Raw genomic sequence first — 56,286 nt, 5'->3', positions numbered from 1 at the left:
TCCAGCCACCAAAGCCGTGCCAGGCCATCGGCACCGGAATCGGCACGTTGATGCCGACCATGCCCACTTCGATGCGCCGGGCGAATTCGCGGGCGATGTTGCCGTCGCGGGTAAAGCAGCTGACGCCATTGCCGAACTCGTGGTCGTTGACCAGCTTGATTGCCTCGGCAAAATCATTCACGCGCACGCACGCCAGCACCGGGCCGAAGATCTCTTCGCGGTAAATGCTCATGTCTTTTGTCACGTGGTCGAACAGGGTCGCGCCGAGCCAGAAGCCGTTTTCCAAGCCGGCCTCGGTTGGCACGTAATCACGCCCGTCGAGCAGCAGTTTTGCGCCGGCTTGCACGCCTTGCTCGATGTAGCCACTGATGCGTTCCAGCGCAGCACGCGACACGATCGGGCCCATTTCAGCCTTCAAATCGCGGCCGTCGGTGATACGCAGTTGCTTGGCGCGCTCGGTCAAGGACGCGATGACTTTGTCACCCACATCGCCGACCAACACGGCAACGGAGATCGCCATGCAGCGCTCGCCGGCACTGCCGTAGGCGGCGCCCATCAGCGCATCCACGGTTTTTTCGATGTCCGCATCGGGCATCACTACCATGTGGTTTTTCGCGCCGCCCAGGCCTTGTACGCGCTTGCCGTTGCGGGCGCCGGTTTCGTAGATGTATTGGGCGATCGGCGTGGAGCCGACGAAGCTCATGGCCTTGACGTCCGGGTGTTCGAGCAGGGCATCTACCGATTCCTTGTCGCCCTGCACCACGTTGAAAACGCCTTTGGGCAGGCCGGCTTCACGCAGCAACTCGGCCATGAACAGCGAGGCGCTCGGGTCGGTCGGGCTGGGCTTGAGGATGAAGGTGTTGCCCGCCGCGATGGCGATCGGGTACATCCACATCGGCACCATCACCGGGAAGTTGAACGGCGTGACGCCCGCCACCACACCCAAGGGCTGGCGCATCGTCCAGTTGTCCATGCCACGGGAAACCTGGTCGGAATGCTCGCCCTTGAGCAGGTTGGGAATGCCGCAGGCAAATTCCAGAATATCGATGCCACGGTCGACTTCGCCCTGGGCATCGGTGAAGACTTTACCGTGCTCGGCGACGATGATGCGCGCCAGGTCGTCCTTGCGTTCACGCAGCAGGTGCAGGTACTCGAATAACACACGAGCGCGGCGGATCGGCGGTGTGTCGGCCCAACCGGCGAACGCGGCCTGGGCAGCGGCGACGGCTTCACCGACGGTCTGGCGGCTGGCCAGGGCGACCCGACCGGTGATTTCGCCGGTGGCTGGGTTGTAGACGTCTTGATAGCGATCATCGCGGCTCACGCGTTGGTCGTTGATGTAGTGCTCGATCGTGCTGGTCATGGCAGGTGATCCCTGGGTGGGTAGCGTTGAGGCACACGATAGGCTTTCAGTTTGTTCCAAACCAGAGCAGAATCCTGAACTTATTGTCCTTGTGAGCGAACAATAGCATCATGGAAAAATCCGAGATCGAAGGGCTGTGGACCCATATTCACTGGTTGTCGGTGCTGGAAGAGCAAGGCACCTATACCGCCGCCGCAGCGCGCATGGGGGTGAGCAAGTCGGCGGTCAGCCAGCGCATCTCGGACCTGGAAAAGGCCACCGGCACCCGGCTGGTCACCCGCACCACGCGCAGTGTGCGGCTCACCGATGCGGGGCTGTCGTTGACCCGCGAAGTGCGCAGTGCTTACGAGCACATCGCCCGCAGCTTTTCGTCGGTGCGCGACTCGGCCGGGGAGATTCGCGGGCTGGTGCGCCTCACCGCGCCGGTGGCATTTGCACGGCAGCAATTGGTGCCGCATCTGTCGGAGTTTTTACAGCTATACCCGCAAGTGCGCATACAGCTGGACGTGTCGGATGCCCTGAGCTCACTGGCAGCCGAAGGTTACGACCTGGCGGTGCGCCATGGCTTCCAGGTGCCGGAGACCCATGTGGCGTGGAAGTTGTGCGACACCGGCTCGGTGCTGGTCGCCACCCAGGACTACCTGCAACGCCACGGCGAACCCCGCGAGCCTGCCGACCTCAGTGCCCACAACTGCCTCTACTACCCACGCGGCGCCGACCAGCCGGCCTGGACATTCGAGCGCGGCGGCAAAAAAGTCGAACGCACCACCGTGCCCATCGCCGGCAGCTTTTCCACCAACAACAGCGAAGCCCTGCGCGACTCGGCGCTCAACCACCTGGGCATCGCCCTGCTCCCGGATTTCAGCGCCCAGGCGGCGCTGGCCAGCGGCAAGTTGGTACAAGTGCTCAAGGGCTGGACACTCAAGGGCGCATTTGCCGATGAGATCTACTTGATCCGCCCGTATTCACCCCATGTGCCGAAGTCGGTGAGTGCGTTGGTGGGGTATCTGAAGGAGAAACTGTCGGGTGGGTTTCGGTTTGTGGGATGAGCGAGGTTGCGCGAATAAATCAGCGCCATTAAGCGTGGCGCTTATAGCCAACGGGTATTGATAACTGTCATTTATACCAGGCGTATTGTTTTTGCCTCGCACTTACTATTTGAAGCGCATACCTAACCCGGTTCAATACCTTGGAGGCGCCATGAGCAACCCAGATTTCGACTCAGCAGTGAAAGGGGTCAAACAATTATCAACACGACCAACCCCTGATGAAGTTAACGAACTTTATGGCTTATTCATGCAATCCACAGTGGGCGACATTAACTCTGCAAAGCCTGGCTTACTTGAAATTCAAGCAACAGCTAAATGGGATGCCTGGAACAAGCTGAAAGGTACGTCACCAATTGAGGCCCAAAAAAGATATATCGAATTAGTGGATAGACTGATCCAACTCTACGGGATCCAATAAGGGCCGGCCACCATGCTCAATCGAGTGACTGAAACCCGCCAAGGCAATGGCTTAAACGCGGTAAAAAAATGTGGGAGCGGGCTTGCTCGCGAATGCGGTGGGTCAGCCACACATGGGCTGACTGACACTACGCTTTCGCGAGCAAGCCCGCTCCCACATTGGATCTGTGGCGCTGTTCCGTGTGGCTGATCAGTCAGTGGCCTTTCGACATGGTTTGTAAAGGGCCAGCAAGGCGTGTCCCTTTTAATTGCAGGACGTTTCCTAGACAATCCCTGCCGCCTTGTGCCTGCTGGAATCGATGGCTAGTCTGCGATCCGTCACTGCTCATCAGTGATCGGGTTTAGCAGCCTGACTTCAATAGGTATACGGTTCACCGCTGCGTTTATGGTGGCTGTGCGTGGGGCATCTTCGGGTGCGCTGGTTTTCCTATTGACCGGTCTGCTAACCCGCGTACAGCTACCACCCTCGTTTAGCAGCGCGGGTGATAGCTCTCTGGTTCAATAGGAGTTACACCATGAAAAAAGTCGTCCCCGACCCACCCCGCAATTGCGCCAAAGACCGCGCCGCCTTCAACCGCGCCCTCGATCATTACTTGCCCACCCCCGGCGTTCACAGCGTGATCGAAGACCTGAGCTTTGAAGACGCCTTGCTCTACACCGCCAGCCTGCTCGACAGCGCTTCGGCCACCACACTCAATTGCAGTGAAATGCTCGCCAGCCCCGAACGGGCGAAGATTCTGGCGGTGTGGCATTTGCTCGAGCTGGCCCGCACCACGGTGGATCGCTCTATCGAGTGCCTGAAACCTGCCAAGGCAATGGCTTAAACGCGGTAAAAAATGTGGGAGCTGGCTTGTCGGGTCGCCGCATCGCTGCGATGGCGGTGTATCAGCCAGAAAATCAGGTGCAGATATACCGCTATCGCAGGCAAGCCAGCTCCCACATTGGATCTGTGGCGCTGTTCCGTGTGGCTGATCAGTCAGTGGCCTTTCGACATGGTTTGTAAAGGGCCAGCAAGGCGCGTCGCTTTTAATTGCAGGACGTTTCCTAGACAACCCCTGCCGCCTTGTGCCTGCTGGAATCGATGGCTAGTCTGCGATCCGTCACTGCTCATCAGTGATCGGGTTTAGTCGCCCGGTTTCAGAACAGGCGCATCGTCCTCCGAAGTTTATGGTGGCTGTGCGCAGGGCGCCTTCGGGCGCGCCGGGTTCCTGTTCTGACCGGTCGACTAACCTGCGTACAGCCGCCCCCCCCGGCGTTCACAGCGTGATCGAAGACCTGAGTTTTGAAGACGCCTTGCTCTACACCGCCAGCCTGTTCGACAGCGCTTCGGCCACCACGCTCAACTGCAGTGAAATGCTCGCCAGCCCCGAACGGGCGAAGATTCTGGCGGTGTGGCATTTGCTCGAGCTGGCCCGCACCACGGTGGATCGCGCTATCGAGTGCCTGAAACCCGCAAAAGCAATGGCTTAAACACGGTCAAAAATGTGGGAGCGGGCTTGCTCGCGAATGCGGTGGGTCAGCCACACATGGGCTGACTGACACTGCGCTTTCGCGAGCAAGCCCGCTCCCACAATGGACCTGCTGAGTATTTGAGGTCATTGGATGCACATCGCATTAAACGGAATAGTTCTCGACAACTACGCGCACATAAACTTGTTATAGCCAGCCGCAATAATTCACCAAACAAAACTCACATTTTTGAAATCAACTTGTTACTTGCAACAGTCATCACCAACAGCTTCTTGACGCCGCCATAAAAGCCATACAACTAATTGTAAATATTGAATAATCACCGCTACACCTCCTCCTCTAAAACACCCTTTTCAAACTCCCGCCCGCACAAACTTGCAAAACAACCACAACCGGCTACGTTCATGAATACCGTGAAAGCCATCAGCCATTACGCACAAAACCTGCCCGCCAGGTGAGGGGTTTTATTGCTCTAAAAACAGCGCAAGCACAGACACGGAATTTAAGTCTCAACACTCAAAAGGGATGCTTTGATGAAGCGCAGCCGGTGGTATCGTGCGTTCACGAAAAAGGGCCCAGCCGAACATTTTTGGCTGTCATTGGTGTGCTTTTCTGTGCTGGTGATTGCCAGCTTTCTGTTGTTTGAACAACAGATCCAAGACTTCCTGATTCACCTCAACCTGTACCAACCGTCCACGCCTGCCCAGGTGTTCTACCTGGCCCTGCTGCTGATCGCCCTGCTTGCGCTGGACGTGGTGCTGCCGGTGCCGTCGAGCATGGTGGCGTTGCTGGCGGTGGCCATGCTCGGCAGTGTCGGCGGTTATCTGGTGATCTTTATCGGGCTGTGCCTGGGGGCAGGCCTGGGGTATGCGCTGGGCGCTGGCTACTTTCGGCTGCTGTCGGGGCGCCTTGGCTTGCATCAGCGCTCGCCCGGGCAGCTGGCGTACCGTTTGGGCACGCTGTCGTTGATTTGCCTGCGCGGCGTGCCGGTGCTGGCGGAAACCTCGGTGGTGGCCGCCGGGATGCAGCGCTACCCACTGCGCGCCTTTTTGTTGATCACCACGCTGGCCAATGCCGGCCTGGCGCTGGCCTACACGGCCATCGGCACCTTCCTGATCGAGCAGAATTCATTACTGGTCACGGTGCTGGCCAGCATGGTGCTGCCGCTGGCGTTTGTGGCGATTTACAGTCTGCTCAAACGTAAGCCCAGTGGGGATCAGCCCCTGCGTGGGCGGTTCACGGTTGCTTATGACTACCCGGTGATCTTCACCGACCATCTGTTCGCCCCGCTCAACCCATGCTTGCACCAGCAACTCACTGCAGCGCACAGCGGCCCGGTGACAGTGATGGTGTTCGCCGACGAGCAACTGCTGCACAGCGCCCCTGAGTTGCGCGACCACATCGACGCCTACTTCGCAGCCCATGCCGATCTGCAGTTGCTCGCCGCGCCCATCGCCGTGCCCGCGGGTGAACTGAGCAAAACCTCAGAGGTGTTGCAGCAGCTCTACAGCGACATGCTGCAACACCGTCTGGACCGGCATTGCTACGTGTTGGCCCTGGGCGGCGGCGCGGTGCTGGATGCGGTGGGTTACGCCTGCGCGACCTTCCATCGGGGCATCCGACTGATCCGTATTCCCAGCACGGTGCTGGCCCAGAACGATGCCGGTATCGGCGTCAAAAACGGCATCAATGCCTTCGGCCAGAAGAACCTGCTCGGCGCGTTCTACCCCGCCACCGCCGTGATCAACGACTTCCAGCTGCTCACCAGCCTCACCCGCCGCGACCAGATCGCCGGGCTGGCCGAAGCGGTGAAAGTGGCGCTGATCAAGGACGCCGCGTTCTTCGAGTGGATGGAAGCCAACGCCAGCGCCCTCGCCCACTTCGACCACGCGGCCAGCCGCTATGCAATTCGCCGTTGCGCCGAGCTGCACCTGGGGCATATCACCGGCGCCGGTGACCCGTTCGAACGCGGCAACGGCCGCCCGCTGGATTACGGGCACTGGGCTGCGCACAAACTGGAAAACCTCAGCCACCACCGGCTGCGCCATGGCGAAGCAGTAGCCGTGGGCATGGCGCTGGATGGGCTTTACGCAAACGCACTGGGCCTGTTGAGCGATACCGAAACTGAGCGGGTGATGAGCCTGCTGCACACGTTGGGCTTCAACCTGTGCCCGCCGGAATTGAGTGTGACCGATGCCCAAGGCCGCTCGCCGCTGTTGCTCGGCCTGGAGGAATTTCGCCAGCACTTGGGCGGGCAACTGTCGATCCCCATGCTCACCGGCATCGGCCAATCGGTGGACCTGCATGCAATCGACAGCGCAAAAATGCACGCGGCGCTGCAACGGCTGGCGGCCCACAGCCACCCGGCACTGCCTGCCCACCGAAGGCTACGCGCGATGAGCCCGATGAAAACCTGGATGACCCTCGGCCGCGTGTCCAACCTGCCCACGGTGTGGACCAACACCCTGGCCGCCGCCCTGCTCGCCAGCAGCGCCGGGGCCCTGGCGCCGCCGTCGTCGCTGGTGTGGGGGCTGCTGCTGGTGACCTTATCGCTGCTGTACCTGGCCGGGATGTTCTTGAATGACCTGCTCGATGCCGACTGGGACGCGCAACACCACAACCCGCGCCCCATTACCCTGGGGCTTGCCAGCCGCCAGCAAGTCGGCGTAGCCACAGCCTTGCTGCTGGTGCTCGCGGCAGCGGCGGTGCTGGGCCTGAGCCGCCTGATCGACACGCCGCATTGGCTGCTCGGCGGCGTGGTGCTACTGGTGGGCTGCATCTTCGGCTACAACCTGCTGCATAAAAAATATGCGCACAGCGTGTGGCTGATGGGCGCCTGCCGCTCGGCGCTGTACCTCACCGCCGCTGCCAGCCTGGCGGTGCCGCCGGAGCCGATCTGGCTGTGCGCGATTCTGCTTGGCGTGTACATCAGCGGCCTGACCTACCTGGCCCGCCAGGAGCACCGCAACCAACTGATCAGCCGCCTGCCACTGCTGTTGATGCTCAGCCCGCTGACCCTGGCGTTCTACTCCAGCAACCTGTGGTTCTGGCCGGTATTGCTGCTGTGGCTGGGCTGGTTGGGCTGGCATTACTGGAAACACCTGGCCCACCCGCAACAGCGCCAGGTGCGCGCGTTTATCGGCGCAGGTTTGGCCGCGCTGCCGTTGTTCGATGCGCTGGTGCTGGCGGTGGCCAACCAGCCGTTGGGCAGCCTGGTGTGTGTGCTGGTGTTTTTCCTGCTTCCCCACTTTCAGCGCTGGATCAAGCCGACATGAACATGCGCCCGGATTATCTCGCCGACCTTCGCTTGAGCCTCACTCAACAGCTGGATGCCACGCAACTGCATTGGTGGTTGCAGGCACATGCACAGCTTGAAGCGCAACCGACCCCCTCCACGGCGGCGCTGTTGAGCGGGCAGTGCAAACGCCAGTTGCCTGCCGCTGTTGTCGCGCCAGCCCGGGCACTGGTGGTGGCCAAGGCGCTGGAGCACACGTCGGCAGACGCTCACCTGGCGCTGCTGCGCCAACTGTTCCTGTGGGGCGATGACCAGGAAAAAATCGCCCTGCTCAGCGCCCTCGACTGGCTCGACCGCGACGGGCAGTGCCTGGAACTGGCATTGCAGGCCGGGCGCACCAGCAACCCGCAGGTGTTTGCCGCGCTCGCCCTCGACACCGCCTACCCGTCACGTCATTACCCGGAACGCGCCTTTCACCAGTTGGTGCTCAAGGCGCTCGGCATGGGCCTCGACATCGGGCGCCTGGTGAACCTGGCGCAACACCACAGCGTGACCCTCAACCAGCTCGCCCTCGACCTGCTCGACGAACAGCTCGCCGCCTCGCGCACCGTATCCGCAGGCTTGCCCAAAGCCATCGCCTTTGACCTGCTCAGCCCGGCGCAATTACAGCGCCTGCGCGGCCTGAACCTGCCGCCCGAATGGCACGCCCACCTGAAATGATGCACATCGCCTTCCCTTGACGAGGATTCACCATGCTCAAGTACTTCGATCCGCATATCCATATGGTCAGCCGCACCACCGACGACTACCAGAACATGGCCGCCGCCGGCATCACCGGGGTGATCGAGCCGGCGTTCTGGCAGGGCCAGGCGCGCACCAGCCTGGGCAGTTTCGTCGACTATTTCGACACACTGCTGGGTTGGGAACGCTTTCGCGCGAGCATGTTCGGTATCCACCACTTCTGCACCATCGGCCTGAACCCCAAGGAGGCCAATGACCTGTCGATTGCCAATGAAGTGCTGGAGATTCTGCCGCGTTACCTGGTCAAGGACGGCGTGGTGGCGGTGGGTGAAATCGGCTACGACGACATCACCCCCGAAGAGGACCGCTTCCTCGCCGCGCAACTGGAACTGGCCAAGCAATTCAACCTGCCGGTGCTGGTGCACACGCCGCATCGCGACAAGATCGGCGGCACCAAACGCACCCTTGCCGTGATCCGCGAAGTGGGGATTGCCGAACACCTGGTGATCATCGACCACCTCAACGAGCTGACCTTGCCGCTGGTGCTCGACAGCGACTGCTGGCGCGGCCATTCGATCTACCCCAACACCAAGATGTCGGAGCAGCGCATGGTCGCGTTGCTGCAGGAATACGGCACCGAAAAAATGGTGGTCAACAGCGCGGCGGACTGGGGCATCAGCGACCCGCTCAAGGTGCCCAAGACCGGCCAGGCGATGCTCGCGGCCGGGTTCAGTGAAGCCCAGGTGGAACAGGTGCTGTTCCATAACCCGGTGGACTTTTTTGCCCAGAGCGGCCAGCTCGACAAGGCACTGGTGAGCACGCCGTTGCCCATCGACCAGCGCAAGCAATGGCAGGAAAACTCGGCCCTGCGTGGCCAGGACCCGGTGGTCAAATGAGCGCCGCCAACGGCTGGACGGCCAGCCAGATCGGCTATTGCAGCAATGTGCACCCGGCCCGCGACCTGGCCGCGCTGCGCGCCTCCATCACCGAGCATTTTCAGGGTGTGCGCACCTTGCGCGGGCTGGAGCAACAAGACAGTGGCCTGTGGATCTGCGCCCAGGCGGCGGCGCAATTACAGCACGCCTCGGCGCGCACGCAGTTTGTGCAGTTGCTTAAGGAGAGCGGCGTGCGCCTGACCTCACTGAACGGGTTTCCCTATGGCGACTTCCACAAAGGCGAGGTGAAAGCCGAGGTGTATTTGCCCAGCTGGGCCGACCCGCAGCGGCTGGCTTACAGCCTGGACCTGGCGCACATCCTTGCCCACGCCCTGCCCGACGATTGCCGCCAAGGGGTGATTTCCACGGTGCCGCTGGGCTATGCCGCGACCTGGAGCAACGCGCAGCAACTGCGCGCCGATGAACACCTCAGCCAACTCACGGAGGCACTGGCCGCGCTGCACCGCAAAACCGGCAAGAACATTATGTTTTGCCTGGAGATGGAGCCCGACTGTGTGCTGGAAAACACCGAGCAGACCCTCGCCTTCTTCCAGCGCCGGCAGGTCATGGACCCGAACCATGCCTACCTGGCATTGTGTTTTGATGTGTGCCACCAAGCGGTGATGTACGAGGATTGTTATCAATCCCTGGACCGGCTGCGTGCGGCCGGCGTGCCGGTGGGCAAGATCCAGCTGTCCAACGCGATGATCTGCCACTTGCCGCCTGACGATGCCACCCGGCGCGAAGCCGTGCTCGACACCCTCGCAAGCTTTGCCGAAGCCACCTACCTGCACCAGGTCAAGGCACTCGATGCACAGGGCGGCCGTGTGGCCTGGCCCGACCTGCCTGCGGCCCTGCAGGCGTGCGCCGGGTTCAACGAGCTGCGCATTCACTTCCATATCCCGCTGTTCAGCGAACACCTGTTGTTGCCCGAACTGCGCGGCAGCCAGGTGGCCCTGGCCCAGACCTTCGACTACCTGGCCGCCCACCCCGAGTTCCGCCCGGTGCTGGAGGTGGAAACCTACAGCTGGGGCGTGCTGCCCGCGCAACTGCGGCCCACCACGCAACAGGCGCAGCTTGAAGGTATCGCCGCCGAGCTGCGTTGGGTCGAGGGCCAATTGCGCCAGCGCAACCTGCTGCAAACCCTGATGCAGGAGGCGTATGCCGATGCGCTCTGAGCAACCGCTGCTGCTGATCAATGTGGTTGGGCTGACGCCGTCGCTGCTGGGTGAGGCGACGCCGCAGATCAACGCGCTGCTCAAGACCGCCCAGATGGCCAGCCTGCAACCGGTGTTTCCTGCCGTGACGTCCACGGTGCAAGCCTCGATCCTCACCGGCGCGCCGCCGTCGCAGCATGGGATTGTCGGCAATGGCTGGTACTTTCGCGACCAGGCCGAAGTGCGTTTCTGGCTGCAACCCAATGCGCTGATCCAGGGCGAAAAGGTCTGGCACACCCTCAAGCGTGAAATGCCGGGCTTTCGCTGCAGCCAGCTGTTCTGGTGGTACAACATGTACGCCGACGTGGACGCCTCCATCACACCGCGCCCGCATTACCCGGCCGACGGGCGCAAACAGTTCGGCCTGTATTCGTCGCCGCCCGGTTTGCATGAGCAGATCGAGGCGCAGATTGGCGAGTTCCCCTTCCACGGTTTTTGGGGGCCGGCGGCGGGCATCGCGTCGAGCCGCTGGATTGTCGAGTGCGCCATGGCCGAGTTCCAGATCAGCCGGCCGCACCTGCAATTGGTCTACCTGCCGCACCTTGATTACAGCTTGCAGCGCGTGGGGCCTGAGCACCCGTCGATTGCGGATGAAGTGCGCGCCATCGACCACGAAGTCGGGCGTTTGCTGGCCTTCGCCGAGGCCCAGGGCGCGGCGGTGATGCTGCTGTCTGAGTACGGCATCGAAGCCGTCGCGCAGTCGGTGTCGATCAACCGCGTGCTGCGCGCCGAAGGCCTGTTGCAGGTGCGCCAATCCTTGAGCTGGGAATTGCTCGACCCCGGCGCCAGCGCGGCGTTTGCGGTGGCGGACCATCAGGTCGCGCATGTCTACGTAAAGCACGCGCAAGACATCCCGCGGGTTAAAGCCTTGTTGCAGCACCAGCCCGGCATCGAGCAGGTGCTGGACAAGGCCGAACAACGCGTTTGGCAGCTCGACCACCCACGCAGCGGCGAGCTGGTGGCCGTGGCCGCTGCCGGGTTCTGGTTCGATTACTACTACTGGCTGGAAGAACGCAAAGCGCCGGACTTTGCGCGCACCGTGGACATTCACCGCAAGCCCGGCTACGACCCGGTCGAGCTGTTTATCGACCCGGCCATTGCCTTGCCCAAGCTCAAAGTGGCGCGCCGCCTGCTGCAAAAAAAGCTCGGTTTTCGCTACTACATGGACCTGATCCCACTGGACACGGGGCTAGTCCGTGGCAGCCATGGCCGCCTGCCCACCGGCGCGCAGACCGGCCCGCTGCTGATCACCAATTGCGACCTGGCGTTGCCGCAGCAACTGGCGGCGACGGCAGTCAAGCAACTGCTCCTGGAGCACTTCCTGGGGCGCCCTCACCTCGAACTGGCGAATGCCAAGGAGCTTTCATGCGGCGAGCCTTATCCATAACGGTCCTGAGTGCCCTGGCTGGATTGGCCCAGGCACAGGACACCAACCCCTTCGACTGCAGCAACTTTTTGCAGTTTGGAGGCAATATCGACGCCACCCGGGCCGCCTTCACCCAAGGCCCCGACACCCTCGCCTGGAACTGGTTCGCCTGCCTGAACCAGCCCGCCGGCGCGCAAAGCCCCGACCGGGTCTGGGAAACCCTGAAACCGTCGGACCAGGTCTACCTGCCTAACGGCGCCCGACCGCTGCCCTATGGCCAAAGCGTCCCGCCACCCGCCGCCGTGCTGAGCCAGGCCCAGGAGATGGGCATGAACCTCAACCGCATCTTGCATAACCTCAACGCCACACAACAGGTGGACGGGTTGATCCTGCAAATGGGCGGCCAGGTGCCGGCGGCCGAAAAAGGCCAGGCAGTGCGCTTCCAACTGTTGATGGGCCAGGACACCTTCAACTACATCCTGCAGCAGAAGGTCTACAACGTGAATGGCCAGGCCGCACTCACCAGCGACCTGAACTTCCCCTCCACCGCCTGGGAGCTGAAAGCCGCGTGGCTGTGGATCGGTAATGACACGGCCTACCAGCAACAATTGGCCAGCCAGGGTTACTACATTGCTCAGGCCTACTACCAGCAGGGCAAGCAGTATCAGGTCGGCTATGCGGCGCTGAGCGGCTTGCACGTGATCAACAAGCTGAACCCGGATTGGGTGTGGACCACCTTCGAAAACCGTAACAACAGCCAGTACACGGTGACCAACGCCGCCCCCGCCGCGCCCATGACCAACAGCACCGGGCCGACAGCGGCGGCGCAGCCGGTGAACGCCACCTTCCAGGCGCAATACCCGGCGTTGGCGCAGTACGAATTGATCGGCGTGCAATCCAACACCACGCCAACATTGCTCGCCAACTCCCAACTGGAATCGGCCTTCCAGAGCCAGTCTTCGTGCTTTGCCTGCCATGGCACCGCCGCTTACTCGCCCAAGCAGGGCTACTTCAATTTCGCCTTGAACAAAGACGGCGGCATTGTCTACCCGACCGCGCCGCTACCCGCCTCCGACTTTGTCGGCTACCACAAACTGGACTTTGTCTGGTCGCTCAAACGCGCCCAGTGGCAACGCTAAGGAGCCTCACATGAGCGTCTTGAATTTCCCGCGTATCTACCTGGGCGGCCATATGTTCTGGAACCCGCCGACCGCCAACAACAACGACATGTACCCGCTGTACGATGCGGTAAAAATGCAGATGAACTGGCCGTTCTTGAAGGCCTTCGACATTACCCCGTTGAACGCCGCCAGCACCTTGCTGCCCTGGACCATCGCCCCGCTGCCGCCCGCCAGCGTGCCCGATTACGTGATGCAAGTGCCAGGCAACGCCGCGCAGTTGACCACGCCGATGATCCCCGGCGAGTGGAACCTGTTTGGCGACAATGCCTGCGGCACCGTGAGCTACAACCAGACCCAGTCGGTGATCACCGGCGGCGAGTTGCCGGGCGGTGGTTATGTGAGCCAGGACCCGCTGATCAACCAGAGCTTCCAGCTGCTCGGCAACCCCTTCGGCGGTGCGCCCAGCTCACCGGCGCGCTTTGTTGACGTGAGCCCCTGGCAGAACACTTTCACCGCGCTGTACTTCGACAAGCTGGTGCTGGGCAATGCCGAGTGCGGCCTGACGCTCAATCGCCAGTACCGCATGCTCGACCGTTTCCTCAACTTCAACTGGGCCAACCTCGGCGGCCTGGCCTACGTGACCACCACCTGGCAAACCTGTTTCCCCAAAGAAAACCTGGAATGGGTGATCGGCAATTCAGCCTTGCTGCAAAACCTGCAAACCCAGATGGCGCAGCAAAATGCCAAGGGTTTGATGTTCCGTTTTTCGACCTACCTGACGTGCTACGACAAGAACGGCATCCTCAACAACTACCCGCCGATCGACACCCACTCTTCCAGCGCCGCAGCCCAGGCTCAGGTGCAGGCCATGTACCAACAGGGGCTGGATAACGTCGGCGATATTTTCTTCAACCCGGCCTATAGCCGCACGGTCGGCACCCTGGGCCTGTGGCTCGACGATGAGTTCCCCACCGCCCCCGCCGGCAGGCGCCTGGTGCCGGCGGGCGCAGTGCCCATCTACAAGACCTCGCCGGGCACGGCCACCCAGGCGCAGCTCGGGGTGATCTCGGCGCAGGCCCACGACAACACCTTGTCGCTGGACTTGGGCAATGCCTTCCCGTTTTACCCGATCGACAAGACGGCAGACATTCCGGTTGCGGCCAAATTCCAGGCCGGCAATTACCAGATTGGCATCCGCCAGGGCACGCAATTCAGCCCGCTGGCCAGTTTTGGTTATGACGACTATCAGCAGGCGGCCTTCGACAAACGCTCGGGCATCCTCGACCTGCCGCTGGGCTTGGACGCCCAGGCACTCTTGCAAACCGGCACCCTGGAACTGCAACAGCCCGGCACCACGCCCGTGATTGCCGCGACCCAGCAGATGTGGACCGCCGAAGTCGTCGAAAGCGCGAGCTTTATCGACGTGGGTGACACCAGAACCCTGCAAGTGATGGTGCAATACGACGGCCTGCCCGCACCTGCCGGCACCACCTTGTGGGTGGCCGAATACGGCAATGCCTACATGCTGTGTACCACCGATTATTACCTGGCTTTCAGCAACGCGGCGAACTTCACGCTGTTTAACAACGACCCGGCCAACCCGACTAAAAACAGCGCCAATTGGCCGCAATTCCAAGGCGCCACCCCGCTGCGCAGTCACGTGACCGAGGGCACCGGCCGCCAATTGATGGCCACGCGGCTGGCGGTGTCGGCCGATCAAATGACGCCGGTGACCTACCAGGAATTTTTGCCGACGCCTGCCGCCGTCGCCTTAAGCCCGACGCTCACGTTCGCCAACCCGATCGCCATGCAGGGCACCTTGCAAGACCCGCTTAACAGTACGGTGCAATACAGCCTGGCGAAGATCCAGACCGACGCCAACGGCATCGCCAACCTGACCGTCACCGCCCAGGCGCCGGGCTTTCCGACCTTGCGTTTCTTTGTGCAGGAGGGTCAGCAGGCCCCGGCTATCCCGTTCAGCTTCCCGCTGCCCACGGCCTTCACCGACTTCCTCGCGCCGCTGCGGGTGCTGCCGCTGGAGCCGCAGTTGCAGCAGAACTTCGTGGATGCCTGGAACCTGATTTATCAGCGCGAGAACGCCGGCCAGCTGATCTGGGAGACCTTCATCTATCCCTTCATCCTCCAGCCGTTCTATTACCTGTACCCGATCATGAGCAAGTACATGCCGCTCAATTCCCTGCCGCGCATTGAGGGCGCGGTGGACCAGCTGATTGTGTTGATCAGCAAGCCCTATCAGGAAGAAAGCACCCTGGCGATGCCCATCACGCGGGACATGCCGCAAAGCCGTCGAGCCGTGCTGGAGCTGTGGGCGAACGCCCTGGTGAAACGCAACTACCCACCCGTGCAACTGAGCATGAGCGACTACCACTAAGCCACGCACAGGAGCGCCGGGTGGCCTCACGGCTGCCCGGCACCCCACAGGAGTGCCCCATGAACACCCGCCTTTTGAGCCGACTGTTGCTGCTGCTTGTGCTGCTCAGCCCCGCCGCGTTTGCCGCCGACGACAGCGCCGCCGTGTACTTCACCAATGGTGTGCACAACAGCGAAGGGTGCAATGCGCAGAACGGCAACTGCATCGCCAAACGCATGCCCGGCGAGCCGTCCGATCCGTTTTTCCCGGCGCAATGGATCAGCGACTGGACCCTGTACCGGGTCATCAACAACTACGCGAAAAACCCGCCGCCCTACAGCGACCCGCCTTCAACCCTCACACCTGCCGACTACACGGTCTCGCGCGGGACGAGCTACTACGACACCACCTATATCCCGCCGGATGGCGACGGCTTCGGTGCGACGATGGAGCACTACGAGAAATACTGCCTGCCGATCTTCCCGATCAAGAACAACAACTACACCTGCTCGTTCGTGTCCCTGGGCAACAAGGCGTACTTTTTGACTTACCCGCAGGACCGCCCGAAAGACATGCCGGCCTGCTGCATGTTTTCGCCGATGAACCACCCGCCGCGCCAGGACTTTATCAAGCACCTGCCCTACAGCGCCGAGCACAGCAAAGCCCTCAACGCCAGCGTGCAGGCCTATGCCCTGGACCTGCAATCACCGTCGGGGCCGATCCTGTTTGGTTATGCCTTTAACAAGCGCCAGACCGGCGCACCGCCCTACCGCGCGCCGCAGTCGTTCTTCTTTTCCGGGGACACCAGCGTGGCCAATGCGCCGATCGTGAGCCAGAACTACACCAACTTCCGTATCGCCAAACCCGACCCCAGGCAGACCTGGGACCAAGTGGCCGCGATGTGCCCGTCGAACCCGCCGCCGTGCCAGTTGTTCGAGCCGCCGGCGTCCCGGAGCAACGGCCATAACGCGCAGTGGAACCAACTGATGCAGCGCAAGCCTTGAGGAAGATCATCATGAAAACCCTACTGAGTGTGATGCTGCTGGGGCTGGTCAGCCTGCCGACCCTGGCGCGCGAAGCACCGCAGCCGTCGCTGCTGGCCAACCCGCTCAACTGCCAGCCGCCCACCAGCGCACCCGCCGCCAATGCACCGCAGGACCAGTTCGATCAATACAGCTGGCAGATGTTTGTCGCCCTGAACTGGCCGGCCCAGGACGGGCAGCGCGGCACGCCCAATTGCAACAAACAGCCTGGGGATTCGGGCTACACCGTGTGGCAAACCTACAAGACCGTCAGTGAGATCTTCCTGCCCGGCGCCGCCAACCCTGGGCCGTGGAACAGCCCACTGACGGCCCGCAGCCTGGGCATTATCAATATCGCTGCGCTGAAAAACAGTTCATTGGTCAACTCCATCGACCAGGCGGTCGGCGGCTGGCTGATCGACCAGGCGGGCAACCCGACCTACTACGACATCTCGGCCAACCAGGCGTCCTATAACTACATTGTCGGCAACCGCTTCTACAACGCGAATGTGGTGTCCAGGGCCAATAACATCAGCTTTCCCAACGGGGTGATCGAGATCAAATCGAGCTGGCGCATCCTCACGCCCAGGGACAACGCCAGCCATTACCTGACCCAGATTGCGCGCGTGGCCACGTTCAACAACCAGGGCCAACGCACCGGGGTGACCGAGGCGTATCTGGGGCTGGTGGGCTTGCATATCATCACCAAGGTCAATGGCTACCCGCAGTGGATCTGGTCGACCTTCGAACAGATCGAAAACGTGCCGCCCAAGGCCAAGGTCAACGGCCAGTGGGTCGATCAACCGGTGTCCGGTACCGCGTACTCCTACTATAACCCTATGGCCCCGGCTGGCACGCTCAACCAGTCGCCGTGCAACTGGCAGACCCAGGGCACGCAACTGGTCTGTGTGCCCAAGCCCGGCACCACGTTCAAGACGCCGAACCCGCTCAACCGCGTCACGCCGATTGCCGACGCCACAGGCTGGGTGAATGCCAACTACCAGGCCAACCCCGGCCTGCAACGCAGCGTCTTGAAGTACTACCAGCTCATCACCACCCAGCGTCCGCTGATGCCCAACAACCCGAGCAACCCGCTGGGCCAGCCGACGCCGGCACTGTCGGCCAACGTGACCATGGAGAGCTATATCCAGCCCAACAGCAGCTGCATGAATTGCCACTCCATGGCGACGCCGGTGAGGAGCCCGTTCAGGTCTGACTTCTCGTACCTGTTCAAATTTGCCAACCCACCTGTCACCCCACACGCCACGGACAAGGAATAGACCATGAGCATCCTCAACGGACCACGACTGAATTTCTGGGGCGGCATCCGCACGGACGTGAGTTTGCCGAACAATTCGCCGACCATCCCATTCAACGGCAACCCGAACTGGCCGCTGTTTGACCTGACCACCTCGACCCTGGCGCCGGGTGCGCAGTCTTATACCGATGACCAGTTGAACAACATGATCAACGCGCCGGCAGGCAATTACTACACGGCCGGCGGCTGGAACCACTACGGCCAGCACGTGGTGGACATGCAGAATGCCTTGATCAGCTCCCAGGGTGTGCCGGGCAACATCAGCACCACCGGCGACATGATTGGCCAGCCGGTGTACCTGCTCGGTTCGGTAGACCCAGTGACCGGCCAAGGCCCGGTCTCCGGCCCGATGATGGTGGACCTGGACCCCAGCGCCTCGACCACCACGCAGATCTTTGTCGGCGGCGTGCAAATTGGCGGCAACGACAATATCCAGTTGCTGATCCGCAACAATGCGGTGTGCAGCAGTTACGACGTGACCACCCGCGTGCTCGACCCGGCCAAAATGGACGCACCGGGCTCGTTCCATGCCAGCGGTACATTCCAGTTGACCTTCCCGCTGAGCAGTATCGTCAGCTGGAACCAGAACAGCGCCGGCCTCAAGGCGATCATCCAGGCGCCGGGAGCGACGGGTATTGTCTTGCGGTTTGTGATGTTCGAGATGTGCCCGCAGATGACCACGGCGCAGTTGGACGCCGATTACGCCGCCGGTAAATACACGCCGAACCCGAGCATCGGCCGGGTGATCGGCACCCTGGCCCCGGCGTTTGCCGGCGAACTGCCGGGCTGCCAACCGGGCCGCCAGATCGTCAACCAGGCCACGGGCAATGCCGCCTACGCGGCGCTGGGCAACAACGGTTTGCTGAGCCTCGACATGGTCAACGTCATCCCCAAGCAAACCTTCCGCGCCGTGCGCGATGACATCACCAGCCCCATCGGGCCGAATGCCAATTACGGGCCGGTGACCATTGCCGCCGGTGCCGCGCCGCTGACGACGCTCAACCCCGTCGCCAGCCCGCTGGTCAATTACTATGTGTACGGCGGTATCGTCGACCTGCCCCTGAGTACCAGCCAACAGCAAGCCGTGCGAACCACCGCGTTGAACATCACTGCGCCCAATGCAGTGAACGGTAAAAAACTCAACGCCACCGAAGCGACGTACCGGGTGTCTGCCGACCAGCGCAATGTGTACCTGGAGGATTACCCCAATGGCCTGACCATTACCTTACGGGTCAGCTACCTGGGCGGACCGGTGCCCAGCGCCACCCAGGTGAGCCTCGCAGCCAGCGCGCCGGGGGTTTACGGTCAAAAGCAGTACTTTGACTTTCTCAACTTCCCCCCTTCGCTGACCGTGAATGCCGGGCAACAGACAGTAAGTTTTCCGGTCACGCTCAAAAGCGGCAGCGCCGGCCAGGCCGGTTTTGTCGCGCTGACCTGCACCGCCAATGGCGTGGGCGATGGCGCCTTCTTTACCAACCTGCGCAAATACGCCCAGACCGATTTCGGCATCGCCAAGGGCAGCACCATCACCTGGGCCCAGGTTTACCCGAACGTGCTGCGCTTTCACTACCTGGCCTTCCCCGCCATGTCGCGTTATGTGCCGCTCAACCAGCCCGACGCGATCATGGCCGCGAAAAACGCGATTTTGGCGCGCACCTCGGACGCCTATAAAGGCACCACGCTGTTCATGCCGGTCGTGCGCTCGATGTCGCCGGCCCAACGGGCATTGTTGCGCGCCTACCTCACCGGCAGCCCATGGCAGCCGCCGCAATAGGAGCACAGCCCATGACCTTGCATATCCCGGCGCAGCCCATTGAGGCGCTGCGCCCCAGTACACTCATCGCCGAAGGCCTGCTCAACCCACGCGGCCTGTGCCTGCAAGACGACGGCAGCCTGCTGTTGGCCGAAGCCGGATCCGGCCTGGCGGAACAGCCGTTCAGTGGCCGCATCAGCCACCTGCAACCCGACCCTGCACGACCTGGCGGGTACTTGCCCGGCGACGTCATCGCCCAAGGCTTTCGCAGCATGAACATGCAGGCGCGCATGCTGCGCGATGAAATCATGGGCGTGTCGGACATCGCCTGCGGTGAGGAGCGTTGCCTGGCCAGCCTGACGGATTATGTCGGCGGCTCCCAACTGCTCGATCTGCAGTACAGCCCGCCTGAGCCGGTGTTCCACAGTCGAGGCAATTTGAATGCGCTGTGCTACCACCCCACCCGCCACAGCTGGCTGGCGGTAAAACCGGATACCAACCAACTGGTGGAATTCACTGAAGGCCGGGACGAACGGGTGCTGGCGCAACTGCCGGAACTCGATCAGGGCCAGGACGCCGTGCCCGTGACACTGGTGTACGAACCGCAGACAGAAGCCGTGCTGATCAGCCTGTTCTCCGGCGAGCTGCACGGCGACCCGGCCCGCAAGGGCATGGACTTTGCCGACTTTGCCGGCCAGGTGATTCGCGTGTATCCGGCCAGCGGGCAAGTCGAGGTGGTGATACGCGGCCTGCAATTGCCCACGGGCCTGGCGTTGTGCCCAAGCGGCAGGTTGCTGGTGCTGGAGCTGTGCAGCCACCTGCAGCAACCGCTGCTGCCGGACTGGAGCGGCGAGCCGCTGCACGGCGGCTTTACTCGGTTCAGTGGTCGTCTGCTGCGTTGCGACCTGCACACACGGAAGGTCGAAGTGCTGGTGCGCGGCCTGGATGCGCCGTCCAACTTATGCGTGGTGCCGGGCGCCGTACTGGTCAGCGAAGGCATGGGGTTGACCGGTCGGCACATCCCAATGCCTACCGACAGGGTGGTGCCATTGAGCGGCAAGATAAGGCGGGTGCCGCTCTGAACGCCTTTCAAGGTCTTTGGGCTGATGCAGTCAAGTAAGTCGAATCAGAAATAGAACTGGAGAACAGCAACCTGTGGCGAGCAGGCTTGCCACAGTGACAGTGTTCGTCCTTATTGAACGGTATCGCCGGTTATTCAACGTCCTTGAAAGCGCTGGCTCTGAAAGCGACCTTATACCGCGTCCCCCAACAGCAAAACGGTCGCAGGCCCGGCACGAAACGATGGATTGTGCTGGGCCGCCGCGACCATATGAGGGGCGACATGGTGGGCGTCCAATGCGTCCTTTGACGCCCACTTTTCGATGAGGACGAAACTGTCGGGGTTGCCCACCACAGGATGCAAATCATAGTGAAGGCACCCGTGCTCAGCCCGCACCTTGGGCGCCAGCGCCTGGAACGCTGCCAACTGCTGCGAGCCCTTGCCGGGCTGGGTGTTGATCATCACGACAAGCCGCACTTCATTGGACATGAACACACCGTTGCTTGGATTGGGTAAGGAATAAGCACAGTACGTGAGCATGATGCCTGGGTGCAAAAAACATAATACACACACGGTTTTCACGCGGTTTTCACAGTGGCGCGCCTAGCCTGAACTCAGCTCCTAAGTGAACACCTTTTAAGCCCGCGCCCCCATCGTGGGCTTTTCTTTGTCTGATTTACGTGCGGGCCGAGCGATGAGAGGTGTAGACAGCCCAGGTCATGACCCGCCAACAACGTGAAGGCATTCACACTTCTGCAACGCCAGTGTTGAAGCACAAAAAAAGCCCCAATAGTATTTCCCTCCACCCGAGCGCTCACTCTTATACGGATATTGCTCTGCGCCAGCTCGGGCGCTGACACCTGTGCAGGCAATCAAACATTGAGGTTTGCCATGCGTCTTACCCAACTCGCACCCGCCGCCGCCCTGTTCAGCCTGTTTACTCTGCCCGCCCACGCCGCCGACCTGACGGCCCTTACGGGCGCCCTGTCCTCCGCCCTGGGTGGCAGCAGCAACAATACCGTCAACACCACTACCAACAACGCCTCCTGCCAGCAGCAGATCCGCGACCTGCAGGCCAACATCAATGCAGCCAACGCCAAAGGCGACACCTTGCGCGCGACAGCCTTTCAGGCGGCCCTGACGCAAACCAATAAAAGCTGCAGTAACGCGCGCTACAACACCCAGGCGCAGGTGGATACCAACCCACAACACCAGCAAAACGTGAACAAGGCTGCGGATGCGATCAATGCCATCGGTGGTTTGTTCAAGTAAGTCGAAAATTGATGTGAGAAGAGCCCGCGCTTGCGGGCTTTTTTATGCCTGCTTTTTGGCTGCCTGCTGCGTGCAACCCGATACGATAGACATGCTTTAATGGGCGCCATATCACCACAGCAAAGGAATTGCCCGATGAACAAATATCTCCTGTGCTCGCTATTGGCATTGGTTGCGGGCTGCAGCACGGGGCCTTATCTGCATCCGGAGTCTGCTGTGGGCCAGAATGCCTTGCTCTCACGCACCTGCCCCGGTGCACACGCGGCCATGAGCTTTACGGCACAACCAGAGAAACTCAACTGGGTTCGCGTGCTGGTGTATGTGGCGCCACCGGGCACGCGCAGTTGGCCAGGCAATGTGAAGTCAACCGACACCGAACTTCGCCTGTTCGGGCGCCTCTATAAACCGAGCCAGGGCTCCACAAAAACGCCGCTTTGGGTCAGTGCCGCATCGCCTGAAGTGAGCGTGCAATTGGCATCCGGGCGGACTTACCGGGTCAGCGTCGAGCAGTTGAAAACAGGGTTCGACCCCGCGCAAATATCCAGCTCCGACACTCAAGGCACACCCTTGGGTAAAGGTGACATGGACGACTTTACGCTGACTTTCCCGGACATCTTCGTCAATGGCGAAAAAGTCCCCATGGCGCCGATTCACTTTAAAAAGCGTGAAGAGCAGTATGCCCCGGTGTTCAACTGCTGAGTTGAATCGCCAGGCGTACATGAAACAGGTGATTTTTTAATGTTAAGGATATTTCAAATGAACGGACGCACCTTGCTGGTCGTTATGTTGCTCGCCTGCCCCACCCTATCCGTTGCAGCCACTCAACCTGGTGACGGGAAGGTGCTTGGGGCCAGCGATGGCCTGATGTACTCCCGGGCGCAATTTACCTGCGGGACGCTGCCCGCCGACCTTGTTGCCGATTACGTAAAGGCATCCAAGCTGATTGCAGGGCCAAGCGCGGAATACGATGAAGGCTATGAACAAGTCGTCTCCCGAGGGGAGCGCAATTGGCCGGCCATCCCGAGCGATGAGCAGCGAGCACTCGAATGCCAGAAGGCCAAAGATAACCTGGCAATCAAGGTGAAGTTGGCACAACGCTGGTTTCCTGAGGCTTACAAGTAAGCGCTGGAATCACTGCACAATTATTTTTCAGACAGGAGAGCCCTTGCGTGCGCCGTAAAGCCGGGGATCGTTGATGACGCCCAACACCTTGCCTTTGTACGGCCGAATGGAGTTATTGCCACCCGCTCATATTTATCTAACGGAGCGCCCACTCCATGGTCACCGACCTCTCACCAAACTGAGGCGCTCAAAATATTTAAGGATATTTCAATACGTTCTATATTATATTTAATTTTCAAATAACACTAAACGCATAACTCCTTTATAAAGATCACCACAACAAGAAAACAGCGAACACGTGATAAGCCTATAGCACTCCACGCTCAATGGACACGAAGGAATGTAAACTTATGACTGTCTCAACGAAAAATCTTGTTAATCCAACTGCCTCTTCGGCAGGCATCCAGACAAGTGAAGATTACCAAAGCCTTCTGAATTTTTCACACGCTTATGATCGAGGAGGATTTAATTTAAATGGAAAGCCGTCTTACACCATTATGCAGGCAGCGGATGAAATAACCCGAGGCGGTTACTATTGGGGCGACAATGACCATAACGGCAAATACAATTTCACCTACAGCTTTCTGACCTCAGAAAGTAAATCTTACGCCGCCGAGAAAGTTTCTGGCTTCACCGCTTTCAACGCACAACAAAAGTCCCAGGCAGCCCTTTCGTTCCAATCCTGGTCGGACGTCGCCAATATCTCATTCCGTGAATCTAAAAGCGGCGGCGATGCCCATATATCCTTGGGCAACTATAGCAATGATCTGCAGCATGGCGGTGCCCGGTCGGCTTTCGCGTTCTACCCAAACAATAGCGGAAACAGTGACGCACTGTTTTATACCAATAAAAGCTACCAGGAAAATTTAACGCCAGCGAACGGCAATTACGGCCGTCAAACGCTAACCCATGAAATTGGTCACACGCTTGGCCTGCAACACCCAGGCGCCTACGATGCCAGTGTGGGTCAGCCGTCCTATTCGGATGCGAAATATGCCGAAGATACACACGGTTACTCCGTGATGAGTTACTGGAACGAGAGCAACACCAACCAGAACTTCAGTAAAGGCGGTGGCGAAGCCTATGCAGCGGGCCCGCTGATCGACGACATTGCTGCGATCCAGAAGCTCTACGGCGCCAACTACGCCACCCGCGCCGGCGACACCACTTACGGGTTCAACTCCAATACCGGGCGGGATTTCTACAGCGCCACCTCCAATGCCGACAAGCTGGTGTTCTCGGTATGGGACGGTGGCGGCAACGACACCCTGGACTTCTCCGGCTTCACCCAGAACCAGAAGATCAACCTGACTGAAGGCGCGTTCTCCGACGTCGGCGGCCTGGTGGGTAACGTGTCCATCGCCAAGGGCGTTACCCTCGAAAACGCTTTTGGTGGCGCGGGCAACGACCTGATCATTGGCAACAACACAGCCAACATCATCAAAGGCGGTGCCGGCAACGACATCATCTACGGCGGTGGCGGTGCGGACCAACTGTGGGGCGGCGCCGGCAACGACACGTTTGTGTATGGTGCCAGTTCCGATTCCAGGCCAGGGGCTGCAGACAGGATTTTTGACTTCACCTCGGGTTCGGACAAGATCGACCTGTCGGGCATTACCAAAGGTGCAGGCTTGAGCTTCGTCAATGCATTCACCGGGCACACCGGCGATGCGGTGCTGAGTTATGCCTCGGGTACCAACCTGGGCACCTTGGCGGTGGACTTCTCCGGGCACGGCGTGGCCGATTTCCTCGTCACCACCGTGGGCCAGGCGGCCATCAGCGACATCGTGGCGTGATGTAAAGCGCGGCGCTGCGGCGCCGCGCTCCATGATGGAGCAGAAGATGCTGCGCCTCTCTCAATTGATCGCCGGTGCTTCACACGTGTTGTTCGTGCCGGCAGGAGCCTGAGCAATTGAGGAGCCAGAAGTGGATTCTGGCCTTTAGACTAATTGTCGTAGAAGTACCACATTACAGCTATCACGGTGCCAACCCATCCGAAGGTAAGCAAAAATGATAGACCTGCGAGCCGCTTATCCATGGTGCCCTATCAAAAGTCAGATGAACGCAATACGAACGCCTCGAATCAGACGCCTCGAAGCAGAGTAATTCAGTGCTCTCAGTGTGCAATGGCATATGCCTGGCGATCAGTCCCTGGTCGACAGTGCTGGTGATTACCATAGCTCAATGAGCGGGAACATCAGGAACCTTTTCCAAAATCTGTAATCAGTGCTGCTTGCTTTTACATCAATCAGTTTGCGAGCGCCCAGCATGATCCTGAGAAACACCTTACTGTGCATTGCGCTTGTCGCCGCCGGCTTCCTTGCCGGGTATGCAGCGAAACCAACCCGTGAACTTCAGGTAACAGCCGGCCAACTCATAGAGTGCGGCCGGGTAATCATGCCGACTCTTGGTATGTAAGTGTGATCTCTGCGTCAGAAAACTTGTCATTGGCTTGTGGGCCCATCCAGCATGGATGGAGTTCCAGTAACGCCGACACCCATTCGGCGGTCGAGAGTCTTAAATCTGCATTGCAAGGAGTGCGATATGCCAGTGGTAGCTGTGCTGAATGATGAGTCAGACCAAGGTGAGATTTTAGGTGCATTGAAGGCCTATGGTCTGGTGCTGGCTAACTACTACACCCGCCCCGGCGCATCGGAGTTGACCAAGGAATTAAGAGCCGCGCTGGGCAGTAGATCTGATGAAAATCAGCTGATTTGCCATAATCTACCGCTGGCGATAGAAGGCGACCCCTCGTGGACAAGCGTGCTTGTGCTCCCTCCCCGGTATCACTTTAAATACCGTGAAACGATGGCCTTGGCGGCGCGAGCGCTCAGCGCTGCCGATGAAAGTAACGAGAAGGGAATGTTCTTGTATCACGAGCCGTAGACGCCCAAAGTGGACTGGCGGTGGCATTCAGGGATAACACTTAAGGCATGACAGCATGGCGAAATCAGAGCTTTTGGAGCAAGGTCGGGGTCATTGCCTGGCTGACGCTGCTCATGGTCATTCCTGGCGCTAGCGACGCAGGCTGGTTGGGCGCAGGCGCGTCCAATCGTAAGCGCGTCTTCAGCCCAGGCTTCATTGTGCTGTGCGCCATTGTGGTAGTGGTTGAGCTGATAGTGCTGAACCACTTCTATGGGGTGCGAGGATGAGGTGAAGGCGGTGCGCTTATATCTTGTTACAACTATCCACCTGCAGGCACCGCTCGCAAAGAACTTCAAACTTTTGTCCTAGTCCCAATGACAGGCGTGCTTTAAACCGTGAGCGCCTGCTGACAACCCATAGAGGTTCACAAAATGAAAATGACACTGCCCGTCCTATTTTTGGGCGTCCTCATTTCGCAAGGAGCGATGGCTGCCGGAGATGGCACAGCCGGCCTTGGAGGCGGCGTTGGTGGTGCACTTGGCAACATCGTAGGTCAACAGCTCGGCGGCTCGACGGGCGCGGCGGTAGGCGCAGGCGTAGGTGGTGCCGCCGGCAGTGCTGTCGGTGCTCAAAAAGGCAATAGAGCGGAAGCTGCATTGGGTGGAGGAATCGGCGGCGCGGGTGGCTCATTGATTGGTAATCGCCTCGGCGGTACAACCGGCTCGACGATCGGTGCAGGTCTCGGCGGCGCGGCGGGTGGCGCGCTGGGAAACAACCTGGCAGACGATGAAAGCAATCATCGATCCGATGTTAGAAAGCACAAAGGCAACAACAAGCATAAACACAAGAACAAGCATCGTTAGGTTCTGACGCTGTTACATCGAAGCCCGGCCCAGCGCCGGGCTTCTTGTTTCTGGCAGGCGCCTTACTGGCATTTGTCAGCACACGGGCCGTACCAGGGGACAACGTCAACGCAATCGCGATGCCCCACTGAGCGCAACCTTTCACATCCCTTTCACACTCGGGCGCTTATGGTTACCCCAGCTCCTAGAGAACATCCCTTTAAGCCCGCTAATCCCCATCGCGGGCTTTTCTTTGTCTGCGATTTGGAGAGCCGCGACTCGCCCTTGACGTCTTACCCGTCGACCGCTATACACGCCCACCTTCAAAATGACACGATAACGCCTTGCCTTCGTAAGCAGGAATACAGGATGTTCAGTCACGTAACCGTTGGGACAAACGATCTAGATAAAGCGTCTAGCTTCTATGACGCGGTGCTGATCCCCTTGGGGCTCTGTCGTCGGCCGGTAACCCCTGATGGCGGGCCACCTTCGGCATGCTGGATCAAGCCAGACAGCGCTCTCCCTCGCTTTTATGTTTACAGCCCTTATGACCGCAATAAGGCCGAAGCAGGGAACGGCAGCATGGTGGCTTTCACTGCACCCTCTCCAGATGCGGTAGATAGCGCCTATGCAGCCGGGCTTCTCGCGGGTGGATCTGATGAAGGTGAACCTGGCCAACGCACCCACTATGGTGACGGTTACTACGGTGCATACCTGCGTGACCCAGATGGCAACAAGGTGCACATCGCTCATCGTGGCGATTTGCATGGGGCGGGATAGGCGCCGCTCATCGTCTTCGCTTGAAGCCCGCCAAAGAGAAAGGCCATGGGGTGTTGGCAGCCAGCACTCGCCAGGTCCAGCTCCGTGATATCCGCCCGCAATGATGCGGAAACGATCAGTCTTTGAGTCGACGCTCAGCCCAAACCCCAGAAACGCAAAAGCCCCGCAATCGCGGGGCTTTCGTGTAAATCTTGGCGGGAAACCAGGGATTCGAACCCTGGAGACGCTATTAACGTCCGCCGGTTTTCAAGACCGGTGCATTCAACCACTCTGCCAATTTCCCTTTTGCTTCACAGGATTATAGTAGCCCATCCCGTGTCAGCGGGCGCCATAATACCCGAATGAAACACACTGTCAAACTCTTGCCATGGCTTGTTACAGAGCGTCTGTTATGATCCTTGCGACTGAATGTTTCAAAACTGAAGGAGTGTCGCCATGCGCGAACAGAATTACGCACTGAATGGTAACGCGCAGGCTGAGCAGCTTGAAGTCAGCCGCGTGTTGCGCAACACCTACGGCTTGCTCGCCCTTACCCTCGCGTTCAGCGGCGTAATGGCGTATGTAGCGCAGCAGATGCGCGTCGGCTATCCGAATATCTTTGTCGTGTTGATTGGTTTCTACGGTCTGTTCTTCCTGACCAACAAGCTGCGTGACTCGGCCTGGGGCCTGGTGTCGGCATTTGCCCTGACCGGTTTCATGGGCTTTATCCTTGGCCCGATCCTCAACCGTTACCTCGGCATGGCCGGCGGCGCGGAAGTGGTCAGTTCGGCATTTGCCATGACTGCCCTGGTGTTTGGTGGCCTGTCGGCCTATGTGCTGATCAGCCGTAAGGACATGAGCTTCCTGGGTGGCTTCATCACCGCAGGCTTCTTCGTGTTGCTGGCGGCAGTGGTTGCCGGCATGTTCTTCCAGATCAGCGGCTTGCAGCTGGCGATCAGCGCAGGTTTTGTGCTGTTCTCCTCCGTGTGCATCCTGTTCCAGACCAGCGCCATCATCCACGGCGGCGAGCGTAACTACATCATGGCGACCATCAGCCTGTATGTGTCGATCTACAACCTGTTCATCAGCCTGTTGCAGATCTTCGGCATCATGAGCCGCGATGACTGATTGCTAACGCAATGAAAAATGCCCCGTATCGAAAGATACGGGGCATTTTTGTTTTCACGGGAATGCTGACGCTCAGTACTGGTTGGGTTCCATTTCCAGATCGACCTTGAAACGTTCGGCAATATCACGCTGGATGCGCAGCGCCAGGTTGGCAATGTCATGCCCGGTGGCCGCGCCATAGTTGACCAGCACCAGTGCCTGCAGTTTATGCACGCCGGCATCGCCGTCGCGAAAGCCCTTCCAGCCGGCTTTATCGATCAGCCAGCCAGCGGCGAGCTTCATCTGCCCATCGGCCTGCGGGTAGGCCACCAGGTCCGGATACTGCGCCTTCAGCTCAGCCGCCAACACCTGGGACACCAGAGGGTTTTTGAAAAAGCTGCCGGCATTGCCCAGTTCTGCCGGGTCGGGCAGTTTTTCGCGGCGAATGCTGCAAATGGCACGGCTGACATCGCTCGGCGTCGCCTCGGTGATGCCCTGCCCGGCCAGGCGCTGCTGCACCGGGCCGTAGTCGAGCTTGAGGTGGCTGGCGCGGCTCAAGGCAAAACGCACACGCAGGATCAGCCAGCGCCCGGTTTCGTGCTTGAACAGGCTGTCGCGGTAGGCGAAGTTGCATTCTTGCAGGCTGAAGTCGCGCAGCTCGCCGGTGTGGCGATCCAGCGCGGTGAGGCCGGCAAACACGTCCTTGATCTCCACGCCGTAGGCGCCGATGTTCTGCATCGGCGCAGCACCGACGGTGCCGGGGATGAGGCTGAGGTTCTCCAGGCCGCAGAAGCCGTGTTCCAAGGTCCACAACACAAACGGGTGCCAGGCTTCGCCCGCTTCGGCCTCGACCACCACGTGCACACCATCATCCTGCAGCACCCGAATGCCGTGGGTGGCCATGCGCAACACCAACGCCTGGATATCCTGGGTCAACAGCAGGTTGCTGCCCCCCCCAATGACCAACAGCGGTAATGACTGCGCCGCCGCATAGGCCAGGGCTTCACGTATATCGGCGTCGCTGCGGGCCTCGGCAAACCACTGGGCGCGCACGTCGATGCCGAAGCTGTTGAATGGCTTGAGCGATACCTGCGCAAGCACTTGCAAGGTCATAACCGCCCCTTCAATTCGATTACCAATAAATCACAGGCCCGCTCGATCAGGTCCAGGACCCGCTCGAAACCTTGCTCGCCTTCGTAATAAGGGTCTGGCACTTCGTCCACTTCGGCGTCATAGCGGCGCAGGAACAAGTCCAGCTCGGCCTTGCCTTGGCCTGGGTGCAACGCCTTGAGGTTGCGCAGGTTGCTGTGGTCCATGGCCAGGATCAGGTCATATCGAGCAAAGTCCGCACGCGAAACCTGCTGGGCACGCTGGGCCGACAAGTCGTAACCGCGTAACAGCGCCGCACGCTGGCTGCGCTGGTCCGGCGGGTTACCGACATGCCAGTCACCCGTGCCGGCAGATGCCACCTCAACCCGGCCGGCCAGCCCGGCTTCGCGCAGCTTATGGCGCAACACACCTTCGGCGGTGGGCGAGCGGCAGATATTGCCCAGGCAGACGAACAGAACCTCCATCAGGCCCCCAGCAGGCGACGGACGCGTTCAAGGTCTTCCTGGGTGTCGACACCGGCCGGCGGCGCTTCCAGCGCGTCGCCCACATGGATGCGCACGCCGTGCCACAGGGCACGCAACTGCTCCAGGGACTCGGTGTTTTCCAGCCAGCACGGCCCCCAACTGACGAAGTCATGCAGGAAACCGGCGCGGTAGGCATAGATGCCGATATGGCGACGGTACGGTACGCCCTCGGGCAAGACGTCGGGCTGTTTGGCGAACGCATCCCGCGCCCACGGCAGGGTCGAGCGGCTGAAGGTCAGCGCAAGGCCATTGATATCGCTGACCACTTTGACCACGTTCGGGTTGAACAGGGTATCGATGTCTTCGATCGGTTCGGCCAGGGTCGCCATGCGCGCTTCGCCATGGGCGGCCAGGTTGGCGGCGACCTGATCGATCACGCAGGGCGGGATCAGGGGTTCGTCACCTTGCACATTGACCACAATCGCATCGGGCGCCAGCCCCAGTTGCGTGGCGACTTCAGCCAGGCGGTCGGTGCCGGAATTGTGGTCTTCACGGGTCAGCACCGCTTCAGCGCCGAAACCTTTGCAGGCCTCGATGATGCGCGGGTCATCGGTGGCAACCACCACGCGCTCGGCGCTGCTTTTGCAAGCCTGCTCCCACACCAGCTGGATCATCGGCTTGTTACCGATCAGTTGCAGCGGCTTGCCCGGCAGGCGCGTGGAGGCGTATCGCGAAGGAATGACAACGGTAAAGGCGGTGGTCATTTATCCAGGCGCTCATCGGTAGTCAGGGTACGAGCTTCGCTTTCCAGCATTACCGGGATGCCATCACGGATCGGGTAAGCCAGGCCGGCACCCTTGCTGATCAACTCGGTTTTGTCGGCGCTGAGCTTGAGCGGGCCTTTGCAGATTGGGCAAGCGAGGATGTCGAGCAGTTTGGTGTCCATGAGTATTTCCTGGAAAAAGCGGTTTAAGGCAAAAGTCGGTCGGGCAGCAGGCGCATCAATTGCGTGTCGAACCAGGCTACAAACGCCGGTGACGGCAGCGCATCCACTGCAAGGTACCACCAGTCGGGCTGGGCAAAGGCGCGGCACTTCACCGCGTCCTTTTCGGTCATCACCAACGGCAATGACGGTGTGAAATTCAACACCTCTGCGCTGTAGGGCGCATGGTCGGCAAACGCATGGGGAATCGGCTGCCAGTGTAGCGTTTCGAGGGTATTGAAGAAACGTTGCGGGTTACCGATACCCGCGACGGCATGGACCCGCTGGCCGGCGGCAAAATGCTCGACCGATTGACGCTCCCCGGTTTTCAGGTTGATCAGCGCCGTGGGTTGCAGGCGAAAGGCAAACCCATCCTCGCGATCGACCCCGGCGCCGTTGTACAACAGCGCATCCACGCTGTGCAGGCGCTCCACCGGCTCACGCAAAGGCCCGGCAGGCAAGCAGCGGCGGTTGCCCAGGCCACGGGCGGCATCGATCAGCACCAGTTCCAGGTCGCGGGCCAGGCGGTAATGCTGCAGGCCATCATCGGAGAGGATCAGGTCCAGGGGCTCACTGGCCAGCAAGGCTTTGACGGCGCGGCTGCGGTCTGGATCGATCATCAGGGGTACGCCGCAGCGCTGAACGATCAGCAACGGCTCATCGCCCGCCACTTCGGCACTATGGCTGGCCTCGACCCGCCACGGCAACTGCGGCGGCTTGGCACCGTAGCCGCGGCTGACCACGCCGACCCGCAGGCCGCTGCGCCGGCAGTGTTCGATCAGCCACAGGATCAAGGGCGTCTTGCCCGTGCCCCCAACGGTGATATTGCCCACCACCACCACAGGCACCGGCGATTGATAAATCTCACCCTCGCCCGCCAGGAAGCGCGCGCGTTTGCGCTGCACAACACGACGGTACAAAAATTCCAGCGGCCGCAGCAGCGCGAGTGCCGGATGGCCCTGGTACCACGCCTTGAGCAAACGATCGGACATGGCCATCAGGGCGGGCTCGCCGCCTCGACGGTGGTCATGCGCAGATGGCTGAAGCCCAGCTTGCCGGCGGCGTCCATCGCAGTGATCACGGCTTGATGCTGGGTTTTACCGTCAGCGCTGATGGAGAGCGGCAGGTTGGTATCGCCGCCGGACTCTTTCTGCAAGGCATCCATCAGGCTGGCAAGGTCATTTTTTTCGAGCAACTGGTTATTTACCGAAAACACCCCGTCGGCGCTGATGGCAATGTCCAGTTGCTTGGTTTGCTGGTCTTCGGCCGGTGAGCCACTCACTGCTTCGGGTAAGTCAACGCGCAGCTGGGTTTCGCGGGTGAAGGTGGTAGTCACGACAAAAAACAGCAGCAGGATAAAGACCACGTCGATCAGCGACGCCAGGTTGATATCAACGTTCTCCCGTTGCTTGCGGCGAAATTTCACGCTCGGCCCTCAACGAAATCGACATCACGATCGCCCTGCACCACTTCCACCAGCTTGATGGCTTCCTGTTCCATGCCGACCACCAGTTCATCGATGCGACGCTGCAGGAAGCGGTGGAAAAACACCGACGGAATACCAACCATCAGGCCCGCTGCCGTGGTGATCAAGGCCTTGGAAATACCACCGGCCAGGACGGCGGCGTTGGTGGTCATGCCCGAGCCCATGAACGAGCTGAAAATGTCGATCATGCCCAGCACCGTACCCAACAGGCCAAGCAAAGGCGCCATGGCTGCGATGGTGCCGAGCGCATTGATATAGCGCTCCATTTCATGGATGACGCGGGCAGCGGCCTCTTCGATGCATTCTTTCATGATCTCGCGACCATGCTTGGAATTGGCGAGGCCCGCCGCAAGGATTTCACCCAACGGCGAGTTGGCGCGCAGTTCCTTGAGTTTTTCTTTATCCAGCTGTTTGTTCTTGATCCAGCCCCACACCTGCCCAAGCAGATGCTCGGGGGTTATGCGACTGGCGCGCAGGGTCCACAAACGTTCGGCAACGATGCCGAGTGCGGCGATGGAGCTCAAGATAATCGGCAACATCATCCAGCCGCCGGATTTGACCAATTCCCACACAGTGAATGTCCCCTCGAAAAAGTGCGCCACTTTACCATATAGGTTCACCCGCGTGGTTCGCAGGCGCCAGGGCCGCCTGTGGCAGGCCCGGGTGTTTGGCAAGCCTGTATTACGGTAACGCTTCGCGCCAGAAGCGCCGTTGACTGCGCGCAACAACCGGTGCTCTAAAACCGCCCAGTTGCACACGCACCGCACCGTGCTCGGCGCTGTCGTAGACGCGGCTGCCCAGCGCCTGGTAACGCGCCATCACCAGGGGGTGGGGATGCCCGAAGGCGTTGCCACGACCACGGGAAATCAACACGGCCTTGGGCGCAAGCCGCTGTAAAAACGCCAAGGATGAGGAACTGCGGCTGCCATGGTGCGGCGCTTGCAGCCAATCGGTCGGCACCGCCAAGGGCGACGCGAGAAAGGCTTTTTCGGCCGCCTCATCAATATCGCCCGTCAGTAGCAGCCGCTCGCCGCGAGCCTGCACCTGCAAGACGCAGGATTTCGGATTGCTGCTGGTGGCGCCAGGCCATTGCCACAACTCGAATGACACGCCATCCCACTCCCAGCGCTCGCCACTGTTACAGGGTTGGGCCGCGAGAAAGGTCGGCAGCCCTTCGGTCTCGCCGCCGATAACCCGCCCAACGGGCAGCACACGGGCAACCGCTGCAGCACCGCCGGCATGGTCAGCGTGGGCGTGGCTGATGACCATCGCATCCAACGCCGCCACCCCAAGCTTTTGCAGGGATGGCAGCACCACGCGCGCGCCCAGGTCAACCGCCCCCGAGCGTGGGCCTGCGTCGTAGAGCATGGCGTGATGGCGCGTGCGCAGGATCACCGCCAGCCCCTGGCCGATATCCAATTGCACCACCTCCACCTGCCCGTGCGGGACCAAGGTCTTGGGTGGAAAAACCGCCAACAACAGCATCGGCCAGCCGAGCAGCCGCAATGGCACGCCTTTGGGCAAGAGTAATAGCACCGCGCCCGCGAGGCTGATCAACCAATAACCCAACGGTACGTCGGCGGGCACCCACGCTGCGCGCAGCCCGGCCAGCAGCGCCAAGCCTGTGAACAGGCCATCCAGTGCGCCACCGGCCAACCACAACACGCCCTCTCCCACCCACGGCACCGCCAACAGTGCGGTGCCCAGCAGTGCCAACGGCAGCACCACCAGGCTGATCCACGGCACCGCAAACAGATTGGCCACCGGCGCGCTGAGGCTGATGGGCAACCCCAGCACCAGCAACACCGGAAACAACCCAATGGCGATCAGCCATTGGGGACGGGTCCACGCCTGCCAGATGCTCCACGCGCCCAAACGCCCGCTGAACGCCAGCACCAGCACGGCCACGGCGGCAAACGACAACCAGAACCCCGGTTGCAAACTGGCCAGCGGTTCCAGCACCAGCACGGCATTGAACGCCAGTAATAACGGCCACCACACACCCAAGTGGCGAAACCGCAAACGCCACAACAGCACCAACCCGACCATCACGCAGGCCCGTTGCACCGGTACACCGAAACCCGCCAGCAGGCCATACCCCAGCGCAGCAGTAAATGCCAGGCCGCAGGCCCACGGCAGCCAGGGCAAGGCGCGGGGCCAGCAGCCGTAGCGCGCCAGCCCGGCCACCAGCGCGTAGATCAAACCGGCCAGCAAGCCAATGTGCTGGCCGGAAATCACCAGCAGGTGCACCGTGCCGGTGTCCTGCAACACCCGCCAATCTTCGGTTGCCAACCCCGAGCCGTCGCCCAGCACCAAGGCCGCCAGCCCCGCCTCGCGGCCCTGAGCATCCACCGCCAGCAGGCGTTGCCGGACGCTGTCACGCCAGGCATGGCGGGCCGGCGCCAGGCGCTGGCCGTCTTTCACCGAACCAGTGGCGCCGATGCGCTGGGCCAGCAGCCAGGCCTCGTAATCAAACCCCTGGAAATTGAGCAGGCCCGCCGGCCGCTTGAGCGTGACCGCCAGCCGCCAGCGCTCGCCGCTGTTAACCTGCGGGCCGCCATGCCAGGACAGGCGGATACGCTTGGGCAGCCTGGCCTTGCGTGACCGGCTGTCGGCCAGTTCGAAGCGCACGCCGGTGCCGGTGGTTTGCGGCAACCCGATGACGCGCCCCTCAATCCAACGGGTCTGACCGTCCAGATTCGGCCTTAGCCGGTCGTCCAACGCCCATTGCGCACTCATGCACGCCCAGCTCACGCCTAACAGCAAAAACGCCAGCGGATAGGTACGAAACGGCAACAACATCAAGGCCGCTACCAACATGGCCAGCAGCCATGCGGTGGCCGGCAGCGCGGGTAAAAATCGCAGCGACAATAAGCCAAGTCCGAACGCGAACATCCCTGTTCTCATGAATCATCCTTTTCCAGTGATCCACTAGTCTTAGTCGGATACTTCCCGCGGCCTCTGATGTTTTGTCACAAAGTCTGAATTTTCTGTTTATAGAATGCGGGCATACTTGCCCCTCGAACTGACCTGGACCCCTTATGCCCCGGCGCTTATTCAAACGGTACATGCCCGACCCCACGAGTATCCGGGAACATAAGTCCTTACGATTTCTCGGCACGTTGCTGCATGACCCCAACCTCTGGCACCTGAACCGCCATTCCGTCGCACGCGCCATGGCAGTGGGCCTGTTCGCCGCGTTTATTCCGATTCCGTTGCAGATGTTATTGGCGGCGGTCCTGGCGATCGCCGTGCGCGGGAATATGCCGATTGCCGTGAGCCTGGTATGGCTGACCAACCCAATCACCATGCCGGTGGTGTTCATCTGCACCTACCTGACCGGCGCCTGGCTGATGAACACGCCGCCGCGCAGCCTGCCCGACAACTTGACCTGGGAGTGGATCAGCAGCCAGCTGGGCACGCTGTGGCAGCCGTTCCTGTTGGGTTCGGTGGTGTGCGGGCTGGTGTTGGCCGCGCTGGCCTATTGCCTGACGATGGGCTACTGGCGCTGGTGGGTCGCGCATCAGTGGAAGAAGCGCAAACAACGACGTAGCTGACGGTTAGCGCGCCGGCAGCCGCAGGTGCACGCACAAACCTTGCGCGGTGTTTTGCGCCCATAACGTCCCGCCCTGGCGCTGTACGGCATTGCGGGCGATGCTCAAGCCCAGACCAAACCCACCATCACCCGGCCGAGAGCCTTCGAGGCGGGTGAACGGCGCAAAGATGCGTTCCAGGTCCTGCTCATCAATACCGCCGCCCTGGTCTTGCAGCCAGATATGCCACTCATCGCCCTCGCGACAGCCGTCCAGTGTCACCAGCCCCTGGGCGGGCGAATGCCGGATGGCATTGCGCAGGATATTTTCCAGGGCCTGGGCCAGCGCATTCAGGTTGCCGCGCACCCAGCAGTCGGCGGGCAACAGGCACGGCAAGCGCGCTGCTGGCCAATCACTTTCATAACAGGCGTTTTCCCGCAGCATGTCCCACAAGGCCTGAAGCTGGATAGCTTCCTCGGGTAACGGCGTTCGCTCGCTGTCCAGCCAGGCCAGTTGCAGGCTGTCTTCCACCAGGCGCTGCATGGCGTCGATCTCCCGGCCCAGGCGCTCGCGCAACTGCGCTAGATCCTGCTCACTGTCACAGGCCACGCGCAACCGGCTCAACGGCGTGCGCAATTCATGGGACATGTCCCGCAATAACTGTTGCTGCAACTCCACCGTACCCTGCAAACGCTCGGACATGTGGTCGAAGGCGCGGCCCAGCTCCCCCAATTCATCCTGGCGGCTGGTGGCCTCGCGGGACATGCGCGTATTCAATTGATCGGCGCGCCAGGCGTTGGCCTGCTCGCGCAACTGGTTCAGCGGCATGATCAGCAGCCGATAAAGCCCCACGCACAGCAGCAAGGTAAACAGGCCGGGGATCACACCGTTGGTTACCACGCGCCACACCACCTGATAGCGCCCTGGCATAAAGCGCTGGGGCAATTCGATCACCAGCGAGCCGGCGCCAGGGTCGACCGGGAATGGGATTTTCACCCAGGGCAGGCCTTTGACATGCCGACTGACCGGCCACTCCAGACCGCGCAGAAACGTCAGGCGCTGGCTTTCCTTGTCGCTCAGCGGCAGGCTGCTCAGCGACTGCAGGTTGTTGCCGATTACCCCGATCCAGGTGGATTCGCGCTTGGCCATCAGCTGCAGCCAGGCGTCCACGCCAGCACTGCCCTGGGTACTCCAGGCCAATTCCGCGCCTGCGGCATAGCCGCGCAAAATCTCGCGGGATTCCTCGGCCACATAGGCGTTCTGCTCTTCCATGTAACGGCCCCAGGACCAACTGAGCCAGATCATCAGCAAACAGAAGGCGATCAGCAGGCAGGCGAGCTTCCAGAATAACGAGTGCCGGCCGGGCAGCCGCTCAAAGCCCTTCATCATGACCGCTCAGCACATAACCCTTGCCCCACACCGTGCGCACTTCGCGCTCGCTGTAGCCGATGGCCTTGAGCTTGCGGCGGATCTGGCTGATATGCATGTCCAGGCTGCGGTCGTGGGGCGCATAACCGCGCTGCAACACATGCTGGTAAAGGAAGGCTTTGCTGAGCACTTCATCGGCGCTACGGTGCAAGGTCTCGAGCAGGCGATACTCGCTGCGCGTCAGCCCGGCCGAGTGTTCTTGAAAGAACACGTCGTACAGTGCATCGTCAAAACGCAGGCTGCGTGCATCGTCGCGTGCCGGTAAACGCAGCGGCAACGGCCGCCGGTCGAGGGCCACGCGGCGCAAGATGGCTTCGATGCGCACGCGCAGTTCGATCATGCTGAACGGCTTGGGCAGGTAGTCATCCGCGCCCAGGCGAAAACCGCTGATGCGATCGGCTTCGGCGCCCAGCGCAGACATGAGGATGACCGGCGTCGCATGGTGCTGGCGCAAATGGGTAAGAATCGACAAACCGTCCATGCCCGGCAGCAGGATGTCCATCAACACCACGTCGAACGCCTGATCACGTGCCATCTGCAGGCCCTGTTGGCCGTTCTGGCACCAGGTGACCTGAAAGCCACAGCGGCCCAGGTGCTCATGCACATAGGCGCCCAATACCGGGTCGTCTTCAATGGTCAGGATACTGGGTAGGCCAACTGCGGGATTCATTAGCGTCTGCAAGTCATTCTCAATGACTGATTATTCAAGATTAAACGGTGACAGGCAATCGCCACCCGGCTGCCGACGGCTCGAAGATTGTGCTCGGCGATTGACGTCGGAGATTGACATCGATCATTAATTTGCGAGGTTCCACACCGCGCAAATGGCTACACTGCGCAGGTGGCGTGGGCCGGATGCCCGCGCAGATCATCGAAAACAGTGTGGTAGCAGGAGAGTGGCGTGCTTAGAAGAATGGGGATAAAAGGCCGCGTACTGTTGCTGACCTTATTACCGACCAGCCTGATGGCCCTGTTGTTGGGGGGCTATTTCACCTGGATGCAGCTGTCGGAGTTGCAGACCCAATTGCTGCAACGCGGCGAAATGATCGCCGAGCAATTGGCGCCGCTGGTGGCCCCGGCGTTGAGCAGCAAGAACACCGAGTTGCTCGAACGCATCGCCACTCAGTCGCTGGAGCAACCGGATGTGCGCGCGGTGTCGTTCCTCGCACCGGACCGCTCGTCCCTGGCCCACGCCGGCCCGACCATGCTTAACCTCGCGCCGGTCGGCAACAGTTCGCACCTGCTGCAGCGCAGCGGCAATGACGCTACGCGCTACCTGCTGCCAGTGTTTGGCCGCCATCGCAACCTCGCTGGCGAATTGATCCCTGACGAGTCCGACCGCCTGCTGGGTTGGGTCGAAGTGGAGCTGTCGCACAATGGCATGTTGCTGCGCGGTTATCGCAGCCTGTTTGCCAGCCTGCTGCTGATCGCCATCGGCCTGATCTTCACGGCCGCCCTGGCATTGCGCATCAGCCGTACGATCAACTCGCCCATCGGCCAGATCAAGCAAGCCGTGGCCCAGCTCAAGGACGGCAACCTCGAAACCCGCCTGCCACCCTTGGGCAGCCAGGAACTGGACCAATTGGCCTCGGGCATCAACCGCATGGCCGAAACCCTGCAAAATGCCCAGGAAGAGCTGCAACACAGCATCGATCAGGCCACCGAAGACGTGCGCCAGAACCTGGAAACCATCGAGATCCAGAACATCGAGCTGGACCTGGCGCGCAAGGAGGCCCTGGAGGCCAGCCGGATCAAGTCGGAGTTCCTGGCCAACATGAGCCATGAAATCCGCACGCCGCTCAACGGCATCCTGGGGTTCACTCACTTGCTGCAAAAAAGCGAGCTGTCGCCGCGCCAGCTGGATTATCTGGGCACCATCGAAAAATCCGCCGACAACCTGCTGGGCATCATCAACGAGATCCTCGACTTCTCGAAAATCGAAGCCGGCAAGCTGGTCCTCGACAGTGTGCCCTTCAACCTGCGCGACTTGCTGCAAGACACCCTGACCATCCTCGCCCCCGCCGCCCATGCCAAGCAGCTCGAGCTGGTGAGCCTGGTGTACCGCGACACGCCGCTGGCGCTGGTGGGCGACCCGTTGCGGCTCAAGCAGATCCTCACCAACCTGATCAGCAATGCGATCAAGTTCACCCGCGAAGGCACTATCGTTGCCCGCGCGATGGTCGAGGACGAACAGGAAGACAGCGTGCAACTGCGCATCAGTGTGCAAGACACCGGCATAGGCCTGTCGAACCAGGACGTGCGTGCGCTGTTCCAGGCCTTCAGCCAGGCCGACAACTCGCTGTCGCGCCAACCCGGCGGCACCGGCCTGGGCCTGGTGATTTCCAAACGGCTGATCGAGCAGATGGGCGGCGAGATCGGCGTCGACAGCACACCGGGCGAAGGCTCGGAGTTCTGGATCAGCCTGAGCCTGCCCAAAACCCGCGACGACGCCGAAGACCTGCCCTCCCCGCCGCTGCTCGGGCGCCGTGTGGCCGTGCTGGAAAACCACGAGCTGGCGCGCCAGGCCTTGCAACACCAACTGGAAGATTGCGGCCTGGAAGTGACACCGTTCAATACCCTGGAAAGCCTCACCAACGGCATCACCAGCGCACACCAGACCGAACAGGCCATTGACCTGGCGGTGCTCGGCGTCACCGCCAATGACATACCGCCCGAACGCCTCAACCAGCATCTATGGGACCTGGAACACCTGGGCTGCAAGGTGCTGGTGCTGTGCCCCACCACCGAACAGATGCTGTTCAACCAATCGGTGCCCAACCCCAACAGCCAGTTGCAGGCCAAACCTGCGTGCACGCGCAAACTGCGCCGCGCACTGGCCGACTTGATCAGCCCGCGCCCATTGCGCAGCGAACCCGGCGAACCGCTGTCCAGCCGAGCGCCGCGCGTACTCTGCGTGGACGACAACCCGGCCAACCTGTTGCTGGTGCAGACCTTGCTCGAAGACATGGGCGCCAAGGTGCATGCGGTCGAAAGCGGTTACGCGGCCATCGACGCGGTGAAGCAGGAAACCTTCGACCTGGTGCTGATGGACGTACAAATGCCCGGCATGGACGGGCGCCAAAGCACCGAGGCGATCCGCCAGTGGGAAAGCGAGCGCCACGGCACGCCGCTGCCGGTGGTCGCGCTCACCGCCCACGCCATGGCCAACGAAAAACGCGCGCTGCTGCAAAGCGGTATGGACGATTACCTGACCAAACCCATCAGCGAGCGGCAGCTGGCCCAAGTGGTGTTGAAGTGGACCGGCCTGGCCCTGCGCAATCAAGGCCCGGAGCGCGCGACTGACGGTTTGGCACCCGGCGTGCAACTGCTGGTACTCGATCATGAGGAAGGCCTGCGCCTGGCGGCCAACAAAGCCGACCTGGCCGCCGACATGCTTGCGATGCTGCTGGCTTCGCTGGAAGCCGATCGCCTGGCGATTACCGCCGCCCGTGAAGCCAAAGACAACAATGCGCTGATCGAACGCGTGCACCGCCTGCATGGCGCCACCCGCTACTGCGGCGTGCCGCAATTGCGCGCCGCCTGCCAACGCGCGGAAACCTTGCTCAAGCAAGACGACGCCAAGGCCATCGCTGCGCTGGATGAACTGGACATGGCGATTGCGCGGCTGGCCAGTGAAGCGCGGGTCAGCGCCTGAATCCCATTTATTGGAGTGCGGGCTTTTGTGGGAGCGGGCTTGCTCGCGAAAGCGGTGTATCAGTCGCCAGATGAGCTGACTGAACCACCGCTTTCGCGAGCAAGCCCGCTCCCACAGGGATAACGTTTCCAGATTTAAGACTGCAGGGAGCATTTTTAATGCGCGTCATTCTTTTCAGCAGCCAGCCCTACGACCGCGACAGCTTTATCGGCGAGCCGCTGCCGGCAGGTGTAGAGCTGCAATTTCAACCGGCGCGCCTGAACCTCGACACCGTGGCCCTGGCCGAACACCACGAAGTGGTCTGCGCCTTTATCAACGATGACCTCAGTGCGCCAGTGCTGGAACACCTGGCCGCCGGTGGCACACGCCTGATTGCCTTGCGCTCGGCCGGTTACAACCATGTCGACCTGGCCGCCGCCCAGCGCCTGGGCCTGAGTGTCGTGCGCGTACCCGCCTACTCGCCCCACGCGGTGGCAGAGCATGCCGTCGCCTTGATCCTGGCCCTCAACCGTCGCCTGCATCGCGCCTATAACCGCACCCGTGATGGCGACTTTAGCCTGCACGGGCTCACCGGTTTCGATCTGGTCGGCAAAACCGTCGGCGTGGTCGGCACCGGGCAGATCGGCGCCACCTTTGCCAAGATCATGGCCGGGTTCGGCTGCCAGTTGCTCGCCTGCGACCCGTTCCCCAATCCGCAGGTCCAGGCCCTGGGTGCCCGCTATGTAGACCTGCCAGAGCTATTGGCCCAGGCACAGATCATCAGCCTGCACTGCCCGCTGACCGCCCACAGCAAACACCTGATCAACGCCCGTTCCCTGGCCCAGATGCAACCTGGCGCCATGCTGATCAACACCGGACGCGGTGGCCTGGTGGACACGCCTGCGCTGATCGAAGCCCTCAAGAACGGCCAACTCGGCTACCTGGGCCTGGATGTGTATGAGGAAGAGGCCCAGTTGTTTTTCGAGGATCGCTCCGACCTGCCGCTGCAAGACGACGTACTCGCACGCCTTTTGACCTTTCCTAACGTGATCATCACCGCCCACCAGGCGTTCCTGACCCGTGAAGCGCTGGCGGCAATCGCAGCCACCACGCTGGCCAACATTGCCGCGTGGGCCGATGGCCAGCCGCAGAACCTGGTGCAAGGTTGATCAGCGGTCACATACCAGGCCCATGATAGGCCGGCACCCGTGATAGGATGCCGCGCCTATTTGGAGGATCCATGGCCGAACACGATTTCCGCTTCAGCTTGCTGAGCCCGCAACACACCCTGATCGAATGCCGCGCCCTGGTGCCGGGCCGTTACCAGGTCACCGGCAACGGTGGTTCGATCAAGCATGGCGACGTCTTGATCGTCACCCTGCGCGGCAGTAAAACCCTGTCGATGCGCCTGACCGTCGAAGGTGACGCGCGCTATTCCATCCGCCCGGCGGGCCAGTGGGTCGCGATGGCCCTGGGGCCGAAATTCGGCGAGCTGGAAATTCACACCTGGAAGGTCAACTGCGACAGCTGCGACAGCGTGCTGGAGTTTGAATTCGCCGTGGAAACCAAGCTGTCCAAAGAGCCGCTGCAACCGGCCGCCAATGCGCGCATCAAGGAACTGGGCTGGGCCAGCGAAGGCGACAAGCACCGTTGCCCGAAATGCCAGCAGGCTGCGCAATGAAAGGCCTGCTGCTCGCCGCTCTCGGTGTGGCCCTGACGGGCTGCGCCGCTGACGCGGTCAAGCTGAAGCAAGACCACAGCTACGTGGTGGAGTGGATTGGTGAGCGGCCATTGATGGATTACGCGCACCTGACCGTCACCCTCGGCGCCGATGGCCGCGCCTACGGCAATGGCGGCTGCAACCACTGGTTTGCACCGTACACCGTCGAAGGCCGGACGCTCAGTTTCGGCAAGATCGGCAGCACCCGCAAACGCTGCGCCGAAGCCTTGATGGAGCAGGAACAGCGCTTCTTCCAGGCCCTGCAAGGTGTGCAGCGCTGGGATATTTCACCAATCGAGCAAACCCGCTTCTGGCCGGCTGAAGGCAAGCCGATCCGCCTGTGGCTGGAAGAAGGCTGATACCAACAGCCTAAAGATCGGTGAGCTCTAAATGTGGGAGGGGGCTTGCTCCCGAAGGCGGTGGGTCAGCCAATATATATGCTGACTGACACACTGCTTTCGGGAGCAAGCCCCCTCCCACATTGGATTGGGGGCAATTCTCTAGCCACGCAAGGCTTTGAGCTTGGCCAACACGCCTTCCGCCGTCTGCTCACCCATCAGCTGTTCACGCACCTTGCCCTTGTCATCAATGATGTAGGTCACCGGCAGCGCCTCGCTGCGCGGAATATCGAAAATCTCTTCCGGGTTCTGCGCCAGCACCGTGAACTTGATCCCCAGCTTCTCGCTGGCGGCCTTGAGTTCTTCACCCTGTACGTTGTCGAAATTGACCCCGAACACGCCCACGTTCTGGCCTTTCAACTGTTCGGCCAAGGCATTCAGTTGCGGAATTTCCGTGCGGCACGGGCCACACCATTCGGCCCAGTAGTTGACCACCACCCATTGTTTGTCCAGGCGTTCGGCCGCCACTTTCTTGCCATATTGGTCAACGCCGTAATCGTTACCGCAGCCGCTGAGCAGCAGGGTTGTGATGATCGCCAATGCACCGATCAGTCGCCTAGTCATGGGGTAATCCTTCGCAAAAAATGAACGTTGGCTGCGACCTATCGCCTCTTACGGTTTAAGGACGGGTCGCCGCGCAGGTAGAATACCCGCCACCTTACGCAAGATGCGACCCGCACATGACCGATCTGACGCTTTATCACAACCCGCGCTGCTCGAAATCGCGCGGTGCGCTCGAGCTGCTGGAAGCCCGGGGCCTGAACCCGACCGTGGTGCGCTACCTCGAAACCCCGCTGGACGCCGCGCAACTCAAGGCCTTGCTCGCCAAGCTGAACATCAGCGCGCGCCAACTGCTGCGCACCGGCGAAGATGAATACAAAACCCTTAACCTGGCCGACGCCAGCCTCAGCGAAGCGCAGTTGATTGCCGCGATTGCCGAGCACCCGAAGCTGATGGAACGCCCGATCCTGGCAACCGCCGACAAAGCCGTCATCGGCCGCCCACCGGAAAACGTGCTGGAGTTGCTGCCGTGACCGCGCCCTATGTGCTGGTGCTGTATTACAGCCGCAATGGCTCGGTCAGCGAAATGGCTCGGCAGATTGCCCGCGGCATTGAGCAAGGCGGCCTCGAAGCCCGCCTGCGCACCGTACCGGCGATTTCCACCGAGTGTGAAGCCGTGGCGCCAAGCATCCCGGACGAAGGCGCGTTGTATGCAAGCCTGGATGATCTGAAGAATTGCTCCGGCCTGGCCCTGGGCAGCCCGACGCGCTTTGGCAACATGGCCGCGCCGCTCAAGTACTTCCTCGATGGCACCAGCAACCTGTGGCTCACCGGCGCACTCGTGGGCAAACCGGCTGGCGTGTTCACCTCCACCGCCAGCCTGCACGGCGGTCAGGAAACCACGCTGATGTCGATGCTGCTGCCGCTGCTGCACCACGGCATGCTGATCACCGGCCTGCCCTACAGCGAACAAGCCTTGCTCGACACCCAGGGTGGCGGCACGCCGTATGGCGCCAGCCACCATTCGGGGCCGGACGGCAAACGCATGCTCGATCAGCACGAAATCACCCTGTGCCGCGCCCTCGGCCTGCGCCTGGCCACCACTGCCACGCTGCTGGAGAACGGCCGTGGCCAGAAAGCCTAAGGTCCTGCCGCCCCAGGCGTGGCTGGAGCCACGGGTCAAGGTGGCACGCGTGCTGAGCTTGTTGGCTTTTCTGGGGCTGGTGGGCTTGCTGTGCGTGTATTACCTGTTCATCGCCGACCTGCACGGGGCGCGCCCGTGGGTGATCCTGCTGATCGAGCTGGTGCCGCTGCTGGTGCTTGCGCCAGGGATGCTGCTGGGCAGCGCGCGTGGGCATTCGTGGATGTGCTTTGTGGTAAACCTGTATTTCATCAAGGGCGCACTGGCGGCGTATGACCCGAACCGCCAGTGGTTCGGGGTGCTGGAGATGCTGGCGAGCCTGGCGGTGTTTTGTACCGCGCTGTTGTATGTGCGGTGGCGGCATCAGTTGAATCGGCGGTTGGCGCAAGTCTGATAGGAATTTGGCGCCGGACAGTCAGTCTTCGCGAGCAAGCCCGCTCCCACATTTATCCGAGTACATCCTTTGGAATGCGGTCGAATGTGGGAGCTGGCTTGCCTGCGATAGCCTCACCTCGGTCTCAATGATTCACCGTGTAGGCCAGCATCATCGACAGCTGGCACATCGGCCGCCCACTCTCGGCGTGCCATTGGTTAAACGCGCCCTGCACCGTCGCCAAATCCCGCAGGCTGGTCGGTGCCTTGTCGACGATCTTCTGTGCATTCAAGGCCGCGACCACATCATCGCTCGGCACAAACGTATCCTTGCCCACCATGCGCAAAAACCGCGGCGCCGACAGCCCGCCCAACTGGTGCCCGTGCTTGCTCAGGTACTTCCACAAGCTGACGATATCGGTCACCGGCCAGTCGGCGACAAACGCGCCGAAGCTGCCCTTTTCCTGCTCGATGTCCAGGATCATCTGCGCATTGCGCGGCACGCTTTTGAGCTTGCCCAGGTGGCGGATGATGCGCGTGTCCTGCATCAAGCGTTCCAGGTGCTCGGCGCCCATCAGCACGACTTTTTCCGGGTCGAAGCCAAAGAACACCTGCTCGAACGCCGGCCATTTGGCATCCACCACGCTGTGCTTCAAGCCCGCGCGAAATACGCGCAGCGCCAGGGTCGACAGGTAGCGGTCATCACTGATTTTGCGCAATTGCGCCGCGGTCTTGGGTACAGGCAGGTGGGCTTCCAGCTCGGCCGCTGAACCAAAGCGGTTCAGACAATATTCGTGCAGCCACTTGTAATCGCGCATGCCCTCTCCTGGCAGTTGAATGGAAAACGGCGCCCGTAAGCGCCGTCTTTCAGAGCGTTGAAACGTCTTAGAGGTTCACCACATTGACGAAGCGCGACGCGGCGGTTTCGTCGATTTTCAGGCTGGTGAAATCGAACAGGTTGCGGTCGGCCAGCTGCGATGGCTGCACATTCTGCAAGCTGCGGAAGATGCTTTCGGTGCGGCCCGGGGTCTTGCGCTCCCAGTCCACCAACATCTCCTTGACCACCTGGCGCTGCAGGTTTTCCTGGGAGCCGCACAGGTTGCACGGGATGATCGGGAATTGCTTGAAGTCGGAGTAAGCCTGGATGTCCTTCTCGTTGCAATACGCCAGCGGCCGGATCACCACGTTGCGGCCGTCATCGGCACGCAGCTTGGGCGGCATTGCCTTGAGCGAGCCGTTGAAGAACATATTGAGAAAGAAGGTCTCAACGATGTCATCGCGGTGATGCCCCAGGGCCATCTTGGTCGCGCCGATTTCATCGGCAAAGGTGTAAAGCGTGCCACGACGCAGGCGTGAGCACAGCGAGCAAGTGGTCTTGCCCTCAGGGATCAGCTCCTTGACCACCGAATAGGTGTCTTTCTCAACGATGTGGTACTCCACGCCCAGCGCTTTGAGATAGGCCGGCAGCACGTGTTCGGGGAAGCCCGGTTGTTTCTGGTCCATGTTGACGGCGACGATCTCGAACTGGATCGGCGCGACCTTTTGCAGGTGCAGCAGCACGTCGAGCATGGTGTAGCTGTCTTTGCCGCCGGAGAGGCAGACCATGACCTTGTCGCCGTCCTCGATCATGTTGAAATCGGCGACCGCTTCCCCGGCCAGGCGACGCAGGCGTTTTTGCAGTTTGTTCTGGTTGACCGTAAGAGTGCCCATGGCGCTTGGATCCGCTAGAGGTGTGTGACGAAAAGCGCAGCATTTTACGCAAAAATACTTGAATGGGCGACGCCGATCCAATGTGGGAGCTGGCTTGCCTGCGATGGCGGTGTGTCAGCAACTAATACATCACTGATCCACCGCTATCGCCGGCAAGCCAGCTCCCACAGTAGAACCCGTTATCACTGACAGACCTCACCGCGATTAGCGCCCATGTTTACAGCGCAATTTGCTCTAAAGCCCTACAGTTTTTCCGGTCATCACTTCCTATACTGCGACGTAAGGTCGCACAACTATCCAGGACCTTATGTGGCCATTTGGCCCGTGGGCGCTCCGATGGGGGGCGATGGTAATAACGACAGGAGTGACTGGCATGATCCATCACGTCGTGGGGCTGTTTACCCATCCCGACCAGGAATGGCGGGAAATTCGTGGCGATAAGGAAGAAAGTATCGGCCACATGTACCTCACTCACACTTTGATTCTCGCGGCGATCCCTGCCGTATCGGCCTTTATCGGCACCACGCAGGTCGGCTGGGTCATCGGTAGTCGCGCCCCGGTCATGTTGACCCAGGAAAGTGCGCTGTGGATGACCCTCATGTCCTACGCAGCGATGCTCGGCGGCGTGGCGGTGATGGGCGCCTTCATCCATTGGATGGCCCGCACCTACGATGCCAGCCCGAGCATGGCGCGCTGCATAGCGTTCGCCACCTACACCGCGACCCCGCTGTTTATCGGCGGGCTGGCGGCGCTCTATCCGCATATGTGGCTGGGCATGGTCGTGGGCACGGCGGCTATCTGTTACACGGTGTACTTGCTGTATGTAGGGCTGCCGACGTTCATGAACATCGACCCGGACGAGGGCTTCCTGTTTTCCAGCTCGGTACTGGCCGTGGGCCTGGTGGTACTGGTGGCCATCATGGCGTTTACCGTGATTGTCTGGGGGCTGGGCGTAGGCCCGATCTACACCAACTAAGCGGATCGACCGCAGGCAAAGCCACCGCAAGGTGGCTTTGTGCGTTATGCATGACCATTCGGCGCCTGACAGATTCGGAAACACCTGCTTTTGCGGCATACTGGACGTCTCTGGAGATATGGTCAGCATGCCCGAGCAACTCAATACCCGCGTCGAAGATTGTTTCCTGCAAGCCGAATCCTTTTTTAAACGAAGCTTCAAACGCCCCCAGGTCAGCCTCAAGCTGCGGGGCCAGAAGGCCGGTGTCGCGCATTTGCACGAGAACCTGCTGCGTTTCAACCCACAGTTGTACCGCGAAAACAGCCAACACTTCCTCAAGCAGACCGTGGCCCATGAGGTCGCGCACCTGATCGCCCACCAACTGTTTGGCGAGCGCATCCAGCCCCATGGCGAGGAATGGCAGCTGATCATGCGCGGGGTGTACGAACTGCCGCCGGATCGTTGCCACACCTATGAAATCAAGCGCCGCCAGGTGACCCGGTATATCTACCGTTGCCCGTGTGCCGACAGCGATTTCCCGTTTTCGGCCCAGAGGCATGGGCTGGTGAATCAGGGGCGGCGGTATGTGTGCAGGCGGTGTCGGCACACGTTGGTGTACACAGGGGAAACTCGGGTGGAGTGAGGGCCGCATCGCGGGCAAGCCCGCTCCCACATTTGACCGCGCCGCCTATCTAATGTGGGAGCTGGCTTGCCTGCGATGGCGTCAGATCAGGCACTAACCAACAACCTTGGCCCGCCGCAACTCGGCTATCCGCTGAGCACTAAACCCCAACTCGGCCAGCACTTCATCACTGTGCGCCCCCACCGCCACGCCAATATGCCGAGGCGCTGGCAACCCCTCGGAAAACTTCAACGGGCAGGCCAGTTGCGCCTGCGTCGAGCCATCACCCCGAGGCACCTGGCTGACCAGCTCCCGCGCCTTCAGCTGTGGATGCTCCAGCGCTTCACTCAGGCTCAGCACCGGCTCGACACACGCATCCACGCCGGCGAACAACTCACACAGCTCATCAAAGCTGCGCTTCTCAAATTCGACCTGCAACGCCAGCTTCAGGGCTTTTTGCTGCTCGGGTTTCAGGCTTTGCATGGCCAGCTCCGGCCTTCCCAGCGTTTCGCACAATTGCCGCATAAACGCCGGTTCCAGGCTGCCCACCGACATCCAGCGCCCATCACGCGTGCGGTAGTAGTCGTAGAAACTGCCGCCGTTGAGCACATGGCTCTCCCAATCAGGCTCGACCCCGCAGGCCAGGTAGCCCGCACCGGCCATGGCGTTCAGGCTGAACGAGCAGTCGGTCATGCTCACATCAAGGTATTGGCCGACGCCACTGTGCTGGCGGGCAATCACGGCGGCGAGCAACCCCACCACAGCGTGCAGCGACCCACCGCCAACATCCGCCAATTGCACGCCCAGCGGCACCGGCCCGCTGTCCTGGCGACCGGTGTAACTGGCCACGCCGGCCAACGCGAGGTAGTTGATATCGTGCCCGGCGCGGTCTTTATAAGGCCCCGTCTGACCGTAACCGGTGATCGACACATAAATCAGCCTGGGGTTGAGCGCCTTCAGCGCCTCATAGCCCAGGCCCAGGCGCTCCATCACCCCGGGCCGGAATTGCTCAAGGACAATGTCGTAGTCCTTGACCAACTCACGCACGATCTGCAGCGCCTCGGCCTGCTTGAGGTCCAGTGCCAGGCTGCGCTTGTTGCGGTTGAGGTAGGCATGGCTCGCCGAAGTGCCCTGATCATGGGGCGGCAGCACGCGCAACAGGTCCATGCGCGTGGCCGATTCGATACGCAGCACCTCGGCGCCCATGTCCGCCAGCATCAGGGACGCGAACGGGCCAGGCAGCAAGGTGGAAAAATCCAGCACTTTGAGGGACGCCAAGGGACCTGACATAAAGACTCCATTTGGGTTGCGACTGCCCACAGCCTAGGCAGCCTTGCGCCTGGCGGCAATCGTCAGAACGATCAGCGACAGTGACCGTTTTGATCACGGCGGGCTTTTTCGCGGCGGCGGCTTTATCATTGGCCCACGTTTGCTTGCAGAGTGTTCCATGAAGTTTGCGATTGCAGTATTTTCCGCCGCCCATGCGCCCTCCTCGCGCCGCGCCTTGCTGTTCGCCCAGGCAGCGCTCGCCGGTGGGCATGAGATTGTGCGGCTGTTTTTTTATCAGGACGGCGTGTACAGCGCTGCCAATAACATCGTTGCGCCCCAGGATGAGCAAGACATTGCCCGCCAGTGGCGTGAGTTTGTCAGCCAGCATCAGCTCGACGGCGTGGTGTGCATCGCCGCCGCCTTGCGCCGTGGCGTACTCAATACTGAGGAAGCCACGCGTTACCAGCGCAGCGCGGTGAACCTCGACGCGCCGTGGGCGTTGTCGGGCCTGGGGCAATTGCATGACGCGATCCAGGCTGCCGACCGCCTGATCTGTTTTGGAGGGCCGTGAGATGGCCAAGTCTTTATTGGTGATCAGCCGCCAGGCACCGTGGTCCGGGCCGAGCGCGCGGGAAGCGCTGGATATCGTATTGGCCGGTGGCGCCTTTGACCTGCCGCTGGGTCTGCTGTTTATGGACGATGGCGTGTTCCAACTGGCAACGCATCAGGACGCCAAGGCCGTGCAGCAAAAAGACCTCAGCGCCAACCTGCAGGCGCTGGGCCTGTTCGGCATTGATGAGGTGTTTGCTTGCAGCCACAGCCTTGCCGAGCGCAGCCTCGCGACACCTGCCGGCGCGCAGGTGCTGGACAGCGCTGCGATCACCCAATTGATTGACCGTTATGACCAGGTGATGACCCTCTGATGTCGACTTTGCACGTGGTATCTCACTCCCCGTTTACCGATAGCCGCCTGGCCAGTTGCCTGCGCGTGTGCGGTGCCGCGGACGCCATCCTGCTGTGTGGCGACGGCGCCTACGGTCTGCACAACGCAGCCCTGCAAACCCGTGGCGTAAAGGTCTTGGTACTGGCCGAAGACATGCAGGCACGCAACCTGCCCCTGCCGGACTGGGCCGACAGCGTCGACTACCCAGGGTTCGTACAGCTGTCGATCGACTACGACAAGGTCAACACCTGGCTATGAACACCCTGACCGTAGGCGAACGCACGCTTGAGCTGGACAAGGACGGCTACCTCGTCGACCTGAATGACTGGTCCACCGACGTGGCCATTGCCCTGGCCGCCGCTGAGCCCCTGGAATTGACTGCCGAGCATTGGGAAATCCTCGAATTGCTGCGCGGGTTTTACGCAGAATTTCAGCTGTCCCCGGCCACGCGCCCGCTGATCAAGTACACCGCCTTAAAGCTCGGCCCGCAAAAGGGCAACAGCTTGCACCTCAACACATTGTTCAACGGCACTCCCGCCAAACTCGCCGCCAAGCTGGCGGGCCTGCCCAGGCCGACGAATTGCTTATGACCGACTTTGCCCCGCTGACCCTTGAAACCCCCGCCGAGCACCCGTTTGCGCAGTTCGTGCGCATCCTGGGCAAAGGCAAGCGCGGCGCGCGCAACCTCACCCGTGAGGAGGCCCGCGAAGCCATGGGCATGCTGCTCGACGAAAAAGTCGAAGACACCCAGCTCGGTGCCTTCCTGATGCTGCTGCGTCACAAGGAAGAGAGCCCGGAAGAACTCGCCGGTTTCACCGAAGCCGTGCGCGAACGCCTGAACGCGCCGGCGCTGAATGTGGACATCGATTGGCCGACCTACGCCGGTAAAAAACGCCACCTGCCGTGGTACCTGCTGGCGGCCAAGTGCCTGGCGCAAAACGGCGTGCGCATCCTGATGCACGGCGGCGGCGCCCATACGGCAGGCCGCTTGTACACCGAGCAATTGCTGCAAGGCCTGCAAATCCCGCTGTGTCGCAATTGGCAACAGGTCGAGGCGGCATTCGAGCAAGGCAACCTGGCGTTTATCCCGCTGGGTGACTGGGCGCCGCAACTGCAACGCATGATCGATTTACGCAACACGTTGGGCTTGCGCTCGCCTATTCACTCCTTGGCGCGCCTGCTCAACCCGCTGAATGCGCGTTGCGGCCTGCAAAGTATTTTCCACCCCGGTTATCAGGGCGTGCACCGCGATGCCAGCGGCCTGCTGGGCGATAACGTGATTGTGGTGAAGGGTGATGGCGGCGAAGTCGAGATCAACCCGGACACCCTCAGCCATTTGTATGGCACCACCGGCGGGCAGAGTTGGGACGAAGAGTGGCCCGCCCTCTCCGCCCAGCGCCACGTCAAACCGGCCAGCCTGGAACCCGAGCATTTAAAAGCCTTGTGGCGCGGTGATGTCGAGGACAGCTACCCGCAACTCGCGCTGATCGCGACCATGGCCCTGGCCCTGCGCGGACTCGGCCATGCTCGGGAACAGGCGTTCGAATTGGCCCGGCACTACTGGGATGCGCGGGACAAATCGATTTAATCGATGATTACCGCCCGGTCTTTGCGCTTTTAGTTCGAACTCAGCCCTTTAAACTGGGCTCCAACGCTTATTAGCCAAGGAGCCAGTCATGGGTTTGCTGATCGAAGGACACTGGAAAGACCAGTGGTACGAAAGTAGCGCAGACGGCGCGTTCCAGCGCGAGCAGGCGCAACGCCGCCACTGGGTGACCGCCGATGGCGAGCCGGGCCCCAGCGGCGACGGCGGTTTCAAGGCCGAAGCCGGTCGTTACCACCTGTACGTGTCCCTGGCCTGCCCGTGGGCTCATCGCACGCTGATCCTGCGCAAACTCAAGGGTTTGGAGAGCCTGATCGACGTGTCCGTGGTCAGTTGGCTGATGCTTGAAAATGGCTGGACCTTCGACAAGGCCCACGACTCGACGGGCGATAAACTGGATGATTTCCAGTTCATGCATCAGCGCTACACCGCCGACACCGAAAATTACACCGGGCGTGTCACCGTGCCAGTGCTGTGGGACAAGAAGCTCAAGCGCATCGTCAGCAATGAATCAGCGGAGATCATCCGCATGTTCAACAGCGCGTTTAACGGGCTGACCGGCAATACTCTGGATTTCTACCCCGAAGCCCTGCGCTCGACAATCGATACGCTGAACGAGCGCATCTACCCCGCGGTGAACAATGGCGTGTACCGCGCCGGGTTTGCCACCTCGCAGCAGGCGTATGAACGTGCATTTGATGATGTGTTTGCCGAATTGGATCGCCTGGAACAGCACTTGGCTGAGCAGCGCTACCTGGCCGGTGAATACCTGACCGAAGCCGATGTGCGGCTGTTCACCACGCTGATTCGCTTTGATGCGGTGTATTACAGCCACTTCAAATGCAACCTGCGCCGGATTGCCGACTATCCGAATTTGTCGAACTGGCTAAGGGAGTTGTATCAGTGGCCAGGCGTGGCCGAGACGGTGGATTTTGTGCATATCAAGGGGCATTACTATGCGAGCCATCGGACGATCAACCCGACCGGGATTGTGCCGAAGGGGCCGTTGCAGAAGTTTGATGCCGAGCATGATCGGGCGCGGTTGAGCGGTAAAGGCGTCTTGGGCTGAGAACCTTGTGGCGAGGGAGCTTGCTACCGCTGGGCTGCGCAGCGGCCCCAATAAAAAACACCGCGTTCTGCCAGGCAAAACGCGGTGTTTGGTTTTAGGGCTGCTGCGCAGCCCAACGGGAGCAAGCTCCCTCGCCACATTAAAATCACTCACCACGGCGGCGATGTCAGACTTGGGATTGCGCGCCTTCAAACCACTTGAGTTTCTCGCGCAACACCACCACCTCACCGACGATCACCAGTGTCGGCGCATGCACTTCATGCTCCGCCACCATGCGCGGCAAATCCGCCAATGTGCCGGTAAACACGCGCTGGTTGGACGTGGTGCCCTGTTGGATCAACGCCGCTGGCGTATCCGCCGCGCGCCCGTGCTTGATCAGTTGCTCACAGATGATCGGCAAGCCAATCAGGCCCATGTAGAACACCAACGTTTGCGACGGCCCCACGAGGTCATGCCAAGGCAAGTCCGACGTTCCGTTCTTTAGATGCCCGGTGATAAAGCGCACCGACTGCGCATAGTCACGGTGCGTCAGCGGAATCCCGGCATACGCCGCGCAACCGCTGGCCGCTGTAATACCCGGCACTACCTGGAACGGGATGCCATGGGCCGCCAATTCCTCGATCTCTTCGCCGCCACGGCCGAAGATGAACGGATCGCCACCTTTGAGTCGCAACACACGCTTGCCCTGCTTGGCCAGGTCCACCAGTTGCTGGTTGATCTGGTCCTGCGGCACGGCATGGTCGGCGCGACGTTTGCCGACGTAGATACGCTCGGCGTCACGGCGGCACAGCTCAAGAATCGCCGGGGCCACCAGGCGGTCATACAGCACCACATCGGCCTGCTGCATCAGGCGCAAGGCACGGAAGGTCAACAGGTCCGGATCACCCGGGCCCGCACCGACCAAATAGACTTCGCCAGGCGCATACGGCGGCGCGCCATTGACCTTTTCGATCAACAGACGCTCGGCTTCATCGCCCTGCCCGGCCAATTGACGATCGGCGATCGGGCCCTGGAACACTTCTTCCCAAAAGGCCCGACGCTGCTGCACATCCGGGTACAAACCTTTGACCTGGGCGCGAAAACGCGCCGCCAAACCGGCCAATTGGCCATAAGTCGACGGAATCCAGGTTTCCAGCTTGGCGCGGATCAAGCGTGCCAGCACCGGCGCATCGCCGCCGCTGGACACCGCAATCACCAAGGGTGAACGGTCGACAATCGCCGGGAAGATCACGCTGCACAAGGCGGGCGCGTCCACCACATTGACCGGCACACAGCGGCGCTTGGCATCGCTGGACACCTGCGCGTTCAACGGCTCGTCGTCCGTGGCCGCGATAATCAGCACGCAGCCGTCAAGGTCTGCCTCCTGATAACCGCGCAAAATCAGGTCCCCGCCACTGCCCAGCACCAGTTCTCGCAACTGGTCTTCGATCTGGGGAGCAACCACCCGCAGCAACGCACCGGCGTCGGCCAGCAGCCGGGATTTGCGCAAGGCAATCTCCCCGCCACCGACGACCAACACACGACTGCCGCGCAGGTTATGAAACAGCGGCAGAAATTCCATTTAGCCGATGACCTCAACGCCGCCCATGTACGGCTTGAGCACTTCCGGCACGCGGATGGAACCGTCGGCCTGCTGGTAGTTTTCCAGCACGGCCACCAGGGTACGGCCTACGGCCAGGCCCGAGCCGTTGAGGGTGTGCACCAGTTCCGGCTTGCCGGTTTCCGGGTTACGGAAACGCGCCTGCATGCGACGGGCCTGGAAATCACCGCAGTTGGAGCACGACGAAATCTCGCGGTACTTGTCCTGGCTCGGCACCCACACTTCGAGGTCGTAGGTTTTCACGGCGCTGAAACCCATGTCGCCGGTGCACAGAGCCAGTACGCGGTACGGCAGCTCCAGCAGTTGCAGGACGCGCTCGGCGTTGGCGGTCAGGCCTTCCAGGGCTTCCATGGAGGTCGACGGCTCTACAACCTGCACCATTTCAACTTTGTCGAACTGGTGCTGACGGATCATGCCGCGCGTGTCACGGCCCGAGGCACCGGCTTCGCTACGGAAGCACGGGCTGTGAGCCACGAACTTGATCGGCAGTTGTTTGGCGTCGAGGATTTCACCGGCGACGATATTGGTCAGCGACACTTCGGCGGTCGGGATCAGGTACAGGTCGGCTTCGCCGTCGCGGCTGATCTTGAACAGGTCTTCCTCGAACTTCGGCAGCTGGCTGGTGCCCATCAGCGCCGGTGCCTGCACCAGATACGGCGTGTAAGCTTCTTCGTAGCCGTGTTCAGCGGTGTGCAGGTTGATCATGAACTGCGCCAGGGCACGGTGCATGCGCGCAATCGGGCCGCGCAACAGAGCAAAGCGTGCGCCGGACATTTTTGCGGCGGTTTCGAAATCCAGGCCGCCGGTCAGTTCGCCCAACGCAACGTGATCCTTGATCTCGAAATCGAAGGCTTTTGGCGTGCCCCAACGGCGCACTTCGACGTTGCCGTCTTCGTCTTCGCCAATTGGCACCGATTCGTGCGGAATATTCGGGATGCCCAGCAGGATCGAATCCAGCTCGGTCTGAATGCCTTCCAGCTCGACTTTGCCGTCGGACAGCTCAGTGCCCATGCGCTCGACATCCGCCATCAACGGCGCGATGTCTTCGCCGCGCTGCTTGGCCTGACCGATGGATTTGGAACGCGCATTACGCTCAGCCTGCAGTGCTTCGGTGCGGGTCTGGACGGTCTTGCGCTGTTCTTCCAGCGCTTCGATGCGCGCAACATCCAAGGCAAAGCCACGGGATGCCAGGCGGTCCGCTACGTCCTGAAGGTTGCTACGTAACAGTTTGGAATCGAGCATGTCGGTCTCTCGTTTATCAAAGTTTGGTCAAGGACAGGCCGGCCCAGGTGGCGAGCAGCCCGCCGAACACGCTGATGCCCAGGTAACCGAAGGCTACCA

General features: G+C 61.0%; 58 protein-coding genes, 1 tRNA gene and 2 pseudogenes (2 of these 61 cut by a window edge). 41 read left to right on the top strand and 20 right to left on the bottom strand.

The window, feature by feature from the left end; translation table 11 throughout:
* On the bottom strand, positions 1–1,363 hold the 5' portion of the coding sequence (locus QF043_RS10775) for a CoA-acylating methylmalonate-semialdehyde dehydrogenase (protein ID WP_307418452.1). 137 nt of this gene lie to the left of the window's left edge; 1,363 of the gene's 1,500 nt are visible here — the first part of the coding sequence; it begins with the start codon at positions 1,361–1,363; the stop codon falls past the left edge of the window.
* A 110-nt stretch (positions 1,364–1,473) separates the two neighbouring features.
* On the opposite strand from QF043_RS10775, the gene QF043_RS10770 reads away from it, so the two are divergent.
* The 16 genes and pseudogenes from QF043_RS10770 (at position 1,474) to QF043_RS10695 (ending at position 20,460) form a co-directional block, all read left to right on the top strand.
* Positions 1,474–2,412, top strand: a complete 939-nt coding sequence (locus QF043_RS10770) for a LysR family transcriptional regulator (protein WP_307418451.1) — start codon at positions 1,474–1,476, stop codon at positions 2,410–2,412.
* A 151-nt stretch (positions 2,413–2,563) separates the two neighbouring features.
* Positions 2,564–2,830, top strand: a complete 267-nt coding sequence (locus tag QF043_RS10765; RefSeq protein WP_307418450.1) for an acyl-CoA-binding protein — start codon at positions 2,564–2,566, stop codon at positions 2,828–2,830.
* A 514-nt stretch (positions 2,831–3,344) separates the two neighbouring features.
* Entirely contained in the window at positions 3,345–3,653 is a 309-nt protein-coding gene (locus QF043_RS10760) for a DUF6124 family protein (protein WP_017136535.1), read from the top strand.
* 427 nt (positions 3,654–4,080) lie between these two features.
* Positions 4,081–4,299 (top strand): annotated as a pseudogene (locus QF043_RS10755) (DUF6124 family protein); the annotation flags it as partial.
* 533 nt (positions 4,300–4,832) lie between these two features.
* Positions 4,833–6,671 (top strand): annotated as a pseudogene (locus tag QF043_RS10750) (3-dehydroquinate synthase); the annotation flags it as partial.
* Between the two features lie 33 nt (positions 6,672–6,704).
* Complete coding sequence (locus QF043_RS10745) at positions 6,705–7,574, top strand: UbiA family prenyltransferase (protein WP_307421360.1); 870 nt, start codon at positions 6,705–6,707, stop codon at positions 7,572–7,574.
* Entirely contained in the window at positions 7,571–8,254 is a 684-nt protein-coding gene (locus QF043_RS10740; protein ID WP_307418449.1) for an EboA domain-containing protein, read from the top strand. Before QF043_RS10745 ends, QF043_RS10740 begins: the two co-directional genes overlap by 4 nt.
* Positions 8,255–8,286: 32 nt before the next feature.
* Positions 8,287–9,171, top strand: a complete 885-nt coding sequence (locus tag QF043_RS10735; protein WP_017136539.1) for a TatD family hydrolase — start codon at positions 8,287–8,289, stop codon at positions 9,169–9,171.
* The gene (gene eboE, locus QF043_RS10730) at positions 9,168–10,388 is read left to right on the top strand and encodes a metabolite traffic protein EboE (protein WP_307418448.1); all 1,221 of its coding nucleotides are present in this window, start codon (positions 9,168–9,170) and stop codon (positions 10,386–10,388) included. Before QF043_RS10735 ends, eboE begins: the two co-directional genes overlap by 4 nt.
* Positions 10,378–11,814 carry an alkaline phosphatase family protein gene (locus QF043_RS10725; protein ID WP_307421359.1) on the top strand — a complete coding sequence of 479 codons (1,437 nt, stop codon included), beginning with the start codon at positions 10,378–10,380 and terminating at the stop codon, positions 11,812–11,814. The genes eboE and QF043_RS10725 overlap by 11 nt, the downstream gene beginning before the upstream one ends.
* Positions 11,793–12,932, top strand: a complete 1,140-nt coding sequence (locus QF043_RS10720; RefSeq protein ID WP_307418447.1) for a hypothetical protein — start codon at positions 11,793–11,795, stop codon at positions 12,930–12,932. The genes QF043_RS10725 and QF043_RS10720 overlap by 22 nt, the downstream gene beginning before the upstream one ends.
* 10 nt (positions 12,933–12,942) lie before the next feature.
* Positions 12,943–15,306: a hypothetical protein gene (locus QF043_RS10715; protein ID WP_307418446.1), complete on the top strand. Its 2,364-nt coding sequence runs from the start codon at positions 12,943–12,945 to the stop codon at positions 15,304–15,306.
* Positions 15,307–15,365: 59 nt separating this feature from the next.
* Complete coding sequence (locus QF043_RS10710) at positions 15,366–16,289, top strand: hypothetical protein (protein ID WP_307418445.1); 924 nt, start codon at positions 15,366–15,368, stop codon at positions 16,287–16,289.
* Between the two features lie 11 nt (positions 16,290–16,300).
* A complete protein-coding gene (locus QF043_RS10705; protein WP_307418444.1) occupies positions 16,301–17,587 on the top strand; it encodes a hypothetical protein in 1,287 nt (428 codons plus the stop codon).
* Positions 17,588–17,590: 3 nt separating this feature from the next.
* A complete protein-coding gene (locus tag QF043_RS10700; RefSeq protein WP_307418443.1) occupies positions 17,591–19,399 on the top strand; it encodes a hypothetical protein in 1,809 nt (602 codons plus the stop codon).
* Positions 19,400–19,410: 11 nt separating this feature from the next.
* Complete coding sequence (locus tag QF043_RS10695) at positions 19,411–20,460, top strand: hypothetical protein (protein ID WP_307418442.1); 1,050 nt, start codon at positions 19,411–19,413, stop codon at positions 20,458–20,460.
* A 170-nt stretch (positions 20,461–20,630) separates the two neighbouring features.
* Here the strand turns inward: QF043_RS10695 and QF043_RS10690 are convergent, their stop codons facing one another.
* Complete coding sequence (locus QF043_RS10690) at positions 20,631–20,927, bottom strand: putative quinol monooxygenase (RefSeq protein ID WP_307418441.1); 297 nt, start codon at positions 20,925–20,927, stop codon at positions 20,631–20,633.
* A 402-nt stretch (positions 20,928–21,329) separates the two neighbouring features.
* Here QF043_RS10690 and QF043_RS10685 point away from each other — a divergent pair, with 402 nt between their 5' ends.
* The 8 genes from QF043_RS10685 to QF043_RS10650 all read left to right on the top strand — a co-directional run bounded on the left by QF043_RS10685 (position 21,330) and on the right by QF043_RS10650 (position 27,319).
* On the top strand, positions 21,330–21,710 hold the full coding sequence (locus tag QF043_RS10685) for a DUF1090 family protein (RefSeq protein ID WP_017136550.1): 381 nt from the start codon (positions 21,330–21,332) through the stop codon (positions 21,708–21,710).
* A gap of 135 nt (positions 21,711–21,845) precedes the next feature.
* Positions 21,846–22,409 carry a hypothetical protein gene (locus QF043_RS10680; protein ID WP_307418440.1) on the top strand — a complete coding sequence of 188 codons (564 nt, stop codon included), beginning with the start codon at positions 21,846–21,848 and terminating at the stop codon, positions 22,407–22,409.
* Positions 22,410–22,466: 57 nt separating this feature from the next.
* Positions 22,467–22,832, top strand: coding sequence for a hypothetical protein (locus tag QF043_RS10675; protein WP_307418439.1), 366 nt, complete (start codon positions 22,467–22,469; stop codon positions 22,830–22,832).
* Positions 22,833–23,182: 350 nt separating this feature from the next.
* Positions 23,183–24,628 carry a serralysin family metalloprotease gene (locus QF043_RS10670; RefSeq protein WP_307418438.1) on the top strand — a complete coding sequence of 482 codons (1,446 nt, stop codon included), beginning with the start codon at positions 23,183–23,185 and terminating at the stop codon, positions 24,626–24,628.
* 748 nt (positions 24,629–25,376) lie between these two features.
* Positions 25,377–25,718, top strand: a complete 342-nt coding sequence (locus tag QF043_RS10665; RefSeq protein WP_058419891.1) for a hypothetical protein — start codon at positions 25,377–25,379, stop codon at positions 25,716–25,718.
* A gap of 47 nt (positions 25,719–25,765) precedes the next feature.
* The gene (locus tag QF043_RS10660; RefSeq protein WP_307418437.1) at positions 25,766–25,984 is read left to right on the top strand and encodes a hypothetical protein; all 219 of its coding nucleotides are present in this window, start codon (positions 25,766–25,768) and stop codon (positions 25,982–25,984) included.
* Between the two features lie 144 nt (positions 25,985–26,128).
* Positions 26,129–26,560 carry a hypothetical protein gene (locus tag QF043_RS10655; protein ID WP_307418436.1) on the top strand — a complete coding sequence of 144 codons (432 nt, stop codon included), beginning with the start codon at positions 26,129–26,131 and terminating at the stop codon, positions 26,558–26,560.
* A gap of 348 nt (positions 26,561–26,908) precedes the next feature.
* A complete protein-coding gene (locus QF043_RS10650; RefSeq protein WP_307418435.1) occupies positions 26,909–27,319 on the top strand; it encodes a VOC family protein in 411 nt (136 codons plus the stop codon).
* Between the two features lie 192 nt (positions 27,320–27,511).
* Here QF043_RS10650 and QF043_RS10645 read toward each other — a convergent pair.
* Positions 27,512–27,602, bottom strand: a tRNA-Ser gene (locus QF043_RS10645).
* Positions 27,603–27,754: 152 nt separating this feature from the next.
* On the opposite strand from QF043_RS10645, the gene QF043_RS10640 reads away from it, so the two are divergent.
* On the top strand, positions 27,755–28,426 hold the full coding sequence (locus tag QF043_RS10640) for a Bax inhibitor-1/YccA family protein (protein ID WP_058419884.1): 672 nt from the start codon (positions 27,755–27,757) through the stop codon (positions 28,424–28,426).
* Between the two features lie 72 nt (positions 28,427–28,498).
* Here the strand turns inward: QF043_RS10640 and murB are convergent, their stop codons facing one another.
* The 8 genes from murB to QF043_RS10600 all read right to left on the bottom strand — a co-directional run bounded on the left by murB (position 28,499) and on the right by QF043_RS10600 (position 35,354).
* Complete coding sequence (gene murB / locus QF043_RS10635) at positions 28,499–29,518, bottom strand: UDP-N-acetylmuramate dehydrogenase (protein WP_307418434.1); 1,020 nt, start codon at positions 29,516–29,518, stop codon at positions 28,499–28,501.
* The gene (locus tag QF043_RS10630; protein WP_307418433.1) at positions 29,515–29,979 is read right to left on the bottom strand and encodes a low molecular weight protein-tyrosine-phosphatase; all 465 of its coding nucleotides are present in this window, start codon (positions 29,977–29,979) and stop codon (positions 29,515–29,517) included. The genes murB and QF043_RS10630 overlap by 4 nt, the downstream gene beginning before the upstream one ends.
* Positions 29,979–30,743 carry a 3-deoxy-manno-octulosonate cytidylyltransferase gene (gene kdsB, locus QF043_RS10625; protein ID WP_058419882.1) on the bottom strand — a complete coding sequence of 255 codons (765 nt, stop codon included), beginning with the start codon at positions 30,741–30,743 and terminating at the stop codon, positions 29,979–29,981. Before kdsB ends, QF043_RS10630 begins: the two co-directional genes overlap by 1 nt.
* Positions 30,740–30,925, bottom strand: coding sequence for a Trm112 family protein (locus tag QF043_RS10620; protein ID WP_003174668.1), 186 nt, complete (start codon positions 30,923–30,925; stop codon positions 30,740–30,742). The genes kdsB and QF043_RS10620 overlap by 4 nt, the downstream gene beginning before the upstream one ends.
* Before the next feature lie 23 nt (positions 30,926–30,948).
* Entirely contained in the window at positions 30,949–31,959 is a 1,011-nt protein-coding gene (gene lpxK / locus QF043_RS10615) for a tetraacyldisaccharide 4'-kinase (RefSeq protein ID WP_307418432.1), read from the bottom strand.
* Positions 31,959–32,387, bottom strand: a complete 429-nt coding sequence (locus QF043_RS10610; RefSeq protein ID WP_307418431.1) for a biopolymer transporter ExbD — start codon at positions 32,385–32,387, stop codon at positions 31,959–31,961. Before QF043_RS10610 ends, lpxK begins: the two co-directional genes overlap by 1 nt.
* Positions 32,384–33,019 carry a MotA/TolQ/ExbB proton channel family protein gene (locus tag QF043_RS10605; RefSeq protein ID WP_016969293.1) on the bottom strand — a complete coding sequence of 212 codons (636 nt, stop codon included), beginning with the start codon at positions 33,017–33,019 and terminating at the stop codon, positions 32,384–32,386. The genes QF043_RS10610 and QF043_RS10605 overlap by 4 nt, the downstream gene beginning before the upstream one ends.
* 109 nt (positions 33,020–33,128) lie before the next feature.
* Positions 33,129–35,354 carry a DNA internalization-related competence protein ComEC/Rec2 gene (locus QF043_RS10600; protein ID WP_307418430.1) on the bottom strand — a complete coding sequence of 742 codons (2,226 nt, stop codon included), beginning with the start codon at positions 35,352–35,354 and terminating at the stop codon, positions 33,129–33,131.
* A gap of 134 nt (positions 35,355–35,488) precedes the next feature.
* Here QF043_RS10600 and QF043_RS10595 point away from each other — a divergent pair, with 134 nt between their 5' ends.
* Positions 35,489–36,004 carry a DUF2062 domain-containing protein gene (locus QF043_RS10595; protein ID WP_307418429.1) on the top strand — a complete coding sequence of 172 codons (516 nt, stop codon included), beginning with the start codon at positions 35,489–35,491 and terminating at the stop codon, positions 36,002–36,004.
* 3 nt (positions 36,005–36,007) lie between these two features.
* Here the strand turns inward: QF043_RS10595 and QF043_RS10590 are convergent, their stop codons facing one another.
* Both QF043_RS10590 and QF043_RS10585 read right to left on the bottom strand, forming a co-directional pair.
* Positions 36,008–37,366, bottom strand: coding sequence for a sensor histidine kinase (locus QF043_RS10590; RefSeq protein WP_307421357.1), 1,359 nt, complete (start codon positions 37,364–37,366; stop codon positions 36,008–36,010).
* Entirely contained in the window at positions 37,353–38,078 is a 726-nt protein-coding gene (locus QF043_RS10585) for a response regulator transcription factor (RefSeq protein ID WP_307418428.1), read from the bottom strand. Before QF043_RS10585 ends, QF043_RS10590 begins: the two co-directional genes overlap by 14 nt.
* Before the next feature lie 231 nt (positions 38,079–38,309).
* Here QF043_RS10585 and QF043_RS10580 point away from each other — a divergent pair, with 231 nt between their 5' ends.
* From QF043_RS10580 to QF043_RS10565, 4 genes are all read left to right on the top strand, one after another.
* Entirely contained in the window at positions 38,310–41,063 is a 2,754-nt protein-coding gene (locus QF043_RS10580; RefSeq protein WP_307418427.1) for a response regulator, read from the top strand.
* Between the two features lie 158 nt (positions 41,064–41,221).
* Positions 41,222–42,211, top strand: a complete 990-nt coding sequence (locus QF043_RS10575; RefSeq protein ID WP_307418426.1) for a 2-hydroxyacid dehydrogenase — start codon at positions 41,222–41,224, stop codon at positions 42,209–42,211.
* A gap of 71 nt (positions 42,212–42,282) precedes the next feature.
* On the top strand, positions 42,283–42,723 hold the full coding sequence (locus QF043_RS10570) for a hypothetical protein (RefSeq protein ID WP_307418425.1): 441 nt from the start codon (positions 42,283–42,285) through the stop codon (positions 42,721–42,723).
* A complete protein-coding gene (locus QF043_RS10565; RefSeq protein ID WP_069787170.1) occupies positions 42,720–43,121 on the top strand; it encodes an META domain-containing protein in 402 nt (133 codons plus the stop codon). The genes QF043_RS10570 and QF043_RS10565 overlap by 4 nt, the downstream gene beginning before the upstream one ends.
* Positions 43,122–43,262: 141 nt before the next feature.
* Here QF043_RS10565 and QF043_RS10560 read toward each other — a convergent pair whose 3' ends face one another.
* Positions 43,263–43,724 carry a TlpA disulfide reductase family protein gene (locus QF043_RS10560; RefSeq protein WP_307418424.1) on the bottom strand — a complete coding sequence of 154 codons (462 nt, stop codon included), beginning with the start codon at positions 43,722–43,724 and terminating at the stop codon, positions 43,263–43,265.
* Between the two features lie 116 nt (positions 43,725–43,840).
* On the opposite strand from QF043_RS10560, the gene arsC reads away from it, so the two are divergent.
* From arsC to QF043_RS10545, 3 genes are read left to right on the top strand one after another with little or no spacing between them, the layout of a single operon-like run.
* Positions 43,841–44,194: an arsenate reductase (glutaredoxin) gene (gene arsC, locus QF043_RS10555; RefSeq protein WP_307418423.1), complete on the top strand. Its 354-nt coding sequence runs from the start codon at positions 43,841–43,843 to the stop codon at positions 44,192–44,194.
* Positions 44,191–44,805 (top strand): NAD(P)H:quinone oxidoreductase, encoded by a 615-nt coding sequence (gene wrbA / locus QF043_RS10550; RefSeq protein ID WP_017136576.1) that lies wholly within the window; start codon positions 44,191–44,193, stop codon positions 44,803–44,805. The genes arsC and wrbA overlap by 4 nt, the downstream gene beginning before the upstream one ends.
* Positions 44,789–45,196 carry a DUF2069 domain-containing protein gene (locus QF043_RS10545; RefSeq protein ID WP_169988276.1) on the top strand — a complete coding sequence of 136 codons (408 nt, stop codon included), beginning with the start codon at positions 44,789–44,791 and terminating at the stop codon, positions 45,194–45,196. Before wrbA ends, QF043_RS10545 begins: the two co-directional genes overlap by 17 nt.
* A 124-nt stretch (positions 45,197–45,320) precedes the next feature.
* Here the strand turns inward: QF043_RS10545 and QF043_RS10540 are convergent, their stop codons facing one another.
* Positions 45,321–45,992, bottom strand: a complete 672-nt coding sequence (locus QF043_RS10540; protein WP_307418422.1) for a DNA-3-methyladenine glycosylase I — start codon at positions 45,990–45,992, stop codon at positions 45,321–45,323.
* A 67-nt stretch (positions 45,993–46,059) separates the two neighbouring features.
* Positions 46,060–46,884 carry a tRNA 2-thiocytidine(32) synthetase TtcA gene (ttcA, locus tag QF043_RS10535; protein ID WP_307418421.1) on the bottom strand — a complete coding sequence of 275 codons (825 nt, stop codon included), beginning with the start codon at positions 46,882–46,884 and terminating at the stop codon, positions 46,060–46,062.
* A 373-nt stretch (positions 46,885–47,257) separates the two neighbouring features.
* Between ttcA and QF043_RS10530 the strand changes: the two genes are divergently transcribed.
* Complete coding sequence (locus QF043_RS10530; RefSeq protein WP_307418420.1) at positions 47,258–47,860, top strand: Yip1 family protein; 603 nt, start codon at positions 47,258–47,260, stop codon at positions 47,858–47,860.
* Between the two features lie 127 nt (positions 47,861–47,987).
* Positions 47,988–48,482 (top strand): SprT family zinc-dependent metalloprotease, encoded by a 495-nt coding sequence (locus QF043_RS10525; protein ID WP_307418419.1) that lies wholly within the window; start codon positions 47,988–47,990, stop codon positions 48,480–48,482.
* Between the two features lie 93 nt (positions 48,483–48,575).
* Here QF043_RS10525 and QF043_RS10520 read toward each other — a convergent pair whose 3' ends face one another.
* Positions 48,576–49,751, bottom strand: coding sequence for a CaiB/BaiF CoA-transferase family protein (locus tag QF043_RS10520; RefSeq protein ID WP_307418418.1), 1,176 nt, complete (start codon positions 49,749–49,751; stop codon positions 48,576–48,578).
* Between the two features lie 157 nt (positions 49,752–49,908).
* Between QF043_RS10520 and tusD the strand changes: the two genes are divergently transcribed.
* The 6 genes from tusD (at position 49,909) to QF043_RS10490 (ending at position 53,345) form a co-directional block, all read left to right on the top strand.
* Complete coding sequence (tusD, locus tag QF043_RS10515) at positions 49,909–50,301, top strand: sulfurtransferase complex subunit TusD (protein WP_058419924.1); 393 nt, start codon at positions 49,909–49,911, stop codon at positions 50,299–50,301.
* A gap of 1 nt (position 50,302) precedes the next feature.
* The gene (gene tusC / locus QF043_RS10510; protein WP_307418417.1) at positions 50,303–50,653 is read left to right on the top strand and encodes a sulfurtransferase complex subunit TusC; all 351 of its coding nucleotides are present in this window, start codon (positions 50,303–50,305) and stop codon (positions 50,651–50,653) included.
* Positions 50,653–50,931, top strand: a complete 279-nt coding sequence (tusB, locus tag QF043_RS10505; RefSeq protein ID WP_307418416.1) for a sulfurtransferase complex subunit TusB — start codon at positions 50,653–50,655, stop codon at positions 50,929–50,931. Before tusC ends, tusB begins: the two co-directional genes overlap by 1 nt.
* A complete protein-coding gene (locus tag QF043_RS10500; RefSeq protein ID WP_305454036.1) occupies positions 50,928–51,263 on the top strand; it encodes a TusE/DsrC/DsvC family sulfur relay protein in 336 nt (111 codons plus the stop codon). The genes tusB and QF043_RS10500 overlap by 4 nt, the downstream gene beginning before the upstream one ends.
* A complete protein-coding gene (locus QF043_RS10495; protein WP_307418415.1) occupies positions 51,260–52,261 on the top strand; it encodes a glycosyl transferase family protein in 1,002 nt (333 codons plus the stop codon). The genes QF043_RS10500 and QF043_RS10495 overlap by 4 nt, the downstream gene beginning before the upstream one ends.
* Positions 52,262–52,349: 88 nt before the next feature.
* On the top strand, positions 52,350–53,345 hold the full coding sequence (locus tag QF043_RS10490; RefSeq protein WP_307418414.1) for a glutathione S-transferase family protein: 996 nt from the start codon (positions 52,350–52,352) through the stop codon (positions 53,343–53,345).
* Positions 53,346–53,511: 166 nt separating this feature from the next.
* Here QF043_RS10490 and cysG read toward each other — a convergent pair whose 3' ends face one another.
* The 3 genes in view from cysG to crcB are tightly spaced (at most 16 nt apart) and all read right to left on the bottom strand, a layout consistent with a single transcriptional unit that may run on beyond the window.
* Positions 53,512–54,906, bottom strand: a complete 1,395-nt coding sequence (gene cysG / locus QF043_RS10485; RefSeq protein WP_017137497.1) for a siroheme synthase CysG — start codon at positions 54,904–54,906, stop codon at positions 53,512–53,514.
* On the bottom strand, positions 54,907–56,187 hold the full coding sequence (serS, locus tag QF043_RS10480; protein ID WP_017137498.1) for a serine--tRNA ligase: 1,281 nt from the start codon (positions 56,185–56,187) through the stop codon (positions 54,907–54,909).
* Positions 56,188–56,203: 16 nt separating this feature from the next.
* Positions 56,204–56,286, bottom strand: the 3' end of a protein-coding gene (gene crcB, locus QF043_RS10475; protein ID WP_003232122.1) for a fluoride efflux transporter CrcB. It continues 292 nt past the right edge of the window; only the last 83 of its 375 coding nucleotides appear in the window; the start codon falls outside the window, past its right edge; it ends in the stop codon at positions 56,204–56,206.

This window comes from Pseudomonas sp. W3I7, assembly GCF_030816095.1.
Taxonomy (GTDB): Bacteria; Pseudomonadota; Gammaproteobacteria; order Pseudomonadales; family Pseudomonadaceae; genus Aquipseudomonas; species Aquipseudomonas salomonii.
The sequence above is the reverse complement of the archived record's forward strand: the minus strand, read 5'-3'. Positions and strand labels throughout refer to the sequence as shown.

Bases quoted from the DNA above. Each gene is read 5' to 3' on its own strand.
- QF043_RS10770 (WP_307418451.1), top strand. From the start codon at position 1,474: ATGGAAAAATCCGAGATCGAAGGGCTGTGGACCCATATTCACTGGTTG.
- QF043_RS10765 (WP_307418450.1), top strand. From the start codon at position 2,564: ATGAGCAACCCAGATTTCGACTCAGCAGTGAAAGGGGTCAAACAATTA.
- QF043_RS10760 (WP_017136535.1), top strand. From the start codon at position 3,345: ATGAAAAAAGTCGTCCCCGACCCACCCCGCAATTGCGCCAAAGACCGC.
- QF043_RS10745 (WP_307421360.1), top strand. From the start codon at position 6,705: ATGAAAACCTGGATGACCCTCGGCCGCGTGTCCAACCTGCCCACGGTG.
- QF043_RS10740 (WP_307418449.1), top strand. From the start codon at position 7,571: ATGAACATGCGCCCGGATTATCTCGCCGACCTTCGCTTGAGCCTCACT.
- QF043_RS10735 (WP_017136539.1), top strand. From the start codon at position 8,287: ATGCTCAAGTACTTCGATCCGCATATCCATATGGTCAGCCGCACCACC.
- eboE (WP_307418448.1), top strand. From the start codon at position 9,168: ATGAGCGCCGCCAACGGCTGGACGGCCAGCCAGATCGGCTATTGCAGC.
- QF043_RS10725 (WP_307421359.1), top strand. From the start codon at position 10,378: ATGCGCTCTGAGCAACCGCTGCTGCTGATCAATGTGGTTGGGCTGACG.
- QF043_RS10720 (WP_307418447.1), top strand. From the start codon at position 11,793: ATGCGGCGAGCCTTATCCATAACGGTCCTGAGTGCCCTGGCTGGATTG.
- QF043_RS10715 (WP_307418446.1), top strand. From the start codon at position 12,943: ATGAGCGTCTTGAATTTCCCGCGTATCTACCTGGGCGGCCATATGTTC.
- QF043_RS10710 (WP_307418445.1), top strand. From the start codon at position 15,366: ATGAACACCCGCCTTTTGAGCCGACTGTTGCTGCTGCTTGTGCTGCTC.
- QF043_RS10705 (WP_307418444.1), top strand. From the start codon at position 16,301: ATGAAAACCCTACTGAGTGTGATGCTGCTGGGGCTGGTCAGCCTGCCG.
- QF043_RS10700 (WP_307418443.1), top strand. From the start codon at position 17,591: ATGAGCATCCTCAACGGACCACGACTGAATTTCTGGGGCGGCATCCGC.
- QF043_RS10695 (WP_307418442.1), top strand. From the start codon at position 19,411: ATGACCTTGCATATCCCGGCGCAGCCCATTGAGGCGCTGCGCCCCAGT.
- QF043_RS10690 (WP_307418441.1), bottom strand. From the start codon at position 20,927: ATGTCCAATGAAGTGCGGCTTGTCGTGATGATCAACACCCAGCCCGGC.
- QF043_RS10685 (WP_017136550.1), top strand. From the start codon at position 21,330: ATGCGTCTTACCCAACTCGCACCCGCCGCCGCCCTGTTCAGCCTGTTT.
- QF043_RS10680 (WP_307418440.1), top strand. From the start codon at position 21,846: ATGAACAAATATCTCCTGTGCTCGCTATTGGCATTGGTTGCGGGCTGC.
- QF043_RS10675 (WP_307418439.1), top strand. From the start codon at position 22,467: ATGAACGGACGCACCTTGCTGGTCGTTATGTTGCTCGCCTGCCCCACC.
- QF043_RS10670 (WP_307418438.1), top strand. From the start codon at position 23,183: ATGACTGTCTCAACGAAAAATCTTGTTAATCCAACTGCCTCTTCGGCA.
- QF043_RS10665 (WP_058419891.1), top strand. From the start codon at position 25,377: ATGCCAGTGGTAGCTGTGCTGAATGATGAGTCAGACCAAGGTGAGATT.
- QF043_RS10660 (WP_307418437.1), top strand. From the start codon at position 25,766: ATGACAGCATGGCGAAATCAGAGCTTTTGGAGCAAGGTCGGGGTCATT.
- QF043_RS10655 (WP_307418436.1), top strand. From the start codon at position 26,129: ATGAAAATGACACTGCCCGTCCTATTTTTGGGCGTCCTCATTTCGCAA.
- QF043_RS10650 (WP_307418435.1), top strand. From the start codon at position 26,909: ATGTTCAGTCACGTAACCGTTGGGACAAACGATCTAGATAAAGCGTCT.
- QF043_RS10640 (WP_058419884.1), top strand. From the start codon at position 27,755: ATGCGCGAACAGAATTACGCACTGAATGGTAACGCGCAGGCTGAGCAG.
- murB (WP_307418434.1), bottom strand. From the start codon at position 29,518: ATGACCTTGCAAGTGCTTGCGCAGGTATCGCTCAAGCCATTCAACAGC.
- QF043_RS10630 (WP_307418433.1), bottom strand. From the start codon at position 29,979: ATGGAGGTTCTGTTCGTCTGCCTGGGCAATATCTGCCGCTCGCCCACC.
- kdsB (WP_058419882.1), bottom strand. From the start codon at position 30,743: ATGACCACCGCCTTTACCGTTGTCATTCCTTCGCGATACGCCTCCACG.
- QF043_RS10620 (WP_003174668.1), bottom strand. From the start codon at position 30,925: ATGGACACCAAACTGCTCGACATCCTCGCTTGCCCAATCTGCAAAGGC.
- lpxK (WP_307418432.1), bottom strand. From the start codon at position 31,959: ATGGCCATGTCCGATCGTTTGCTCAAGGCGTGGTACCAGGGCCATCCG.
- QF043_RS10600 (WP_307418430.1), bottom strand. From the start codon at position 35,354: ATGAGAACAGGGATGTTCGCGTTCGGACTTGGCTTATTGTCGCTGCGA.
- QF043_RS10595 (WP_307418429.1), top strand. From the start codon at position 35,489: ATGCCCCGGCGCTTATTCAAACGGTACATGCCCGACCCCACGAGTATC.
- QF043_RS10590 (WP_307421357.1), bottom strand. From the start codon at position 37,366: ATGAAGGGCTTTGAGCGGCTGCCCGGCCGGCACTCGTTATTCTGGAAG.
- QF043_RS10585 (WP_307418428.1), bottom strand. From the start codon at position 38,078: ATGAATCCCGCAGTTGGCCTACCCAGTATCCTGACCATTGAAGACGAC.
- QF043_RS10575 (WP_307418426.1), top strand. From the start codon at position 41,222: ATGCGCGTCATTCTTTTCAGCAGCCAGCCCTACGACCGCGACAGCTTT.
- QF043_RS10570 (WP_307418425.1), top strand. From the start codon at position 42,283: ATGGCCGAACACGATTTCCGCTTCAGCTTGCTGAGCCCGCAACACACC.
- QF043_RS10565 (WP_069787170.1), top strand. From the start codon at position 42,720: ATGAAAGGCCTGCTGCTCGCCGCTCTCGGTGTGGCCCTGACGGGCTGC.
- QF043_RS10560 (WP_307418424.1), bottom strand. From the start codon at position 43,724: ATGACTAGGCGACTGATCGGTGCATTGGCGATCATCACAACCCTGCTG.
- arsC (WP_307418423.1), top strand. From the start codon at position 43,841: ATGACCGATCTGACGCTTTATCACAACCCGCGCTGCTCGAAATCGCGC.
- QF043_RS10540 (WP_307418422.1), bottom strand. From the start codon at position 45,992: ATGCGCGATTACAAGTGGCTGCACGAATATTGTCTGAACCGCTTTGGT.
- ttcA (WP_307418421.1), bottom strand. From the start codon at position 46,884: ATGGGCACTCTTACGGTCAACCAGAACAAACTGCAAAAACGCCTGCGT.
- QF043_RS10530 (WP_307418420.1), top strand. From the start codon at position 47,258: ATGATCCATCACGTCGTGGGGCTGTTTACCCATCCCGACCAGGAATGG.
- QF043_RS10525 (WP_307418419.1), top strand. From the start codon at position 47,988: ATGCCCGAGCAACTCAATACCCGCGTCGAAGATTGTTTCCTGCAAGCC.
- QF043_RS10520 (WP_307418418.1), bottom strand. From the start codon at position 49,751: ATGTCAGGTCCCTTGGCGTCCCTCAAAGTGCTGGATTTTTCCACCTTG.
- tusD (WP_058419924.1), top strand. From the start codon at position 49,909: ATGAAGTTTGCGATTGCAGTATTTTCCGCCGCCCATGCGCCCTCCTCG.
- tusC (WP_307418417.1), top strand. From the start codon at position 50,303: ATGGCCAAGTCTTTATTGGTGATCAGCCGCCAGGCACCGTGGTCCGGG.
- tusB (WP_307418416.1), top strand. From the start codon at position 50,653: ATGTCGACTTTGCACGTGGTATCTCACTCCCCGTTTACCGATAGCCGC.
- QF043_RS10500 (WP_305454036.1), top strand. From the start codon at position 50,928: ATGAACACCCTGACCGTAGGCGAACGCACGCTTGAGCTGGACAAGGAC.
- QF043_RS10495 (WP_307418415.1), top strand. From the start codon at position 51,260: ATGACCGACTTTGCCCCGCTGACCCTTGAAACCCCCGCCGAGCACCCG.
- QF043_RS10490 (WP_307418414.1), top strand. From the start codon at position 52,350: ATGGGTTTGCTGATCGAAGGACACTGGAAAGACCAGTGGTACGAAAGT.
- cysG (WP_017137497.1), bottom strand. From the start codon at position 54,906: ATGGAATTTCTGCCGCTGTTTCATAACCTGCGCGGCAGTCGTGTGTTG.
- serS (WP_017137498.1), bottom strand. From the start codon at position 56,187: ATGCTCGATTCCAAACTGTTACGTAGCAACCTTCAGGACGTAGCGGAC.